The organism is Aeromonas sp. TS_SC_11 (assembly GCF_057318915.1).
Map to the genome: position 1 here is coordinate 685,001 of NZ_CM170470.1, position 57,671 is coordinate 742,671.

General features: G+C 58.8%; 47 protein-coding genes (2 of these 47 running past the window's edge). 23 read left to right on the top strand and 24 right to left on the bottom strand.

Going from position 1 to position 57,671, the window contains the following annotated elements; translation table 11 throughout:
* Positions 1-942, top strand: the 3' portion of a protein-coding gene (locus AC1P02_RS03215) for an NnrS family protein (RefSeq protein ID WP_485184060.1). The gene continues 258 nt to the left of window position 1, outside the view; only the last 942 of its 1,200 coding nucleotides appear in the window; the start codon falls outside the window, past its left edge; its stop codon occupies positions 940-942.
* 16 nt (positions 943-958) lie between these two features.
* Here the strand turns inward: AC1P02_RS03215 and AC1P02_RS03220 are convergent, their stop codons facing one another.
* Entirely contained in the window at positions 959-1,528 is a 570-nt protein-coding gene (locus AC1P02_RS03220) for a helix-turn-helix domain-containing protein (protein WP_198315357.1), read from the bottom strand.
* A 121-nt stretch (positions 1,529-1,649) separates the two neighbouring features.
* Between AC1P02_RS03220 and AC1P02_RS03225 the strand changes: the two genes are divergently transcribed.
* Together AC1P02_RS03225 and AC1P02_RS03230 are read left to right on the top strand one after the other, a co-directional pair.
* Positions 1,650-2,801: a benzoate/H(+) symporter BenE family transporter gene (locus AC1P02_RS03225; RefSeq protein WP_485185411.1), complete on the top strand. Its 1,152-nt coding sequence runs from the start codon at positions 1,650-1,652 to the stop codon at positions 2,799-2,801.
* A gap of 149 nt (positions 2,802-2,950) precedes the next feature.
* A complete protein-coding gene (locus AC1P02_RS03230; protein WP_021140730.1) occupies positions 2,951-4,015 on the top strand; it encodes a DUF3103 family protein in 1,065 nt (354 codons plus the stop codon).
* A 66-nt stretch (positions 4,016-4,081) separates the two neighbouring features.
* Here the strand turns inward: AC1P02_RS03230 and metF are convergent, their stop codons facing one another.
* Entirely contained in the window at positions 4,082-4,978 is an 897-nt protein-coding gene (gene metF, locus AC1P02_RS03235) for a methylenetetrahydrofolate reductase (protein ID WP_021140731.1), read from the bottom strand.
* A 329-nt stretch (positions 4,979-5,307) separates the two neighbouring features.
* On the opposite strand from metF, the gene AC1P02_RS03240 reads away from it, so the two are divergent.
* The gene (locus AC1P02_RS03240) at positions 5,308-6,108 is read left to right on the top strand and encodes a GNAT family N-acetyltransferase (protein ID WP_087756675.1); all 801 of its coding nucleotides are present in this window, start codon (positions 5,308-5,310) and stop codon (positions 6,106-6,108) included.
* A gap of 64 nt (positions 6,109-6,172) precedes the next feature.
* Here the strand turns inward: AC1P02_RS03240 and AC1P02_RS03245 are convergent, their stop codons facing one another.
* The 6 genes from AC1P02_RS03245 to AC1P02_RS03270 all read right to left on the bottom strand — a co-directional run bounded on the left by AC1P02_RS03245 (position 6,173) and on the right by AC1P02_RS03270 (position 16,387).
* Positions 6,173-7,708 carry an ABC transporter substrate-binding protein gene (locus AC1P02_RS03245; protein WP_485184063.1) on the bottom strand — a complete coding sequence of 512 codons (1,536 nt, stop codon included), beginning with the start codon at positions 7,706-7,708 and terminating at the stop codon, positions 6,173-6,175.
* Between the two features lie 8 nt (positions 7,709-7,716).
* Entirely contained in the window at positions 7,717-9,696 is a 1,980-nt protein-coding gene (locus AC1P02_RS03250) for a methyl-accepting chemotaxis protein (RefSeq protein WP_485184065.1), read from the bottom strand.
* Between the two features lie 219 nt (positions 9,697-9,915).
* On the bottom strand, positions 9,916-10,527 hold the full coding sequence (locus tag AC1P02_RS03255) for an OmpW family outer membrane protein (RefSeq protein WP_021140735.1): 612 nt from the start codon (positions 10,525-10,527) through the stop codon (positions 9,916-9,918).
* A gap of 443 nt (positions 10,528-10,970) precedes the next feature.
* The gene (locus AC1P02_RS03260) at positions 10,971-12,656 is read right to left on the bottom strand and encodes a sensor domain-containing diguanylate cyclase (protein WP_485184068.1); all 1,686 of its coding nucleotides are present in this window, start codon (positions 12,654-12,656) and stop codon (positions 10,971-10,973) included.
* Positions 12,657-12,800: 144 nt separating this feature from the next.
* Positions 12,801-15,629 carry an excinuclease ABC subunit UvrA gene (gene uvrA / locus AC1P02_RS03265; protein ID WP_265452856.1) on the bottom strand — a complete coding sequence of 943 codons (2,829 nt, stop codon included), beginning with the start codon at positions 15,627-15,629 and terminating at the stop codon, positions 12,801-12,803.
* Between the two features lie 95 nt (positions 15,630-15,724).
* Positions 15,725-16,387 carry a LuxR C-terminal-related transcriptional regulator gene (locus tag AC1P02_RS03270; RefSeq protein WP_087756678.1) on the bottom strand — a complete coding sequence of 221 codons (663 nt, stop codon included), beginning with the start codon at positions 16,385-16,387 and terminating at the stop codon, positions 15,725-15,727.
* Between the two features lie 519 nt (positions 16,388-16,906).
* On the opposite strand from AC1P02_RS03270, the gene AC1P02_RS03275 reads away from it, so the two are divergent.
* Positions 16,907-17,497: a single-stranded DNA-binding protein gene (locus AC1P02_RS03275; RefSeq protein WP_005316531.1), complete on the top strand. Its 591-nt coding sequence runs from the start codon at positions 16,907-16,909 to the stop codon at positions 17,495-17,497.
* A gap of 168 nt (positions 17,498-17,665) precedes the next feature.
* On the top strand, positions 17,666-18,424 hold the full coding sequence (locus AC1P02_RS03280) for a substrate-binding periplasmic protein (RefSeq protein ID WP_271787326.1): 759 nt from the start codon (positions 17,666-17,668) through the stop codon (positions 18,422-18,424).
* A gap of 75 nt (positions 18,425-18,499) precedes the next feature.
* Here AC1P02_RS03280 and AC1P02_RS03285 read toward each other — a convergent pair whose 3' ends face one another.
* A complete protein-coding gene (locus AC1P02_RS03285; RefSeq protein WP_011899188.1) occupies positions 18,500-18,625 on the bottom strand; it encodes a hypothetical protein in 126 nt (41 codons plus the stop codon).
* A 452-nt stretch (positions 18,626-19,077) separates the two neighbouring features.
* Between AC1P02_RS03285 and AC1P02_RS03290 the strand changes: the two genes are divergently transcribed.
* The 4 genes from AC1P02_RS03290 (at position 19,078) to AC1P02_RS03305 (ending at position 23,497) form a co-directional block, all read left to right on the top strand.
* Positions 19,078-19,956: a cation diffusion facilitator family transporter gene (locus AC1P02_RS03290; RefSeq protein WP_034524357.1), complete on the top strand. Its 879-nt coding sequence runs from the start codon at positions 19,078-19,080 to the stop codon at positions 19,954-19,956.
* Positions 19,957-20,128: 172 nt separating this feature from the next.
* Complete coding sequence (locus tag AC1P02_RS03295; RefSeq protein WP_011899186.1) at positions 20,129-20,413, top strand: YjbD family protein; 285 nt, start codon at positions 20,129-20,131, stop codon at positions 20,411-20,413.
* A gap of 493 nt (positions 20,414-20,906) precedes the next feature.
* Positions 20,907-21,119 carry a transcription antiterminator/RNA stability regulator CspE gene (gene cspE / locus AC1P02_RS03300; protein ID WP_005316548.1) on the top strand — a complete coding sequence of 71 codons (213 nt, stop codon included), beginning with the start codon at positions 20,907-20,909 and terminating at the stop codon, positions 21,117-21,119.
* A gap of 431 nt (positions 21,120-21,550) precedes the next feature.
* The gene (locus tag AC1P02_RS03305; protein WP_485185412.1) at positions 21,551-23,497 is read left to right on the top strand and encodes a ligand-gated channel protein; all 1,947 of its coding nucleotides are present in this window, start codon (positions 21,551-21,553) and stop codon (positions 23,495-23,497) included.
* A 31-nt stretch (positions 23,498-23,528) separates the two neighbouring features.
* On the opposite strand, the gene AC1P02_RS03310 is transcribed toward AC1P02_RS03305, so the two are convergent.
* From AC1P02_RS03310 to AC1P02_RS03320, 3 genes are all read right to left on the bottom strand, one after another.
* On the bottom strand, positions 23,529-24,944 hold the full coding sequence (locus AC1P02_RS03310) for a transporter substrate-binding domain-containing diguanylate cyclase (RefSeq protein ID WP_485184075.1): 1,416 nt from the start codon (positions 24,942-24,944) through the stop codon (positions 23,529-23,531).
* 172 nt (positions 24,945-25,116) lie between these two features.
* A complete protein-coding gene (locus AC1P02_RS03315; RefSeq protein WP_011899191.1) occupies positions 25,117-26,502 on the bottom strand; it encodes an ATP-binding protein in 1,386 nt (461 codons plus the stop codon).
* Positions 26,503-26,512: 10 nt separating this feature from the next.
* Complete coding sequence (locus tag AC1P02_RS03320) at positions 26,513-27,235, bottom strand: response regulator (RefSeq protein WP_005316557.1); 723 nt, start codon at positions 27,233-27,235, stop codon at positions 26,513-26,515.
* A 465-nt stretch (positions 27,236-27,700) separates the two neighbouring features.
* Between AC1P02_RS03320 and AC1P02_RS03325 the strand changes: the two genes are divergently transcribed.
* From AC1P02_RS03325 to AC1P02_RS03335, 3 genes are all read left to right on the top strand, one after another.
* On the top strand, positions 27,701-28,027 hold the full coding sequence (locus tag AC1P02_RS03325) for a hypothetical protein (RefSeq protein ID WP_081100767.1): 327 nt from the start codon (positions 27,701-27,703) through the stop codon (positions 28,025-28,027).
* 374 nt (positions 28,028-28,401) lie between these two features.
* Complete coding sequence (locus AC1P02_RS03330; RefSeq protein WP_005316566.1) at positions 28,402-28,752, top strand: hypothetical protein; 351 nt, start codon at positions 28,402-28,404, stop codon at positions 28,750-28,752.
* Positions 28,753-28,978: 226 nt separating this feature from the next.
* Entirely contained in the window at positions 28,979-30,973 is a 1,995-nt protein-coding gene (locus tag AC1P02_RS03335; RefSeq protein WP_485184078.1) for a methyl-accepting chemotaxis protein, read from the top strand.
* Positions 30,974-31,035: 62 nt separating this feature from the next.
* Here the strand turns inward: AC1P02_RS03335 and AC1P02_RS03340 are convergent, their stop codons facing one another.
* Both AC1P02_RS03340 and AC1P02_RS03345 read right to left on the bottom strand, forming a co-directional pair.
* Entirely contained in the window at positions 31,036-31,455 is a 420-nt protein-coding gene (locus AC1P02_RS03340) for a hypothetical protein (protein WP_058395785.1), read from the bottom strand.
* Positions 31,456-31,623: 168 nt separating this feature from the next.
* Positions 31,624-32,625 (bottom strand): sensor domain-containing diguanylate cyclase, encoded by a 1,002-nt coding sequence (locus tag AC1P02_RS03345; protein WP_059169370.1) that lies wholly within the window; start codon positions 32,623-32,625, stop codon positions 31,624-31,626.
* Between the two features lie 498 nt (positions 32,626-33,123).
* Between AC1P02_RS03345 and glnK the strand changes: the two genes are divergently transcribed.
* From glnK to AC1P02_RS03360, 3 genes are all read left to right on the top strand, one after another.
* Entirely contained in the window at positions 33,124-33,462 is a 339-nt protein-coding gene (gene glnK / locus AC1P02_RS03350; protein WP_005316576.1) for a P-II family nitrogen regulator, read from the top strand.
* 25 nt (positions 33,463-33,487) lie between these two features.
* A complete protein-coding gene (locus AC1P02_RS03355; protein WP_011899195.1) occupies positions 33,488-34,729 on the top strand; it encodes an ammonium transporter in 1,242 nt (413 codons plus the stop codon).
* A gap of 603 nt (positions 34,730-35,332) precedes the next feature.
* Positions 35,333-35,965 carry a porin family protein gene (locus tag AC1P02_RS03360; RefSeq protein ID WP_005316583.1) on the top strand — a complete coding sequence of 211 codons (633 nt, stop codon included), beginning with the start codon at positions 35,333-35,335 and terminating at the stop codon, positions 35,963-35,965.
* A 232-nt stretch (positions 35,966-36,197) separates the two neighbouring features.
* Here AC1P02_RS03360 and AC1P02_RS03365 read toward each other — a convergent pair whose 3' ends face one another.
* The gene (locus AC1P02_RS03365; protein WP_485184082.1) at positions 36,198-37,235 is read right to left on the bottom strand and encodes a helix-turn-helix transcriptional regulator; all 1,038 of its coding nucleotides are present in this window, start codon (positions 37,233-37,235) and stop codon (positions 36,198-36,200) included.
* 57 nt (positions 37,236-37,292) lie between these two features.
* On the opposite strand from AC1P02_RS03365, the gene AC1P02_RS03370 reads away from it, so the two are divergent.
* The gene (locus tag AC1P02_RS03370; protein WP_485184084.1) at positions 37,293-37,691 is read left to right on the top strand and encodes a VOC family protein; all 399 of its coding nucleotides are present in this window, start codon (positions 37,293-37,295) and stop codon (positions 37,689-37,691) included.
* Between the two features lie 250 nt (positions 37,692-37,941).
* Here AC1P02_RS03370 and AC1P02_RS03375 read toward each other — a convergent pair whose 3' ends face one another.
* The 8 genes from AC1P02_RS03375 to AC1P02_RS03410 form a co-directional block, all read right to left on the bottom strand.
* On the bottom strand, positions 37,942-38,715 hold the full coding sequence (locus AC1P02_RS03375) for a tetratricopeptide repeat protein (RefSeq protein WP_485184085.1): 774 nt from the start codon (positions 38,713-38,715) through the stop codon (positions 37,942-37,944).
* 300 nt (positions 38,716-39,015) lie between these two features.
* Positions 39,016-40,014 (bottom strand): 5'-nucleotidase, encoded by a 999-nt coding sequence (locus AC1P02_RS03380; RefSeq protein ID WP_339022264.1) that lies wholly within the window; start codon positions 40,012-40,014, stop codon positions 39,016-39,018.
* A 39-nt stretch (positions 40,015-40,053) separates the two neighbouring features.
* Complete coding sequence (gene recD / locus AC1P02_RS03385; RefSeq protein ID WP_485184087.1) at positions 40,054-42,129, bottom strand: exodeoxyribonuclease V subunit alpha; 2,076 nt, start codon at positions 42,127-42,129, stop codon at positions 40,054-40,056.
* Positions 42,126-45,746 (bottom strand): exodeoxyribonuclease V subunit beta, encoded by a 3,621-nt coding sequence (gene recB / locus AC1P02_RS03390; protein ID WP_485184089.1) that lies wholly within the window; start codon positions 45,744-45,746, stop codon positions 42,126-42,128. Before recB ends, recD begins: the two co-directional genes overlap by 4 nt.
* Positions 45,746-49,150 (bottom strand): exodeoxyribonuclease V subunit gamma, encoded by a 3,405-nt coding sequence (recC, locus tag AC1P02_RS03395; RefSeq protein WP_485184091.1) that lies wholly within the window; start codon positions 49,148-49,150, stop codon positions 45,746-45,748. Before recC ends, recB begins: the two co-directional genes overlap by 1 nt.
* A gap of 236 nt (positions 49,151-49,386) precedes the next feature.
* Positions 49,387-49,779, bottom strand: a complete 393-nt coding sequence (locus AC1P02_RS03400; protein ID WP_005316605.1) for a DoxX family protein — start codon at positions 49,777-49,779, stop codon at positions 49,387-49,389.
* A gap of 40 nt (positions 49,780-49,819) precedes the next feature.
* Positions 49,820-50,506 (bottom strand): pirin family protein, encoded by a 687-nt coding sequence (locus AC1P02_RS03405; protein ID WP_021139925.1) that lies wholly within the window; start codon positions 50,504-50,506, stop codon positions 49,820-49,822.
* A gap of 30 nt (positions 50,507-50,536) precedes the next feature.
* Complete coding sequence (locus AC1P02_RS03410; RefSeq protein ID WP_485184094.1) at positions 50,537-50,869, bottom strand: hypothetical protein; 333 nt, start codon at positions 50,867-50,869, stop codon at positions 50,537-50,539.
* A gap of 257 nt (positions 50,870-51,126) precedes the next feature.
* Between AC1P02_RS03410 and AC1P02_RS03415 the strand changes: the two genes are divergently transcribed.
* Both AC1P02_RS03415 and AC1P02_RS03420 read left to right on the top strand, forming a co-directional pair.
* On the top strand, positions 51,127-52,041 hold the full coding sequence (locus AC1P02_RS03415) for a LysR family transcriptional regulator (protein ID WP_017411874.1): 915 nt from the start codon (positions 51,127-51,129) through the stop codon (positions 52,039-52,041).
* 438 nt (positions 52,042-52,479) lie between these two features.
* Positions 52,480-53,244 (top strand): helix-turn-helix domain-containing protein, encoded by a 765-nt coding sequence (locus AC1P02_RS03420; protein ID WP_005316617.1) that lies wholly within the window; start codon positions 52,480-52,482, stop codon positions 53,242-53,244.
* Between the two features lie 142 nt (positions 53,245-53,386).
* On the opposite strand, the gene AC1P02_RS03425 is transcribed toward AC1P02_RS03420, so the two are convergent.
* Complete coding sequence (locus tag AC1P02_RS03425; RefSeq protein WP_485185413.1) at positions 53,387-54,151, bottom strand: UTRA domain-containing protein; 765 nt, start codon at positions 54,149-54,151, stop codon at positions 53,387-53,389.
* A gap of 232 nt (positions 54,152-54,383) precedes the next feature.
* On the opposite strand from AC1P02_RS03425, the gene AC1P02_RS03430 reads away from it, so the two are divergent.
* The 4 genes in view from AC1P02_RS03430 to AC1P02_RS03445 are tightly spaced (at most 9 nt apart) and all read left to right on the top strand, a layout consistent with a single transcriptional unit that may run on beyond the window.
* Entirely contained in the window at positions 54,384-55,430 is a 1,047-nt protein-coding gene (locus AC1P02_RS03430; protein WP_212540207.1) for an ABC transporter substrate-binding protein, read from the top strand.
* 9 nt (positions 55,431-55,439) lie between these two features.
* Complete coding sequence (locus AC1P02_RS03435) at positions 55,440-56,273, top strand: alkaline phosphatase family protein (RefSeq protein WP_485184097.1); 834 nt, start codon at positions 55,440-55,442, stop codon at positions 56,271-56,273.
* Positions 56,273-57,169, top strand: coding sequence for an ABC transporter permease (locus AC1P02_RS03440; protein WP_265455370.1), 897 nt, complete (start codon positions 56,273-56,275; stop codon positions 57,167-57,169). Before AC1P02_RS03435 ends, AC1P02_RS03440 begins: the two co-directional genes overlap by 1 nt.
* On the top strand, positions 57,162-57,671 hold the 5' portion of the coding sequence (locus tag AC1P02_RS03445) for an ABC transporter permease (protein ID WP_059113360.1). Its footprint extends 267 nt past the window's final position; 510 of the gene's 777 nt are visible here — the first part of the coding sequence; the start codon lies at positions 57,162-57,164; the stop codon falls past the right edge of the window. Before AC1P02_RS03440 ends, AC1P02_RS03445 begins: the two co-directional genes overlap by 8 nt.

Here is a 57,671-nt window from a genome sequence, read left to right on the forward strand (position 1 = left end):
CCCGGCGTTCGGGGCTGGCCGTTGGCACTGGTCGTGGGTCTGTGGGCCGCACCTAGGTGCTTGTTGCCCTGGCTGGGAGAAGGGAACCCTGCTCTGATGATGATGGATCTGATGTGGCTACCGCTCTGCGCCTGGTTCCTGGCCAAGCCCATCATAGTGACCCGCCAATGGCGCAACCTCTTCTTTGTCCCCCTGCTCGTGGTACTGACTCTGCTCAATGGTACCAGCTGGTTGTGGCATGAGGAGTGGATCACCATAGAGCATCTGCTGATCACGACAGTGCTGCTGTTCACGACCCTGATTGCCGTGATGGGAGGACGGGTCATCCCATTCTTCACCGCCCGAGGCACCGGCCTGGAGAAAGCCGCTCCCCTGCCGTGGCTGGAGCGCACGGCACTCGCATCACTGTGGCTCATCGTGCTGTGCTGGCTGCTGCTCCCCACCCAATGGACCACCAGCACTTATTATATGGTGCCTCTATATATAGTGGCAGCAGGTTTGCATCTGTGGCGACAACTGCGCTGGGGCCTGCCGACCACCCTTGCGCATCCCCTGCTGTGGTCACTGCATCTCGCCTACCTGTTTATTCCGCTCGGTCTGCTCGCTCTCGGAGCGCAGGCTGCAGGACTGACTATCACCTTGTCGACGGCCAGCCACCTGCTCAGCGCCGGCTGCATGGGCACCATGATCCTGGGGATGATAGCGCGCGTCTCCCTCGGCCATAGTGGCCGAGCCTTGCAGGTAGGCCGCCGGATAAGTTGCGCGTTCGCACTGGTCATAGTGGCAGCGGTGATCCGGGTTGTGATCCCGCTACTCTGGCCTGCCTATACCCTGCACGGCTGGAACCTGAGTGGTCTGGCCTGGGTCGGCGCCTATGGGCTGTTCGTCTGGGTTTATGCCCCCATACTGACCAGCACCAGGGCAGATGGCCGTCCGGGCTGATCATCCGGGCTTATTCTCAGGGCCTGGCCGCAGGATAGTGGATCAGGTTGTGAAAGATCGCAGGTGCAATCCCCAGATTGCGATAACCATGGGGGCGGTCGGCGGCAAAGCGCACCGCCTCCCCTTGCGCCAGTGAACGCCACTCCCCTTCCACCAGCACCTCCATCAGACCACTGATGACGATGACATGCTCGGTCACACCGGGCTCATGAGGCTCGGATTCGCGCTGATATCCGGGCAACAGCGTCAGTTCAAACAATTCAAAGCCAAACCGCTTCTCGTAAGGAAATAAGGGGGCGACCTGCATGCCCTCTCCCGCAGGCTGCTGGCGAATGGCGTCGGCGGTACGATAGAGCACCTCTCCCTGCGCTGCCGGGGCAGGCTCGATAAAGCTGGAGAAGGAGACCCTAAAGCCGGTGGCGATCTTCCACAGGGTAGCCACAGTGGGACTGGACTCTCCCCGCTCAATCTGCCCCAGCATGGCCTTGCTCACCCCCGTCTCACGCGCCGCCACATCCAGGCTCCAGCCCAGTTCGCTGCGCAACCCCTTCAGACGTTGGGCCAGATGCTGATTCATCTCTTGCATGACTGCCTCTTCATTACTCTTGCATGAATCGCCTTGTGCGCTATAGCGCACAGCGATATAGTCAGGAGACACATTGTACGTAATAACGTACAACCCGTCACAATCCGACAAGGACGTCACTATGCCCTTCGCCCTTCCCCACCTGGTGGCAGGTTTCATCGCCGTGATGGTCGGCTACACCAGCTCCGTCATCCTGATCATTCAGGCTGCTACGGCGGCGGGTGCCGATGCAGCCCAGCTTGCCTCCTGGCTATGGACGCTGGGTGTCGGCATGGGAATAAGCTGCATCGGCCTCTCTTTTTATTACCGCATACCCGTACTGACCGCCTGGTCGACCCCGGGGGCCGCCCTGCTCATTACCAGCCTAGGCAACTTCACCCTGGCTGAGGCCATAGGCGCCTTCGTTATCTCTTCCCTGCTGATCACCCTGTGCGGCATCAGCGGTTGGTTCGATCGCCTGATGCGGCATATCCCGGCTCCGCTGGCCGCCGCCATGCTGGCCGGAGTCTTGCTCAGATTCGGGCTGGATCTGTTCAGGGTCGCGCCACAAGATCCCTTGCTGCTTGGCACCCTGCTGCTGGCCTTCCTGCTCGGCCGCCATCTCTGGCCCCGCTACACCATGGTGCTGGTGCTGGCGATGGGAATAACCCTCTGTGCCCTGCGGGGGGATCTGCAACTCGACACTCTGCACTGGCAGCTCGCCAGCCCGGTCTGGACCTGGCCGAGCTTCTCCTTCGATGCCCTGTTCGGCATAGCCCTGCCACTGTTCATCGTCACCATGACCTCACAGAACATGCCCGGCATTACCATATTGCGAGCTCACGGTTATCAACCGGCCACCTCATCCCTGATCACCTGGACCGGCCTGACCGGTCTGTTGCTGGCCCCCTTCGGCGGCTACGCCTTCAACCTGGCGGCCATTACGGCCGCCATCTGCATGGGCAAGGACGTGGATTCCGATGCCCACCGTCGCTGGCCCGCCGCCGTCTGGGCTGGCGGCTTCTATCTGCTGACCGGTTGCTTCGGGGCAAGCGTGGCCGCCCTGTTCACCGCCTTTCCTGCGACGCTTGTCACCTGCGTGGCAGGGTTGGCTTTGCTCGGCACCATAGGCAGCAGCCTGCACACGGCATTGCAGCAAGACGAGGCGCGCGAAGCCGCCCTGCTCACCTTCATCATCACGGCCTCCGGGATCAGCCTGCTGGGTGTCGGCGCCGCCTGCTGGGGGCTGCTCGTCGGTGTCATCCTGCATCAAGTCAACCAGCGGAGAAACTGACCTGACCATCTGGGGAGCCTCCCGTGAGACACAGCACATAATTCAGAAAAATTGGTTCACAGCTGAAACTAATTGCCATTAAGTGGTGCCGAGGCACTTCTTCTTCCCCGATATGTGCCTCTGTCAGACTCATAAACTGGAGAACAATAATGAGGAATCAGGCTGTCATTTTGTTACTGGCACTGCTGGGCGCCACCACCGCCCATGCTGCCGACTCGGATCGGGAGCTGGCACGCCAGCTCGCGCTACAGCAGAAAAACCTGCTGCCACTGCTGAGCAATCAGGAGTACCAGAGCCCGCTGCCCAACCTGCTGCAAAAGGCCAGTCCACGGCTGAAACGGCAGGCGAGCGATGCCAACCAGGCCGCCATCAGTCGGCAAGGGCTGGACGGCGAGGTCAAGCAGTTGATGCAACTGCGACTGGCCAACCCGGAGCAGGCCGCCGCACTGCAACAAGGGGTCGAACCCCTGGTTGCCTATGTACCGAGCGGAGATGAGAAGAGCTGGAGCGCGATCGAGGCTTTCGACAGCGCCGGCAATCCGGTCTATCTGGATGTGGACAAGGCACCGGCGCGACCTGTCCTGGTGGTGGAAGCAGACCCCGTCAAGGCCAAGAACGCCGGCCTGAAGGTGATGCGCAAGGCGCTGGCCGCAGCCGATCTGCAGGCAGCCCCGCGCACCGCCGCCAGTACGGCACCGCTCAAGACCAGCATCCTGAAGAAGATAAGACTGAAGGATGATCAGGAGCCCTGGCTGCTGGGTGCGGCCGAAGTCTATGCGGTGGTCGCCGGGGTCAATCCCAGCCGGGATGAGCCCGTGGTCGACATAGTCGACATGCCCTACCTCGACTATGACAACACAGACTACACCCCCAACCAGATCCTGGTGTACTGGGATCGCTACCGTTGGGGTGCCGTCGACATCGTCATGATGGAGCAGGATGACAACGTCAACTACAAGGAGCTGAGCGCCTTGTTCATCGATGCCCTCAAGCTCGCCTTTACCGCTGGCGGCGTACCGGAGGCCCTGCCCTTCCTGGATCTCGGCGGTCGCATCGTCAAGGCGCTGCCCGACTCCTGGATGACCAACAACGATGACTATCTGGATACCTTCTACACCCTGGAGCAGGACCAGAGCTATCACCAGTATCCGGGTGCCGCCGGCAATGCGGTCATCGATCTCGAACCAAAAGAGATAGCCCCAACCCGGCCTTGATAAGCCGCTATGAAAAAAAGCCAATGAGCAACTCATTGGCTTTTTTTGTGCCTGCGGCAACCTGTGTCAGGCCGGGTCCTTCGGCCTGACCCCCAGGGTATGGCAGATGGCGTAGGTCAGCTCTGAGCGGTTCAGGGTATAGAAGTGGAAATCCTTCACCCCCTCCTGACTCAGCACGCGCACCTGGTCGATGGCGATGCTGGCGCCCACCAGGTTGCGGGTCATCTGATCGTTGTCCAGCCCTTCGAAACGCTGATGCATCCAGCGCGGGATCTTCACGTTGGTAAAACCAGCGAACTTGGCCAGGGTCTGGTAGTTGGAGACCGGCAGTATCCCGGGCACGATTTCGGCATCGATGCCGATGGCGGCACAGCGATCCCGAAAACGCAGGTAAGTCTCCACATCGAAGAAGAACTGCGTGATGGCGCGGTTGGCACCAGCATCAATCTTGCGCTTGAGGTTGAGCAAGTCTGACTGCGCACTTCTGGCCTCGGGATGACCTTCCGGATAGGCGGCCACCGAAATATCGAAATCGGCTTCTGACTTGAGCAGGGCCACCAGATCGGTGGCATACATATCAGGCTTGTCGAGTCCGGGCGGCAGGTCGCCGCGCAGGGCCACGATATGGCGGATGCCGCTGTTCCAGTAATCGCGGGCTATGGTGCGCAGCTCGTCGCGACTGGCATCGATACAGGTCAGGTGGGGCGCCGCGATCAGGCCGGTACGCTCCTTGATGTCCTTGATCACCTTGTGGGTGCGATCCCGGGTGCCGGAGTTGGCGCCATAAGTCACGGAGACGAACTTGGGTTCCAGCACTTTCAGCCGCTCGATAGACTGCCAGAGGGTGTTTTCCATCCCTTCACTGTTGGGTGGAAAAAACTCGAAACTAACCCCTATGTCACCGCTTAAATCGGCCAGACTCTGGTTGAGTGCCTCAACCTGACGTGCACTGTGAAATCCCATCTGCTCTCTCCCTGCCCTGCAACCCATTCCTCTACGTCAAAACGGATGTTTGGACGTCTAAACGTCTTTCTATCTTTATGAGAAAACGGATCAAAGTCAACCCTGATTTACAGATAGGAGTGAGACTCTGCTGTTTATTTGGCAATTAACCTGAAGTAACGATTGGCACCCCATCCCAAAAGCCGTGGAGTCGCGTTATGATGAACACAGATCGTCCTGGACGTTCTGAATCTGCGTGTGATTGTTTGGCCGGAGGTTTCTCCGGCCCCTTTTTCAACCTCTTCCCTTCCCTGCCGATAACCAATTGAGCCATTCGCAGGAGCCTCGTCATGGATACCCACCCCGGTTTTGCAACAGACTTGCTGTTCGATCGCTATCAGGGCAACGTGGTAGACCATGAGCAGTTCTGGGCCGTGCGCACCCCTGATGCTCCCGATTACTATTTTGGCAACTACCTGCTGCTCCCCACTCCCCCCAGCGATCGTGACAAAGGCTGGCTCGAGGCCAGTTTTGACAAGCTGATTGGACTGGACCCCAGAGTGCAGCATCGCACCTTTCAGTGGCCGCTGGCGGAAGGCCAGAACAGCCGCGTCGCAGGTTTCGTGGCGGCGGGATATCAATACATGGAATGCGTTGTGCTGGCGCTGGATGCCACCAACTTGCACCAGGCTGCCACTATCGACCAAACCGCAGAAGCCCGCCCTTTCTCGCCCGCAGACTGGGATGTCTGGCTGGCGTTTGAGCTCAATGAGCGAGATCCCGGTCACTCGGTGGAAAACTATCTCCCCTACCTGCAGTCCCGACGTCGCCTGTATGAGGCCATGATCGCGGATGGACTCGGGAAGTGGTGGGGGATCTGGCAGGAGGATCAGCTGGTTGCCAGTTGCGGCCTCTTCTTCACCGGGACCATGGGTCGGTTTCAACTGGTACGTACTCATCAAGAGTGGCGCAACCGGGGGCTATGCCGTCAGCTGCTGAGCCAGGTCGCGCGCCAGGGGTTGGAGCGGGCCAGGCAGCTCATCATAGTGGCCGACGAGCACTACCACGCTCAGCGGGTCTATCGTTCACTGGGCTTTACCCCTGTGGCCCGCATCGGCAGTCTCTGCCGCTGGCCCCATGAGACCCAATAGTCCGAGTGGCAGGTAGAAATGAAAACGGGAGGCTGGTGCCTCCCGTTCTTTATGGTGTTGCCATTTACTGTTGTGGCGCTTCCAACTCTTCGGACAGTGCCTGCTCAATCTCGGCAGATGGCACAGGTAACGGGGCGGCCGCCGCAGAGGCTGGCACAGCCGGCGTGATCGATGGAATGGGCGCGGTTGGGGCATCCTCTGTCACGGCGGGTGTGGCTGCAGATGGCGCAAGAACGGCAGGTACCTCAGTCGCGGGGGTAGCCGAAGGCGCTGGTGCGACCTGAGCCTCAGTGGTGGATACCGCAGGTACGACAGTGGCGGGAACAGCCGGTGCCTCACATTGGCAATCCTGCCCCTTGGCCTTGTTGCCCTGATGGGGTGGATACCAGCCCTTCAGCCCTTGCTCCAGCCGGTCTGCCGCCGCTTGTGGTGCCATCTTGCCCAGCAGCACGGCCTGACTCACCTCGGCCAGCTCATCCCCCAGTTTGGGTTTGCCACGGGAGAGGATCTGGGTCGCCACCCGTATGGTGGAATCACACTGATCGCGCCACTCCATCATCTCCTTCGCCGCCGGATTGGTGACATCAAAGAAGTGGTTGGAGAGGGAGAAGAACCCTGGCAGCGAGTTGGTATAGAGCTCGGCAAACTGGGGAGTGGTCAGCCACTGCAAGAACGCCATGGCCGCCTCCTTGTTCTTGCTGGCGGGGTTCATGCCCATACCTATATCGGTGTGATCGGTAAAGAAACAACCATCACCCTGTTTGGCTACTGGTGGGCGCATGACGCCAAAATCGACCTTGCCGGTAAAGGGGGCGATTTCCCACGATCCCGCCACGTAGAAGGCGGCCTTGCCGGAAGTGAATAGCTCATTGGTGGTGGCATAGTCCCGGTTCTCACCCCCCTCTCCCAGGTAGGGGCGCCAGCGGGCCAGCTCCTCAAGCACCTTGACGTATTGCGGATTGTCGAGCCGCTCCTGCCCGCCGATCAGCGCCAGACGACCATCTTCCCCTTTCCAGTAGTTGGGGCCTATGTTCTGAAAACCGAGTTCGGACGAAACCCAGCTCTCGGCACCACTCATGGCCAGCGGCACATAACGACCGTCAGCTTTCACCTTGTCTAGCGCGGCAAAGAAACCATCGCGGGTTTGCGGTACTGTCAGGCCCAACTCACTGAATATCTTTTTGTTGTAGAAAAAACCGTGGATCACTGACGCCATGGGCACACAGAAGGTCTGGGCACCGGAATCGGTTTGCCAGGGTGACTGGGCAAAACTCGGGAAGTTTTCCATCCCCGACATCTCGGTCAGCTCCGCCAGATGACCGGCCTTGAACAGGGCAAGGGAGTCGTCAAACGGGCGACAGGTAATGAGATCTCCTGCCTTGCCATCCTTCAGACTGGTCAACAGGGTCGGCATGTAGTCGACATTCTGCACGCCATTGAATTTCACCTGGATTCCCGGGTGAGCAGCCTCGAAAGCAGGAATGATCTTCTGCTCCCACAAGACTTTGTCATCCGTCCGCCAGCTTTCGATCACCAGCTCACTGGCCACCAGTTGACCACATAACAGGAGACTCAGGGCCCCAATCCACTTGTTAGACATAAGCCCTCCTAGACCTTGAAATGTGCGATCAATTGCTGCTGCTTGGCGACCAGATCCGCCAGCACTTCACTGCTGCTTGCCGACTCTCTCGCCTCCCGCTCGGTCTCGTAGGCCACGTCGGCGATGCCGGCGATATGTCGAGCCACCCCCTGGCTGACCGAAATCTGCTCCTGGGCGGCATGGGCAACCTGATCCGCCATCGACTTGATGGAGGTCATCCGCTCGGCGATGGACTGCAATGCCAGGTCCATTTCACGAGTCTGTTCAACACAACTGCGGGTCTGGTCCTGACTGCGGCCCATCACCTCCACCACCTGTTTGCTCGAGTTCTGCAGGTTCTCGATCATCGCCTGGATCTCTTCGGTCGAGGTCTGGGTACGGTTGGCGAGCGCTCGCACCTCATCAGCCACCACGGCAAAACCGCGACCGGCATCGCCGGCACGGGCCGCTTCGATGGCCGCATTCAGGGCAAGCAGGTTGGTCTGCTCGGCAATGCTGCGGATCACATCCAGAATACTGCCGATGTTGTTGCTGAACTCTCCCAGCTTGTAGGTGATGCCGACGGCCTCCTCCATGGCACCAGCCAGTTGTTCGGTGATGCGACGTGTGGTGGCCACTTTCTGACGGCCACTTCTCGCCTCATCATCAGCCAGATCCACTTCCCGTTTTGTACCATCGGTGGAACGGGCCACCTCGGTGGCGCTCACTTCCAGCTCTGTGATGGCAGCAGCTACCTGATCGGTCTGGCTCTTCTGATCCTGCACCCGTGACATGGCCCGCTCGCTGATCTCGGCGGCGCGGCTCGCCTCCTCCACCAGGTGGCGAGAGCCGGCATTGATCTGGGAGAGCAACTCCCCCGTCTTGCCCGCCAGGGTGTCGATGGAGCGGGAGAGGCTGCCGAACTCACAACTGCTCTGATAGTTGATACGGCGGGTCATGTCACCGGCCGCCATGTAATTCAACTCTTTGTTGATCATCTGCAGCGGCCGCTGAATGCTGCGCGCCGTGGTATAGCCGATGATGAGCGCTGCCCCGGCCGAAATAGCGGCGACGATCAGGATCCAGAAGCTGGCACTGCTGACCGCATCATCCGCCGTGGTACGGCTCTGGCTGGCGATGGTCCCGGCCGACTGACCCATCTGGTCGAGCAGGCTCAAGCTGTTGACCAGGCTGGCGTCGAGCTGCTGGTTCAACGTCTGCAGGGATGCCGCCAGTTGCTGGGCATTGCGCATGGTGGCAAGCAAGCCTTGCTGACCGAGTGCCAGCTCTTGCATGCGATCCAGGTTGGACACGAAACGCTGCTTCACATCGTCGGGAACCAGCACGCGTTCGAGACGCTTGCGGGCCATCTCTATGTCCTTGCTGAGCACCTTTTCCAGCTCATTGAGGTCGGTTTTGGCATCGGCTCGGCGAATGTTTTTCAGATCACGGGCGATCCCGGAGGTGATGAGTTCGGCCTTGTTGCGCATGGATCGTTTGCTTGCCGTCTGTTGCAGCAGCAGATCAGCTGCACGCTGATAGGTGTCCTCCAGCCGGATGAAATCGATCTCCAGCTTGTGGCGCTGAACCAGGGCATTGACCCACTGGCTGTGCTGGGCGAGCACCTGGTCCGCCAGACCATAGAACTGCCTGGTGGCGCTATCCACCTGCTGGAAGCGGGCATTGGCCTCAGCGACCCCGGTGAACTTGCCCATCTCCTGGCTCAGCTGAGTGAAGCGGGCTTGCTGTTCTTTGAACTGGCTGGCGAGTTGTGGCAACTGACTTGCCTCCTCGCTGGCCCGATAGACCAATACCCAGCGGTTGCTGTCTTGCAGGGCGCCTTTCAGGCCTGCAACGGCAATCACCAGTGGCGTCGCCTGGTCGGATACCTGCGACAAACCGTCGTTGATACCCCTGATCTTCACCGTGCTGATCACGCCAAGCAGGATCAACAGCAGCAGCATCAACACAAATCCGGCGATGATCCGCTGCACAATAGATAAACCCATGGAGACATCCTCACTCGTGGGGGGAAGGTAACGTGAACATAGACACTATCGGCACAAGCGGCGAATTATAGAGGGTGGGCTTGGGTTATTTTATTGATCCATATAGGGTTGGATCACAATTGACAGAGGATAACGCAGACACAAAAGGGCCCGAACAGTGTCGGGCCAAAGAGACGTGCTTAGCTGTAAAGGCCCTTGACGGACCGGTTCGGCTACTTGTCAGAAGCGATAGCCGACACCAAACATGAAGGCCATGGGATCGATGGAGGTCTTGATGGTACCGACGGCAGTGTGTACATCGGTGTCGATATCCATGATCCAGGCAGAGGCGTTGACGAACCAGCGATCGTTGATCGCCATGTCCAGACCGACCTGACCGGCCATGCCCCAGGAAGAGTCTACGCTGACATCGGTTCCTGCCAGGGCACCACGTCCTTCCTCATCAAAGAAAGTGGTGTAGTTCACACCGGCGCCTATGTAAGGACGAACCTTGCTCTTGGCATCACCGAAATAGTACTGCGCCATCAGGGTCGGTGGCAGGTGCTTGACCTTGGCAACCTCACCCAGACCAGCAGTGGAAACGGAGTGGGAGAACGGAGTGGCTGCCAACAGCTCGACACCCCAGTTATCCGTGATCAGATAAGAGAGAGTCAGACCCAGCTGCATGTTGCTGTCAATTTCCAGCTCGCCGGTACCCAGTACGTCATCACTGCTCGTTTGAGGAGAGACAAATGCCAGGCCGCCGCGCACCAGAATATCGCCAGCTTGGTGGGCCATGGCGACGGGAGAAGCAAGTGCGGCTGCGATCATCAGAGGGAGGATCTTTTTCATCACATTTTTCCTTTTAGTTTTCGTTCTATGTTGCAAGCCTGAAGACTATAAAAGGATGTGAATGCGGGGTTATTGATTTAGCTCAAAAGTTACCAAGAAATAGATAGATGTGTACAGCAGCTTCCAGACCACCTGAAGCCCTGAGGAAATAAATAAAATGTCATTAATAACAATGCATTAATCTAAATAATTTTAGACCAAGCCCCATTAAATAACCATTCAAATATATCTTATGGTGGATTTAAGCAGCGGCTTGTGACTACCTAGTCTTCATGGCAGTGTATTTTTGTATCAAATGTGACTCGGCTGTGAGCGGAATATTCGTAAAAAACAGACCAAAGGGAAACACAATAGTCTCCGCGTCACCATCATATGAGATCCCCTTTTTTCCAGCTGATGTGGCAGGTATTTATCCCCTGTATCCTACTGTCAATACAGGCTCATCAAGCGGGCTGACGGAGATGGGATGCCTGACACAAGAGGAACTCTCCCTCCACTATCTGCTCCGGGCTCAATGCCCACTGCTCCCGGGCCAGTTCACCGCTGTATCCCCGCCAGCGATCCCGTCCCTCCTGCTTGGCCCTGTACAGCGCCATGTCCGCCAGCTTGAAGCTGAGATTCCAGAACGAATCTTTCAGCTCGGGGTGCAGGGGGTAACTACAATACCCTAGTGATGCCGTCATCCAGAGGGGCACCTCTTCCCGACCGAACCGATATTCGGCAATCTTGCGGCGCAAGCGCTCAATCCGATCGGCCACCCGCTCCGCTTCCTCACAGGTCAGCAACAGCAGGAATTCCTCCCCACCCAGCCGGATCAGCGGCTCCTCCTCGCCGAGGGCATTGCGCATCAATGCGGCCAGCTGGCACAACACCAGATCTCCCATGTCGTGGCCAAAGCGATCGTTGACCTGCTTGAAGTAGTCCAGGTCCAGGATCACCAGCACCCTGGCAGCGGTGACGTTATCCCGGGTCAGCAACCACTCGTCGAGGTAGCGCCGATTGGAGGCATGTGTGAGCGGATCCGTATAGGCGGCGACCTCCATCCGGGAAGAGTGCGCCTGCAAGGCACTGTGGTGCAGACTGATCTTGGCCGCCATCTCCCTGAACTTGCGGCTGAGCAGGGCCATCTCCTGGCTGCTGTCGATAAGCGGCAGCAGGCTCACATCCTGCTTGTCGCCAAATTTCTGCAGCGCCTTCACCATCTCGCTGACCGGCCCCAACACTATGGCTCTCAGCCGGGCCAGGGCCATCAGGACGCAGGCGATGCTGATCAACAACATGCCAAAGAAGGTCCAGATAGCCCCCTCCATCGCCCCCTGCAACACATCACGATCGTCTTCCACTATCAGGGTCAACACGGGGTCGCCATTGCTGTCGAGCAGCAGCCCCTCTCCCCTGACCCTCTGCAGCCCCAGATCAACCAGGCGATAGCTCATCTGTGGCTTGAGTGGCTTGAAGGAGAGGAAGTTATCGGAAGGCTTTGGCTGGGAGAGGGTCAAAGAGAGGGCTGTGCGCTCAGCCAGATCATGCAGATAGCGAGCATCCAGCCAGCGAGTCACCAGCAGATAGCCATTGGGTGTGGCGTTTCCCAAGGTGTTGGTCACCGGCTGGAGCGAGTAGATGAGGGGTCCCCACTGAGATCCCCTCACACCGCTCAGGCTGCGAATCCCCTCCTGACGGGATTCACGCAGCAACTGCAGCTTGAGGTCATCCAGGAAGAAGGGAAGCAGGGTCGTGTCCGTGCCTGGCGTCTCGGGCAGCAGGGTGCGGGTCCAGATCTCGGCCCCCTGCAAATCCATATAGCTCAATACGTTGAGTTCGAAATCCCGCATCGGGGTATCGACCAGCAAATTGGAACGAATATAGGCCTGATTGGGGTGGGCCAGAAAGCGATAGCTCTCATCCCAGATGCCCCAATCCCGGGTGAAGGCATTGATGGCACTGATATCACCCTGCACCGCCTTGATCACCCGCTGCAGGTGCTCCTTCATTCGCCGCTCTTCGACCCGCTGCGCCGCCGGCACCTGAGCCAGGGCAATCACGATGAGCAGCATCAGGATGGCTCCGGCCCAGACGGGAAACATGGAGTAGGCCAGCAAATGATCGATGGAGCGAGAAGGTTGAGCCATGAACGCCAATATCCTTTGGACGGCAAACGAGGGAGCGAAAACTGTCTTGTACCAAGTATGGAGTATCCACCTCCTGGGGCGGCAACTGAATCACTTCCATAAAAAACAAGGGGCCCAAGGCCCCTTGTTTCATGACTGCTGTGATTATTTTACCAACAGCGGCGCCAAAAAGCGCGCCGTATGAGAATCCTCACAACGGCTGATCTGCTCCGGCGTGCCCGTCACCAGAATGCGACCGCCGCCAGCGCCCCCCTCGGGTCCCAGATCGACGATCCAGTCGGCGGTTTTGATGACGTCCAGATTGTGCTCGATGATAACGATGGTATTGCCGCGATCCCGCAGTTGATGCAATACCTTGAGCAGCTGCTGGATATCGTGGAAGTGCAGCCCTGTGGTCGGCTCATCCAGGATATAGAGGGTCTGACCGGTGTCCCGCTTGGAGAGCTCGCGCGCCAGCTTGACCCGCTGCGCCTCGCCGCCGGAGAGCGTCGTCGCTGACTGACCAAGGCGAATGTAAGAGAGACCCACATCCATCAAGGTTTGCAGTTTGCGCGCCACTGCCGGTACCGGATCGAAGAAGGCACGCGCGTCCTCTACCGTCATGTCCAGTATTTCGTGGATGTTCTTGCCCTTGTACTTCACCTCCAGGGTCTCGCGATTGTAACGCTTGCCCTTGCAGACATCGCATGGCACGTAAACGTCCGGCAGGAAGTGCATTTCCACCTTGATGACCCCATCCCCCTGACAGGCTTCGCAGCGACCGCCCTTGACGTTGAAGGAGAAGCGACCCGGCAGATAACCACGGGAGCGCGCCTCCTGCGTGCCGGAAAGCAGCTCGCGGATCGGGGTGAACAGGCCGGTATAGGTGGCCGGGTTGGAGCGCGGGGTACGACCGATGGGGCTCTGGTCGATATCCACCACCTTGTCCAGATGCTCCAGTCCCTCAACGCTGCGATAGGGCGCCGGGGTCGACTCGGTCGCCTTGTTGAGCTCGCGGTGGGCAATGCGGAACAGGGTGTCGTTGATCAGGGTCGACTTGCCGGAGCCGGAAACACCGGTGACGCAGGTCATCACCCCGAGAGGCAGATCCAGATTGACGTTACACAGGTTGTTGCCGCTCGCGCCTTTGAGTTTCAACCACTTGCCAGTGAGCGCCGTACGCTCGGCAGGAATGGCAATCCGCTTGCGGCCAGAGAGATAGTCACCGGTCAGCGAATCCGGGTTGTCGATGATCTGCTGGGGTGTCCCTTGAGCTACGATATTACCGCCGTGTACCCCGGCCCCGGGGCCTATGTCGAGCACGTGGTCAGCCAAGCGAATGGCATCTTCGTCGTGCTCCACCACGATGACGGTGTTGCCCAGATCGCGCAGATGGATGAGGGTCGTGAGCAGCCGCTCGTTATCACGCTGGTGCAGGCCGATGGAAGGTTCATCCAGCACATACATGACCCCAACCAGGCCAGCGCCGATCTGGCTCGCCAGCCGGATACGCTGGGCTTCCCCGCCGGAGAGGGTCTCTGCACTGCGTGAGAGACTCAAATAGTTGAGGCCGACATTCACCAGGAACCCAAGCCGTTCGACGATCTCTTTCAGGATCTTCTCGGCGATCTGGGCGCGCTGGCCGGTCAGGCTCAGTCCCTCGAAGAAGGCCAGCGCATCACCGATGGACTGTTCGGCGATGGCGGAGAGGTTGCGGTTGTCCACAAATACGTGTCGCGCCTCTTCTCGCAGTCGACTGCCGCCGCAGCTGGTACAGGATTTGTTGGCGATGTACTTGGAGAGCTCTTCCCGTACCGAGTTGGACTCGGTTTCACGGTAGCGGCGCTCCATGTTGTGCAGGATCCCCTCGAACGGATGCTTGCGCACCACCACATCGCCGCGATCGTTCATGTAACGGAACTCGACCTCGGTACGGCCCGAGCCACGCAGGATCACCTCCTGGGTCTTGAGGGGCAGATCTTCCCACGCGGCCTCCAGATCGAACTTGTAGTGATCGGAGAGGGATTTGAGCATCTGGAAGTAATAGAAACTGCGCTTGTCCCAGCCACGAATGGCGCCGTTGGCCAGACTGATGGAAGGATCATGGATCACCTTGGCCGGATCGAAATATTGCTGTACCCCGAGCCCATCACAGGTGGGGCAGGCACCGGCCGGATTGTTGAAGGAGAAGATGCGCGGCTCCAGCTCTGACATGGAGTAGCCACACTCGGGGCAGGCGAAGTTGGCAGAGAAGGTCATGGGCCCAACCCCCTCCTCTCCATCCATGGGCACCACCTGCACGATACCGCCTGAGAGGGTCAATGCCGTCTCGAACGATTCGGCCAGCCGCAACGCCAGGTCATCGCGTACCTTGAAGCGGTCCACCACCACTTCTATGGTGTGCTTCTTGTGCAGCTCCAGGGTGGGTGGATCAGAGAGATCACACACCTCGCCATCGATACGGGCCCGGATATAGCCCTGAGCCGCCAGATTCTCCAGCAACTTGGTGTGCTCACCCTTGCGATCCCGTACCACGGGGGCCAGCAGCATCAGTTTGCTGCCCTCCGGCTGGGCCAGCACCTGATCCACCATCTGGCTGATGGTCTGGGCGGCGAGCGGGATGGCATGAGTCGGGCAGCGGGGCTCACCTACCCGCGCAAAAAGCAGACGCAGGTAGTCATAAATTTCGGTGATGGTGCCGACGGTCGAGCGCGGGTTGTGAGAGGTGGACTTCTGCTCGATGGAGATGGCAGGGGAGAGCCCCTCTATATGATCAACATCCGGTTTCTCCATCAGAGAGAGAAACTGGCGGGCATAGGCAGATAACGACTCCACATAGCGACGCTGCCCTTCGGCATAAAGGGTATCGAACGCCAGGGAGGACTTGCCTGAACCGGAGAGGCCGGTAACCACGATCAGCTTGTCGCGGGGCAGGGTCAGATTGATGTTCTTGAGGTTATGGGTGCGAGCACCCCGGACCACTATCTTTTCCATCTTGTTGCACGCTCGATACACAAATCAGAGCGAATCAGTATGGCATAGAGACTACTGGATGAATAGACAGGTTTTATCCATCATCTCCCTCGATTTCAGAGATATTCTTTCGCCCAGCTCACCGCCTGCAACCGGTTCTTGACGTTCAATTTCTTGAAGACGTTATAGAGGTGGGACTTGATGGTGTGCTCGCTCACAAACAGGCTGTCGGCAATCTCGGTATTGGAGGCACCCGTCATCAGGTAGCGGATGATCTCCTGCTCGCGCGCAGTCAGCAGCGTCTGGTTGCGCAGGTGATGTTCTCCCCCCTTGCGGTAGTAGTTGACCAGATCGCACAGCAAATGGCGCGGGATCCAGTACTCCCCCTGCAACACCTTGCGAATGCCGAGCACCAGCCGATCCAGCGGATCCTGGCGGAAGAAGAGTCCGCTGGTGTGAGGCCACATCAGCAACAACTCGCGATCCGTGCTGGTCGGGGCATTGAGCAATATCGTGTTGGCTTCCCCGAAGCGACTGGAGATCTCCCTCGGCCACCCCCCCTGCTGGCTCGACTTGAGGTAATCCAGATCGACCAGAAATAATGGATGTGACTCTCTCTCATCCTGTTCCGGCAGCGCCTCCAGGGTGCTTACCAGCAGGATGGGGAGTACCAGCTGCTCAGCCAGATAGCTCTGAAAACTGGTCGCCTGCACATTATTTTCAGTCACCAGTACGACTATGGTGTATGGGGTGGTCATGAAGAGCACGTCCTTGAACATTCAGGCCATGGTTTTTTTGGCAGCAGAGAGTACCAAGCCCCCCAAACGCTGCAGCATTAAAAAAGCATTAGACGCCAGTGTGCCTCTTTTGAAACTCACCAATTTCCCAAGCAATACAAATGACTAGCCATACCCCCCCATTTGGGTGGAATACTGGCACTGTGCCTGACAAAGAGTGTCACAGTGCAGTCGGGATCCGTTTTGCTACGTTTGCTCAGGCCATCCAGCCCTGCTCGCTTGCTGGTCATGGTCGGCCTCGTGTAAGTTAATCCTTCGGTCCATGCTCCGGGTGGAGGATGACAGGGCAGGAAGATGTGCGCTCGTTCACGCCAACTGTTATTATTGCGGCCAAAATCTGAAAGCGGAACATTGGCCAGCTGGCCGACTGAACCGGGTTCAGTCATCGCATGATGTGTCAGTGTCGCCAAGCGATGCTGCCTATCTCGCAGAAAACAAACGATATGTTGAATTGGTCCGGGCATATGGCCTGGCCGGTATATAAAGGGTGGAAGAGAGATTATGGCCAGTCGAGGCATCAATAAAGTCATTCTGATCGGTAACCTGGGGCAAGACCCGGAAGTACGCTACATGCCGAGTGGCGGTGCCGTGACCAATATCACCCTGGCCACCTCTGAAACCTGGCGCGACAAGCAGACCGGTGAGCAGAAAGAGCGTACCGAATGGCACCGTGTGGTATTCATGGGCAAGCTGGCCGAAGTGGCTGGCGAGTACCTGAAGAAGGGCTCCCAAGTCTATGTCGAAGGGAAACTGCAGACTCGCAAATGGCAGGATCAAGGTGGCCAAGAGCGTTATACCACCGAAGTGCTGGTAGACAGCTTCAGTGGCGTGATGCAGATGCTGGGTGGTCGCCCGCAAGGTGGCGCAGGCCAAAACATGGGTGGCCAACCTCAAGCGCAAGGCAACTGGGGCCAACCGCAGCAAGGCATGCCAGCCCAGCAGCCGGTAAACCAGGCTCGTCCTGCCGCCGCACCGCAGCAGAACATGCAGCAGCCACAAGGCGGTTATGGTCGTCCGGCCCAGCAGCCCCAGTCAGCACCGCCTGTCTACAACGAGCCGCCGATGGACTTCGACGACGATATCCCGTTTTAATCGGCAATGAATCCCGAGAGGCCCTGTTGATGCAGGGCCTTTTTTTACCTGTTATTGACGCAGGCACGGCATGCGGTGCTATTCCTGTGTGAATGTGGCCGTTATTTCCACGTGTCACAGGCCGTCTTGGGATTATGCTCAGGGCGACTCGTTTGCCAGAGAGAACTCATGGTGTTTCTGCATCGCACGCTACTGCTCACCATTTGTCTGACCACCGCCATGGTGGCCCCCCGGCTATTTGCCGCCGAACTGCTGCGGGTGGGCGTCAGCTTCGCCATCCCCCCCTATGTGATCGAGGAAGAGGGACGCGGGATCGAGCTCGACCTGTTTAAAGAGGCCTTTCGCGACAGTGGCTATGAGCCCCGCTTTGAATATCTGCCACTGGAACGCACTTTCCGGATGCTGGAGTCCGGCAAGCTTGACGCCATCATCAACGTCAAGCCCGGCATGCTGAACAATGTCTTCCTGTCACAACCCGTGATTGCCTTCCATAACCGGGTGTTCACCCTCGGCAAGACTCACATCAGCACACTGGACGATATGAAAACCCTGAGAGTCAGCGCCTTTCAGCGGGCTCGCCAGATACTGGGAGGTGCCTTTGCCAGCATGGCGGATCAAAATCCCCGCTATGAAGAGGTCGCCAAACAACAGGGGCAGGTTCACAGACTGATGCTGGGGCGGGTGGATGCAGTGATCCTGGAGCAGCGGGTGTTTTACTACTATCTGGCAGAGCTGGCCGACAGCAAATATGGCGCCGAGCTCTATGCTAGTGGCCGGGTCAGGCAATATGACCTGTTTGCGCCAACCCATTACCATTTCGCCTTTCGTCAGGTGGAGCTGCAACGCAGGTTCGATCGCCAACTGGATGCCATGCGAGCCGACGGACGCTATAGGAAGATCTTCGAGGCCTACGGCGCCACACCATAAGGCGAAAACATAAAAGCCAGCCTGTGAAAGGCTGGCTTGATACTGGCTCCAGAGGAACTACAGCGTGGAGGAGCGTTACTTTATAGCGCTGCCATTTTTCAGGTCTGCTTTCTGACGTTTGGCGTCGCGCTTCTCTTTCAGTGACATCTGCGGTTTTTTCTTGGCATCTTTGCCGTTGTGATGTTCTTTGTTACTCATCATCAAACTCCAAAAATGTTACCCAGACAGTTGGAACCCAGGTTCCAGCATGCCATCCGAATCGTAGACTTCAGTAGTACGCTTTCAGTGACGACCGATTGATCGCACTCACTCCAGCATACCCCCAATGTTGCGCAAGAATCCACCCTCATAAGCCAGGGTGCGTCCTGAGTCATGCCTCCATCTCGGCTCTGATCGGATACGTGATGGCATGAAAGGCCAAAAAACCTGAGTATGCCTGATAAAATTCGCCTCCCCTGACATATTCACTCACGAATCGAAATAAATCACCAAATCAAAAATAACTATTCTTTAAATAAGACAAGGTAATTTAGATAAGCATTCTCACTACCGTCAGAAACAAAATATTACAACCTGAATAGGCGGTTTTATTTTCAAGCTGATATTATCCGGACTTATTTTTATAATTATGAGCCCGAGAATAAGGACATCCCATGACCAGAAAAACGAGAGCGGCGCTGGTCTCCGTTTGCTCAAACATCACACTGATTATCATGAAGATATTCGCTGGCATTCTGAGTGGCTCCGTCAGTATTATTTCGGAGGCCATTCATTCGGCAATGGATCTGGTGGCGGCTCTCATCGCCCTGTTTGCAGTACGCAGGTCAGATATTCCCCCCGATCAACGCCATCCTTATGGACATGACAAAATAGAAAACGTCTCCGGCGTGATCGAAGCTTTGCTGATCCTGCTGGCCGCTGGCTGGATCATCTTCGAAGCTATCGGCAAGTTGATTACACCAACGCCGATCGAAAGCGTGGGTTTTGGCGTACTGGTCATGCTGATCTCGGCGCTGGTCAACAGCGGCGTCTCCACCTATCTGTATCGGGTGGCGAAAGAGGAAGAATCCGTTGCCCTGGCAGCTGATGCCCTGCATCTCAAGGCAGACGTGTTGACCTCCCTCGGGGTGGCTGTCGGTCTGTCGGGTATCTGGCTCGCCGCCGGGCTGGGTTACAACCTCTATCTGCTCGACCCCATAGTCGCCATCTGCGTGGCGCTCTTCATTCTCAGAGAAGCAATATCCATGCTTGACCAGGCTTTTCAACCACTGCTGGACCACAGCATGAACGAGGAGGAGCTGGCCATGACGACCCGAGTGATCGAACAGTGCTGCCCGGAGCATGGGGGCTTTCACGCCCTGCGCAGTCGCCAGGCCGGACGCCGTCGCCACATCGATTTCCATCTGACCCTGCCCAAGGAGATGAGCATCGAACACTCCCACGCCATCTGCGATCGGATAGAAGAAGGCATAATGCGTCACATACCTCATGCCATAGTGCTGATCCATGTCGAACCGAGCGGCCACAGCTGAGAGATGTACCAGACAAACCGGGACATACGAGAAACCTGCAGTGAACTGGCAGATAAATGACGGAGAAAAGTGCAGAACCGGCTCTTTTATGCCAGCAGAGCGGATTGCATAAGAAATAGTCGGTGAAAATGTGTTAATGTATTCCACCCCCCAGCCGCCCCAGGAGCGCGCCGTGAAAAAGTTGGAAATGAAAGACCTCACCGAAGCCGAAAAGGCCGAGATAACCCTGTTGCTCCAAAAAGCCCAGGCCAATGCTGATCATCAGCTGACCAACGCAGAACGTAACAGGATCCGTGAGGAAGGCCGGCTTAAAATCGTGGCAGATCGTGCAGAGGCGGCCAAGGTGGCTTCCAAACTGGCTCGGGAAAAGGCCAAAGAACGGGCCAGAAATCAGGTACTGCCAGAAACCTTCAGCTGGATCGACTCCGTCAGCAACAAGTTTCGCAGCAAGCGCTGAGTTAGCGCTGTGTTGATGAGCGCCCACCCACACCAGACCGGTGTGGGTGGGCGTTTGCCATTCAGGCCCTGCGGCAACCAAGGAAGAGCACTGCTATACCGCCCTTGATCAGGAACGCCTCTACGCCAGTCAGAAAGCAGTCACAAAAAAGCTCGGCGCCAATCATAGCAAGGGCCAGCGCTCAATCTCGCCAGTGAACACCGTGGCTCATGTGACAATATGAAGTTGGTAGCACGTCGATAACCAGAAATTAATATTGAGATAAAGTTTGCTTTAACGAAGAGAGCATGTTTTAATCTCTCTCGATGGTTCGGTAGTTCAGACCTGTTTATGTTAGGCAGTCATTTTAGTAAAGCAGTGATTAGTATAAGAGTTATCTACGATAGTTCTTATTAAATAATTCTCCTTCTTTAGTGCTCCCCATACGTATTGCTGACGAAAAATCATAGATTGCCAACTTTTGGCACTTAAAACACTATTTTAGGAAATTATTATGTCTAACAAAATGACTGGTACCGTTAAATTCTTCAACGCCGAGAAAGGTTTTGGTTTCATCTCCCCGGCTGACGGCAGCAAAGACGTGTTCGTACACTTCTCTGCAATCCAGTCCACCAGCTTCAAAACTCTGGACGAAGGTCAGCGCGTTGAGTTCACCATCGAGCAAGGCCAGAAAGGCCCGGCTGCTGCCAACGTAGTTGGTCTGTAATTCAAGCAAGGAAGCCTTCACGCTAGCTAACGCCTGCTGAGAAGACCTTCTGCAAGAATTAAAAAAACCCGCCTAGGCGGGTTTTTTGTTGTCTGAAATTCAGTGTTTACCCGCTTTCCCCCTCTCTCAGCCCTTTCACCTCACCTCTCCCTCGACTCTGTTCATCTTGCTGCTTTATGTCATCCAAGTACTCCCCACCCTGTCTGCCCCTCCAGCCGCCCCTATGACAGCTCAATAAACTTAATGAGATTAATTATCGTTTACACATCTTTCACTGATCATTACAATGCCAGCCGACAAACGGGAAGATTATTCAATTGAACCTTCCCGGTCCTGATTTCACGCGGGATGCAGTGAAGTCACCCCATCGAGTTCACCCAAAGGATGAATGTCACTTTCTCATTAAAAGAGTTCAGGCCAACATGATAAAAATGCACCGCAACAAGCTGACCACGCTCATTCTCGCCGCCCTCGCCTCCCATGCCTATGCCGCCGAACAGGAAGTCATGGTCGTGACGGCTTCCGGCTTCCAGCAGAAGATCGAAGATACCGCCGCCTCCATCTCGGTCGTGACCCGTGAGCAATTGGAAAAACGCGCCTACCGCGACGTGACCGATGCACTGAAAGATGTGCCGGGCGTGGTGATCACCGGGGGTGGCAGCAGCAGTGACATCAGCATTCGTGGCATGGGCTCCAAATACACGCTGATGCTGGTGGATGGCAAGCGAGTCGACAGCCGTGGCACTCGTCCCAACAGCGATGGCCCGGGCATAGAGCAGGGCTGGTTGCCACCGCTGCAAGCCATAGAGTGTATCGAGGTAGTGCGTGGCCCCATGTCCTCCCGTTACGGATCGGATGCCATGGGCGGCGTCATCAACGTCATCACCCGCAAAACCGCCAGCATGACGGCATGGCAGGGTTCGCTGCATGCTGACTCCACCTTCCAGGAGAACAAAGACTCAGGCAACATCTTCCAGACCAATGCCTACACGGCTGGCGCTCTGGTAGACGGGTTGCTGGGGGTGCGTCTGAACGGCCAGCTTTCCCATCGCGGTGAGGATCAGTTCCAGAATGGCTTCGCCGAACAGGAGATGCGCAGCGGCACTGCCGTGTTCAGCCTGACCCCTGACGAGCACAATCGCTTCGACTTCGAGGCCAGCCGCGGTCTGCAGGATCGTGATCGCACACCGGGTGAGTCCATCCCGGCCAAGTCCAAGCCCAGCCTGAGCACTTACGAGCGCACCAACTACGCCATCACCCACGACGGCCGCTACGACTTTGGCTCCTCCACCAGCTATCTGCAGCGGGAAGAGAACACCAATCCCGGCCGCCAGATGAAGCTCATCAACACCATAGCCGACACCCACACCCAGTTTGAGCTTGGGGATCACTACCTGAGCGTGGGTGGCCAGTATCGCTACGAGGATCTGCAGGATCAAGGCAACCAGCTCAACGTGACCAACCGCGCCAACCAGCTGACTCGCTGGAGCTGGGCCATGTTCGTGGAGGACGAGTGGGCACTGACCGACAGCTTCGCCCTGACCGGCGGTGTACGCATGGACAGGGATCAGAATTACGGCACTCACTGGAGCCCGCGTCTGTACGGGGTCTGGCATCCTGCCGAGTCATGGACGCTGAAAGGGGGCGTATCCACCGGCTATCGTTCACCGGATCTGCGCATGTCGGCCGCCAACTGGGGCCAGGCCACTGGTGGGGGCACCCAGGATGGGATGCTGGTGGGCAGCCCGGCACTCAAACCTGAAACCAGCGTGAGCCAGGAAATCGCACTGCTGTGGGATGGTCAGGAGGGGTTGAGCACAGGGCTGACTCTGTTCAACACTGACTTCGAGGACAAGATCTCCGAGATCCGCCGTTGCACCAGCAAGAGCGATCCCTCCTGCACCCTGAACGGTCATACCTATGACTTCATCAGCGACCGCATCAACGTCGACAAGGCGAATATGCGCGGGGTGGAAGGCACGGCCAACTGGGCCATCAACGAAGACTGGTCGCTCGCCTCCAGCTACACCTTCACCCAGTCCGAGCAGAAGAGCGGCTCGATGGAAGGCAAGCCTCTGAACCAGATGCCGCGCCACATGTTCAACACCACGGTCGACTGGCAGACCACAGAAGAGGTCAGCCTCTGGTCACGGGTCAACTTCCGCAGCAAGACCTCTGACTACCTGAGCCGGGTCAAGATGGCAGAGGGCACGCCTTCCTACACCTTCTTTGACACAGGTCTGGTCTACAAGGCCAACAAGAACCTGGACGTGACCGCCGGTATCTATAACCTGTTCGACAAGACGGTGGATTACACCAGCTTCGGTACAGTACTGGACGGTCGCCGCTACACACTGGGGATGACCTACAACTTCTGATGAATCGCCGCCGCCCATCCCGGGCGGCGGCCTATTTCACCTCTTTGTCCGCGTCCTCTTCTGCATAACAGGCTGCCTGCCAGGTATTGCGACCACGGGATTTTGAACCGTACATCAGCTTGTCTGCCTGCTGCAGCAAGCCAGTGCTCTCTGCCCTTACCCCTGATGGAACCCAGACGGCCCCCGTGCTGATGGAAAGCCCCAGCTCACCGGCACTAGTCTGCAACTTCTGAGCACTCACCTCCCGTCCGATCCGGCTTGCCCAGCCTTGCAACGCCGCCATATCTGCCATCGGCAAGCTGATGCAGAACTCCTCTCCCCCGATCCGGGCAAACAGCGCATCGCTTGGCAAGACGGCCTTTACCCGCTCGGCCAGAGCGGCGATCACCTCATCCCCGACGCCATGGCCAAAGTGATCATTGATGCCCTTGAAACGGTCGATGTCGAACAGCAGCAGGGCCGAAGCCTGACCGCTTGCCAGCCGCTCGGCCAAGAGCGGCAAGAAGGCGCGCCGGTTCAGGATCCCCGTCATGGAGTCTGTGTTGGCGAGGCTCTCCAGCCGGGCATTGGCCCGGACCAGTTCGGCGGTACTGCTCGCCACAGCGCGCCTCAGCTGCACTATGTAAACCAGCAATACAGCCCCTGCCGCCGCCGATAGCCAGAACCAGAAGTGGATGGGATAGACGGTCTCTATATGCATCCATTTGCGGGTAATACGCTCCCTGTCCGCCTCGCCCATGCGAGAAAATCCCTGCTCCAGCTCCTGCAACAGGGCCTGATTGCCCTTGGCGACGGCAAAACGCACCTCATCGCTGTAGAGATGGCGTACGGGAATGAAGCGGGTGGGATCTTTCGAGGTGTAGATATAAAAATTGGCCATCTGCAGATCGGCGATGAAGGCATCCAGCTTTCCGCTCAAGGCGGCGCTCAGCATGGCATCGTTATCGTCAAAGGCTTGCAGGCGCGTGTTGGGGAAGTGCTTGCGGGCGTAATACTCCTCATAACCGCCCACTACCACCCCCACACTCTCGTGCAACAGGTAGTAATTCACATCTGTGCCGCGCAGGGAATTGGAAAAAAACAGCTGGGCATCCAGCCGGGAGAGCGCCCGGCCATAGTCATAGAGCGGATTGCGCTCCGGTGACCAGAGCAGGCCACCATGGACATCGGCCTTGCCGGTGCGCACCAGCTCCAGCGAGGTCTGCCAGTCCACCAGCTTGAACTCGACCGGCCGCCCAGTGACCCGCTCGAACTCCCGCCAGTAGTCGATCAACAGGCCATCCGGCTGCCCCTTGTCATTGATGTAGGAGAAGGGCTGCCAGGCCTTGGAGTTGGCCACTATCAGGGGTTTGACCGCGGGGGTAGCCCAGACGGGCAGCAAGAGTGCAAGGAGCAGCAAACCTGCGCCCCAGCTGACCCGCCAACCTGCCCCAGAAGAGACCGCCATTCCTGAACCCACCTTGTTATTGGACATCTATGCGGCCATTTATTATCACTAGCTTCATCATAGAAGAGCAAGCATGACCCAGTATGAAATTGGCGTTATTTCAGTCTGATAGCAGCAAAATAAACCAAGTAGGGCGCCACCTGGGCGCCCTCCTCATACAGACTCGACACAGTTACAGGGGCAGGCTGATCCTGGCTTCCAGCCCTCCCTGCTCCCGGTTGTGCAGCGTGAGCTCGCCCCCATGCTGATGTACCAGGGTGCGAGCGATGGAAAGCCCCAGCCCAACGCTACCGGATTCGATATTGCGCGCCTCATCGAGCCGCACGAACGGCTTGAACACATCTTCCAGCCGTTCAGGATCTATGCCAGGCCCCTGATCGCAGACCCGGATCAACAGCTCACTCTCGGTGCGCTCCAGCGATACCTCGGCACTGCCGGCGTACTTGATGGCATTGCCGATGAGGTTTTGCAGCACCCGCCGCAAGGTATTGGCGCGGCAGGCATAGACCTGCTTTCCCTCCACGAGGCAAGTCACCGGCTGACCGGTATCGGCATAATCGTCACACAGACTCTCCAGCAGACTGACCAGATCCAGCTCCCTGGTCGCCTCCTGCTGCCCCTCTTCCCGGGCAAAGCTCAAGGTGGCCGCCAGCATCTGCTCCATCTGTTGCAGGGTCTGCTGAATGCGTTCCTTGTCTTCTCCCTCGGCCAGAAACTCGGTTCTTAGCCGCAAACTGGTGATGGGGGTGCGCAAGTCATGGGAAATGGCCGCCAGCATCCGGGTTCTGTCCTGCACGAAGCGGTCGAGCCGGGTATGCATGCGGTTGAACGCCTGGATGGATTCACGGATCTCGGTCGGCCCCTCTTCGTGGAGCGGCTCTATATCCTCGCCACGCCCCAGCCGGTCGGCGTTGGCGGCCAGCTGTTTGAGCGGCCGGGTCGCCCGGCGAAACAGCCAGATCATCAGGCCTATCACCATGCTAGCTACCAGCATCAGGTTGAAGGTGGTCTGCCAGGACCAGCTCGACGACTCCTTGTCCACCAGAGAGCTGAACTGCAGCCAGCCCCCGCGCGGCAACTGGATGGAGCCATACAGCCGCATGTCCTGCGGTGGCGGCATCCCCTTGCGATCCTTGAGCATGCGGGAGTGGTGTTTCCAGGCGCGGCTGCGCTGGGCATCCTGCTTCAGCTCGGCACTGATCTCCACCATCAGTGACGGCGGATAGCCCAGCCGCGAACGCACCTGCTGCTCGAAGCGGGGGCTGCGATTCTCCGGTTGCAGCGGCTCGTCGGAGAGGCGCAGCAGCAGGGTATCGCTGCGGCTCGCCTTGAGAATTTCGTCGTAGAGCGAGGGGGGGGACAGGGCCAGCAGACGCGCCACAGAGACGATGCGCTGCATGGCATTGCGGCTGTTGATGTAGCCGAGCGCCTCCTCCCGATCCGAACGGTAGATCTGGATGCTGAGCAGCTGGATCAACACCAACCCGGCCAGCGCCACCAGTATGATCTGGCCGGTGAGCCCCTTGGGCCAGAGGCGGGAACACAATCGCTTTATCATGGCCACGAGGTCACACCTGGGTCACATCGGCGGCGAACAGGTAACCGCCACCCCAGATGGTCTTGATAAGTTCGGGGTTCTTGGGATCCCGCTCCAGCTTGCGGCGCAGCCGGCTCACCAGGGTATCGATGGCCCGATCGAAGGCGACAGCCTCCCGGCCACGGGCCAGATCCAGCAGTTGATCCCGACTCAGCACCCGCTGGGGACGCTCCAGAAACACCCGCAACAAGTCGAATTCGGCGGTAGAGAGGCTCAGCCCCACGCCCTCTTCATCCACCAGCTCCCGCCGGTTGATGTCGAGCAGCCAGCGATCGAAGCGCAGATCCCGGGTCAGGGTCTCGGGGGCGGGCTGCGGCTCGACGTTGGTGCGGCGCATCACCGCTTTGATGCGAGCCAGCAACTCCCGCGGGTTGAACGGCTTGGCAAGATAGTCATCGGCGCCCATCTCCAGCCCTATGATGCGGTCCGTCTCCTCTCCCATGGCGGTGAGCATTATGATGGGCATGCAGGATTTCGCCCTCAGCTCCCGGCACAGGGTCAGGCCATCCTCCCCCGGCATCATCAGGTCCAGCACCAGCAGATCGAACTCCCGCTCTTCCAGCAACCGCTTCATCTCCTTGCCATCCCGGGCACAGCTGACCCGCAGGCCATGCTGCTCCAGGAAGCGTTTCAGCAGATCGCGGATCTCGCTGTGATCGTCGACGACCAGAATGTGGGTGCTGCTTTGGTTCATGAGAGCCTCTCCTGTTAGAGCTGGCACGAGTATACGAAAATCTGTCGGGCGGTTTGTGTCAAAGTGTGCCAGATCAGCAAGATGCCACACTCTGCTACAAAAAAGCGGTCACTCGGCAAAGTTGAGACACAAGGCGAAGGTTTACTGGGGGCACACCAACTCGTCCATATTCGCTCATTGCAGGAGACAGGCCATGCTCGCCCTCACCACGCCCTTCATGCTGGCTTATGCCGCCAGTGAGGCCCTTGCCAGAGCGGCGGCCAAATCGCACCAACCTGCAAAGACAGACCGCCTGACCCCGGAGCCCCCTTCGGATGGCGATGGCATCACGGCGGTCAGCCTCCCTGCACCCGACGAGACACACTTCCCTTCCCCATGATGCAGACTGCGCCCGGTTCGGGCGGCGCCTGACACCATGACACACAACGCCGGCATCCTTCGGCGAGCCACACCAAGGAGACAATGATGATTAAAAAGACCCTGACCCTGTTTGCACTGGCCGGACTGGCCCACATCGGCATGGCACAAGCGGCCATTCCGGCCGACGTCAGCGCAGCCCCCGGCCTGCTGTTCGTCAACTGGCACGATAACGCCAGCAGCAGCAGCGCCAACCCGACCCTGATGATCCGCAACGCCTCCGGTGATCTGCTCAAGCAGGTGCCCGCCGAGCTGAAAGGGATGCAGCAGGTCCGTCTGCCGATGAGAGCCCAGGGCAATCTCACCCTCAGCCTGGACGGTGACAGCGACAGCTATCGCATGCCTTACAGCGTTGGCAGCGGCCGCCAGCGCTGAACCAACCTATTCACCCTGTGGTTTTCTCACGATGATGATGTTGCCTGACCGGTGACATAGAAATACCCCGCCAGAGACTGCATCCGGTGGGGTATTTTTATTGGCTCATACCGGCACTGAATATATTTTTGCCCGCCACTATCACTTATTTCCCTGATCCGATGAGCAGACAAATTTAACCGGGAGGCAGCCACTCTTCTATGGGTAGCCCCCTGTTTTCGCTACTGTCTTCAGCAAGGTGAAATACAAGATCCCGATGTCACACTCTGCTACAAAATAGGCTTCAACTGGCAAAGTTCAGACACCGGTCTGGTGTTTACTTGAGGTCAAGGCGAGCAAGCCGAATCCGAACTCAATCCGCAAGGAGATATACCATGAAGACTCTGACCAAAACTCTGCTGACCGCCACCCTGATCCTTGGCCTGCCGCTCGGCGCCTATGCCGCCAGCGAAGCCGTTGCCACTACCCAGGCCGGCGCCATGACCAATTGCCCCATGGATGGCAGCGGCATGAAAGGTGGCAAGCACCACGGTGGCCGCCACGACAAAATGGCCCGCATGCAAAACATGACTCCGGAGCAGATCCAGGCCAACCTGCAGCAACGTTATGACAGGATCGAAGACCCGGCCAAGAAAGCCGAATTCGTGAAGAACCTGAACCTGCGCGCCGACGGCATGACCAAGCACGCCGACGCGATGAAGCAGTTTGCCGAAGCGCACCAGTAAGCGCATCGCAATCAGTACAAGGGTGGCCTCGGCCACCCTTTCTTTTTTCCACTTTCCCGCGCACTGGCTCATGGCAGGGGGATCACCCCGTCGAGCCGTCATTTCCCTTATCTTCTGCTCCGGGTTCTGTGAGCGATAACAAACGTTTTATGTTCGAAATGGCTAATAATGGCGACTCAAACAACAAGGTCACGCAAGACAGTGCCAACAACAGACAGGAGTCGTTATGGGGTGGAGTCTGGGAACAATCAAGGGACGATATACAGCCGTCTTCGTGGGATTCATGGTGCTGGTGTGCGCCCTGACGGTCATCGGCATCCAGATCTGGATCAAGCCGGCGCTGCAAAAGGCCGGTGAGCAGAATGTGGCGCTGCGGGTCAGCGAGATCGCCACCGACATCCTCGATGAGCTCAACGGCGTACAGAGCCAGTCCCGCAGCATCACCCAGCTGGTCGCCCAGCTGCCAAGCGAGCAAATTGATGCCCTGCTGCCTGCGCTGATCGATCAATATGGTAATGCCATGGTGTTTGGCGGCGGCATCTGGCCGCTGCCGGATCAACGGGAAGCGGGACGCGCCAAGTTCAGCACCTTCTTTCACAGGGATGCGGCCAACAAGCTGATCCCCAACACCTACTGGAACTCGGCCGAGGCCCCCAACTACTTCGAACAGCCCTGGCACAAGGCGGGGCAACAGGCTCCCCAGGGCATGTGCGTCTGGGCGGCGGCCTACAAGGACGGTGCCAGCCAGCAGCCGAGAACCAACTGCGCCATGGGGATCTATCGCAACGGCGCCCTGTTCGGGGTATCGACCATAGATGTGACCCTGGGTTTCTTCAACGATCTGGTGGCCAGGAAAGAGCAGGAGATCGGGGGCCAGGTGATGATCATCGAGGCTGACGGCAAGATCCTGAGCAAGAATGCCCGTCTGAACGGGGATGTTGTGCTGGGCAACCTCTCGGCTCACGCCGATTACCCCTTCGCCGGTGCCATCGCCAGCCTGCTCGGCCAGAGCCGGGGTACAGGGCTGTTGCGCACCACTTTCCAGGATCAGGGGCAGGAACAGACATTGCTGCTGCAGGCCATAGAGGGGACTCCCTGGTTGCTGGCCACCGCCCTGCCAACCAGCACCCTGACCCAGGACAGCCAGGACGTGCTCACCACACTGGCCGCCATCCAGCTGCCCCTGGTCGGGCTGCTGTTCGTGCTGATGCTGCTGGCCATCACTCAGCTCGGCAGCCGCTTGCAGACCCTCAAACAGAATATCGACGCCCTCTCTGCCGGCGATGCCGACCTGACCGCCCGTATCCAGGTGAAGGGGAATGACGAGCTGGATCACATCGCCCTGTCGGTGAACCGCTTCATCGCCTATTTGCAGCAGATGATGGTGCAGGTGACTGATGCCACCGACCTCATCACCCGCGAACTGGCGCAGCTCGATCAGCAGACGGGTCAGGCAAGACGGATCCTGGGTGAACATGCCGCCGAGACGGATCAGGTGGTCACCGCCCTCACCGAGCTCAGCTCCACCGCCGACAGCGTGGCACAACACGCCAGCGACTCGGCCAGCTTCACCGAAGCCGCCAACGGCCAGGCCGCCAATTCACGCAAGGTAGTGGGATCGGCCTCCGCCAGCGTAGTGGCCCTGATCGACGAAGTGGATCTCGCCGCCGCCAAGGTGCTGGAGATGCAGGAAGATGCCAAGCAGATTGGCAGCGTGCTCGGGGTGATAGGTGGCATCGCCGCCCAGACCAACTTGCTGGCGCTCAATGCCGCCATCGAAGCGGCACGGGCCGGTGAGCAGGGCCGCGGTTTCGCTGTGGTGGCTGACGAAGTGCGAGCCCTGGCGGCCCGTACCCAGAAGAGCACCGCCGAGGTGGGCAGCATGCTGTCGCGCCTCACTCAGGGGGTGGCCGACGCCGTCGTCGCCATGGAGCAGACCAAACGCAGCTGTCAGGCCGCGGCAGATACCACTGGGCAGGTGACTGGGGGGCTCGACAGCATGGCCGATTCAGTGGTGCAGATCCACGATCTCAGCAGCCAGATCGCCACCGCCGCCGAGGAGCAGAGCCGGGTGACTGAGGAGATCAACCGCAACATGGTGAGCATCCGCGACATGCTCAACCTGCTGGTAGAAAATGGCCACAACACGGAGCAGAGCGCCGAGTCGCTGCTCAGCTCCAACCGCCAGTTGCTGGCCCTGGTGCGTCGCTTCAAGGTGTGATCATGAACGTCAGCCAGCAAAAAGGGGCCATCAGGCCCCTTTTTCATGCACGTCACTCAGACTCAAGCCTTGGCTTTGTCGGCCAGGTTCAGGGTCTTGACGGTTTCGCCTTCGAACTTGATGACGACGTTCTTCTGAGCGGCTTCGGCATCCTTGAACAAAGTCTTGGAGGTCTCTGCCAGCATGGGAGATACCTTGTTCAGGGCGCTCAGGTCATAGGTCCACACTTCCAGACCGGCTTCGGTCTTGGTAGTGACGGGCGCGCCCAGCTTGTCCTTGATGGCTTGCTTGTTGGAGCCGCCTTCCTTGATGTCCAGCGCTCTCTTGATCGCTTCGTTGGAGGCGCTGTCCATAGCGGTACCTGCCATCTCTTTGGCACTGCTGGTGACACTGCTGGTCACTGTATCGGTCAGGGAGTCCATCAGACCGGCGTGGGCAAACAGGGGCAGTGCAGTCAGGGCAATCAGGATGCTCTTTTTCATCGATTCATGTCTCATGGGGGATTAAAGAGCGCGCATCAAACCAGCGCCCTCAACAGGAGTCAAGGCAATCGCGCGGTCAATACGCATTCGGGGGGTAAATGAGAGAAATCCGACAACCGGTCGCGCCCGGGCAACCGGTGAAAACAGCCCCTTGCAGGCCCTTCTCATCTATTCACAGATCTGGTTCTTGCCAGCCAGCTTGGCCTGATAAAGTGCACGATCCACCCGTACCATCAGCTGGCTCAGGGGCTCATTCAGCCGGTATTCCGCCAGCCCGAAACTCAGGGTGATATCGAGCTGCTCGCAAACCCGTGACTGGGCGATCAGCTCCCTCAGCTTGTCGGCCACCCGCCAGGCATCAGCAAGAGCGGTATTGGGCAGCACCACCATGAACTCGTCCCCACCCCAGCGGGCCAGCAGGTCAATCTCGCGAATATGGCTTTGCACCCGCGCCACTATGTTGATCAGGGTTTGATCCCCGGCAGCGTGGCCATGGCTGTCATTGATCTGCTTGAAGTCATCCACGTCCATGGCGATCACCGAGAACGGCTGATGAAAGCGCTTGGCCCGTTCGCACTCCATCTGGATATCCCGCTCGAGCCGATAACGGCTGGCGGCGCCGGTCAGGGCATCGGTTTCTGCCAGCTGGCGGTTCTCTTCCGCTTTTTGCTGCAAGGTCGCATTGAGCTGCACCAGCTCGGCCGTGCGTTTGGCGATCAGTTGCTCCAGTGAATGGTTGCGTGACTCAAGCTGTTCATAGAGCAACTTGCGAGCATGGATATTACGGTGGGCGCCTATCATGCGCGCCACTGAACCATCCGGATTGCGCGCTATGATATGGCCGCAATCCTCGATCCAGATGTAGCTGCCATCCTGACAGCGGCAGCGGTACTCGACCCGATAGTCGGGCGCTGAACCACTCAGATAGGCATCGAAACAGGCCATTACCCGCGCAATGTCGTCGGGGTGGATCACCCCCTCCCAGGTGAAAACGTTGTTGCCAAGGGAGTGGGGCTCATAGCCCAGCATCAGATACCAGCCAGGGTTGCGATAAACGAAGCCGGTGTTGGCATTCCAGTCCCAGATCCCGTCGCTGACCACCTCCAGAATGCCGTGCACTACGGCTTCACTGACGTCCGAGATCCTGATCGTGTCACTCTCTTGCAGCATAGAGACCATCCTTGTTCTTCTGCCCCGCACAATGGCGAGGATGCTCAAGCCCGATTGTTGAATAAACAGCGGAGGGGGAACTATCACCCGGCAGCTTGCCCGCCGCTCTTTGCCCGCCCAGACCTGCCCTGCTATTGGCCATATTATCGGCAGAAATCAGGTTCGTATGAACAACAGCTGCAACCAGTGTGGTTCAGGTTATTGCGTCTGTCCGGTTATAAATCCGGGATGACGCAGGCAAGACCATGAGCCATGCACACCCAGTCGACAGGGAACTCATCCAACCGAGCCAGGGATGCCCTCCTGCGGCTGCGTGTCAGTAGGTGGCGATAATTGCACCAATGAGGGGCACTGCTTTGGCGCGGCTCTGTCCAGATTGGGTAAACATCACGCCACATGGGCCAGAGATAGACTTAAGACATTGAAAATAAACACTAATACTTTTGGCTCATTAATTGCTTTGATCAGGGTCAACCACCAAAGGATTGGGGAAGCTGCATGAAACTGATCACCGCCATTATCAAGCCATTCAAACTGGATGACGTTCGCGAAGCCATCGCCAGTCTCGGCGTCGAGGGGCTGACCGTCTCCGAGGTCAAGGGCTTCGGTCGCCAGAAGGGGCACACCGAACTCTATCGCGGAGCCGAATACCAGGTCGATTTCCTGCCCAAGGTAAAGCTGGAGATCGCCACCCTGGCCGACAACGTCGAGCACATCATCGAAGCCATATGCAAGGCCGCCTACACCGGCAAGATCGGTGACGGCAAGATTTTCGTCTATGACCTGCAGGCTGCCGTGCGGATCCGCACCGGCGAGACTGACGCAGAAGCCCTTTGATACAACAGGAACCGAGGAACACAACATGGAAGAGTTGATCAAGTCCGTTTCAGAGCTGCGCTATGCGCTCGATACCTTCTATCTGCTGATATCCGGCGTGCTGGTCATGTGGATGGCCGCCGGTTTTTCCATGCTCGAAGCCGGGCTGGTACGCGCCAAGAACACCACTGAGATCCTGACCAAGAATATTCTGCTCTATGCCATTGCCTGCATCATGTTCCTGCTGGTTGGCTACAACATCATGTACGTGGACAACGCCGCCGGTGGCTGGTTGCCAAGCTTTGGCAGCCTGATCGGCACCCAGGCTGACGATGCCGGTCACTCCCTGCACTCCGACTTCTTCTTCCAGGTGGTGTTCGTGGCGACCGCTACCTCCATCGTCTCGGGGGCCGTGGCCGAGCGGATGAAACTCTGGTCCTTCCTGCTGTTCTGCGTGGTGATGACGGGCGTCATCTACCCGATGGAAGGGTACTGGACCTGGGGTGGCGGCTTCCTCAAAGAGGCCGGTTTCTCCGACTTCGCAGGCTCAGGCATAGTGCATCTGGCCGGTGCCGCCGCTGCCCTCGCCGCCGTGCTGCTGCTCGGTGCCCGCCGCGGCAAATATGGCAAACAGGGTGAGATCTACCCCATTCCGGGTTCCAACCTGCCGCTGGCAACCCTGGGTACCCTGATCCTCTGGATGGGCTGGTTCGGCTTCAACGGTGGCTCTCAGCTGGTGCTCTCCACCGCTGCCGACGCCACCGCCATCGGCACAGTGTTCGTCAACACCAATGCCGCAGCGGCAGCCGGTGTGGTCGGCGCCCTGCTGGTCAGCAAGCTCACCTGGGGCAAGGCGGATCTCACCATGATCCTCAACGGCGCTCTCGGCGGCCTGGTTGCCATCACGGCCGATCCAGCCTCCCCCAGCCCGCTGTTCGCCAGCCTGATCGGTGCCCTGGCCGGCGCCCTGGTGGTCTACGCCATCGTCGCCTTCGATCGCCTGAAGATTGATGATCCGGTCGGTGCCATCTCGGTACACGGTGTCTGCGGCCTGTTCGGCCTGATGGTAGTGCCCCTCTCCAACGAGAGCGCCACCTTCTCGGCCCAGCTGCTGGGTGCGGCCGTCATCTTCGGCTGGGTGTTTGGTGCCTCCCTCATCGTCTGGGGCCTGCTCAAGGCCACCATGGGGCTGCGGGTCAGCGAAGAGGAAGAGATGATGGGAGTCGACGTGCACGAATGCGGTATCGATGCCTACCCCGAGTTCGTCACCGTCAAATCCAGCATCTGACCGACTGAACAAGCACAATGCAACAGGGCCGGAGGCAAACCTCCGGCCCTGTTTTTTATTGCCAAAAACGGGTGCTGTGTGAATATCCTGGGTGCACAGTGCCATGCACCCTCGTCATGCCCCAGTGAGGCCAATGGCAAAAATGTGTTCAACACAGGGCAAAGGTGCGCTGTTTATCGGGCTTGAGGAACTCAGTGGGATTGAACGAATAACCGCCATCATGCCCATGATGGCCTCTGTTTACATCCGCACAATAAACAAACCAACGATCAAAGTGTCATTACCGACAGATGAAGGAAAATATTCAATAAAATCAGATTTGTGCCATTAAAATTCGCCCCTGCCATTATATCTTGCCAGCCTGCCTTGTTTTTATTTATATAAATAAAGCTAAAACTCTAAACGAGTCATTTATTGAGCATGATGCTCTACCATTATTTTCCATAATATAACAACCCATAACGACAATGGGTTGTTATTGCTGAATGCACTGACTATAATCCGCGGCCCTCCAGCAATGGAGGATAAAGGGAATATAAATAAACTTCATGGATAGAGGTATTTCAACCACGCAGAGTTCACGCATACAGGAATAATTTATCCATGAATACCTTCAATAAAGCGCTCGTTTTCTCCCTGCTCGGTCTGGGTATCAGCACTGCCGCCTGTGCAGAAGGCTGGTATGCAGGGCTGGACCTGATCACCTCCAAGGCAGATCTGGATGGCATGGCGCAGCAAGCGTATGACGCCAAATTGATGGACGATCGTCTCGATGGCGGTAGCCTGATCGTGGGTTACAGCTTCAAACCCTGGCTGGCCATCGAAGGCGGTCTGCATGCCCAGCAGATGAGCCAGCTGATGTGGATCACCAGTTCAGTGGCCACCGGCTTTGTTGATACCACCATAGACACCCGCAGCATCAGCCTGGCCGCCAAGTTCAGTCAACCGCTGGCATATGGCTTCTCTGCCTACGCCAAACCTGGCCTCGCCTATACCCGCACCGAAGTCGAAGTGATTGGCAACGGCAGCATACCTGCGCTGGGAGTGAACGAGCAGGGTCGCATCGACGAAGCGAAAGGCCGGGTTCATCCCAATTTGGAAGTCGGTTTCGACTATGCCTTCAACAGCAGCATCTCTGCCGGTATCGGCTATGAGCGTCAATTCAGCGCCCTGACACTGGGTGACGACCACCACTCAATGGATACGTTCAAGCTGGGTCTTCGTTACCACTTCTAAGTTATCTTGTTCCTCAGGGGGAGATCTCCCCCTGCTTTTCCCGCCAATGGATCTTCTCTCCCTGTTTCCATCCGCAAGAATATAAGTTAAATCCGCCATTCAGGTTATTTGACGATCTATATCCCGAATCCGGAAATGGCTTTGTTACCTGATCCGAACAGATATTCGCCCTGCTTATTCCCCCCATGCTTCACCCATGTTTTGGCATCCCATTGGGGCGGGGCAATATAGCTCAGTTGCTGCGCCAAATGGTGCCAGGCAACGCCTGTTTCGCTATTTTTCGATCAGGTCTGTGCGCCGCTGATTCTATCGACTCAGTGCCGCCTCTCCGTGCAGATCCGGCTTTAAATGCGGGATGGTGCAGATTGCGATAATGGCTGGGAGCCAGGCCCTGCTGGCGCTTGAAGGCGGTGGAAAAGTGATACTCGTTCTTGAAGCCGCACAACTGGGCCACCTGTTTCACCGAGTCGCCGCCGCTGGCCAGCAAGAGAGCGGCTCGTTGCAAGCGCAGCCGTTGCAGCAAGGCCATGGGGGCCAATGCAAAGTGCTGCTGACAGAGACGATAGAGCTGGCGCTCGGAGAGGTGCAGGGCGTCTGCCATCCGCCCTATATCCCAGCACTCGGTCAGGGATTCTTTGAGCATCAACTCGAGACGCAGGGCCTGCCGCTCGCCGCGGCTCTGCCCTTCTCCCTTTTGCAGCAGGCGGCGCAGATAAAAACCGAGCTGTTCTACCAGCAGCGCGCTGAGCAGCGGGTCCTGGTGGCGTTCCTGCTCCGCATAGAGGTTCTCGATAGTGCGAAGCAGGGTTCCCTGCTGGGAGGTACATCCCAGCCTGTGGTGGCTGGCGAAGGCATCCCAGGGGGAATCCTTGTGCAGCAGCAGCCACACCAGATCCCAGTCGCCACTCGCCGCCGGTTGTGGCTCCAGCGCTGGCAACTGCCTCTCCGGTAATAGCGTCTCTGGTAGCTGATAGTAGAGCGGCTGGCCCGCCGGGATCAGGGCCCACTCCCCGACTTGCAGCCGCTCAAGACGATCGCCAATCAACACCTCCCCCTCGCCCCCCAGGGTGAGCAGAAAACAGTGCACGTCCTCAAAGCAACGCTCGATCCTGTAGTGGGTACGCAGACATGAGCAGCCCGCCAGCCACACCTGCTCCTGTGCAAGGGCGGGCAACAGACTGTCACAGCAGATCTGCTCGCGGCAGTCGGGGGAGACATCAATGACTTCAGGATTGGCAGTTTCAGACATCATCAGGACGGGCTCAGCCATGTCGAACATTCAAGGCCCAGCATAGCATGGAGGGAATTAACTCAAAGGAGACAGGCCATGCACATACATCACGTCGCCATCTGGGCACAGGATCTGGAGGCGCTCAAGGCATTCTACTGCACCCTGTTTGGCGGTCAGGCCAATGAGCGCTATCACAACCCGAGCAAACAGTTCAGCTCCTACTTCGTGCGCTTTGAGGGGGGCGCCAGCCTGGAGCTGATGCACACTCCCATACTGTTTCCGGCAGATCCCAGTCTGCCGCACCCACTGCAGGGGCTGGCCCATCTCGCCTTCTCCCTCGGCAGCGTGGAGGAGGTGGACAAGATGACCGCCCGCCTCAAACTGCTCAAGGGCGCCGAGGTCAAACACCTGGACGGCCCCCGCTGGACCGGCGACGGCTATTACGAGAGCACCTTCCTCGACCCGGAAGGCAACCGGCTGGAGCTGACTGTTTAGCCCCTTGATTGGTCCCTCACCCTGCCCCTCTCCGTAGGTTCGACTAGCGAAGCGCAATCGGACCGCGGTAACGACATTGCACCCTTCTCCCGCTTGTATCAAAAGGAGGAGAAGGGCTGGGGATGAAGGGGAAGAAAAAAGAAAGCATGTGGTCAATGTTGAACTTCAACATCCCCGCTCACAACCCGCTTAACTAATCATCTTTTTGCCAGGAAAGCGAAAACCAGCATAAAATATTTGTCACCCTACCTCAGTAACCGATATCAAATGGCGTAGGTTTATCCGACACTCTAATGAAATCCCCATACGCATATACGTTGTGCCCAAACCCACACTCATTTTTATCAGGATTTGTATCAACTTTCAGAATGCCATTATCTTTGTCACTAAATTTTATGGAGATTTCACAATTCCCCTCTTCACCGGTCAGCGTTATAAATCCTTTACCATCCGTCATGGTCACGACCTGAGATATATCACCTATATTAGGACCATAGGCCATCCCCCTTAGCCCAAAGTAGAGCAGGTTCAAGGACACCAAGTAGCCATCACCCTGTTTTTCTACAGAAGCTACATTCCAGCCTCCTAAACCAGCATACCCCCAATAAGCTCCCACCATATCCTCTCCGACAGAGGAAGGCATATTTTTAAGCAAACCATAGTTGAATTTAGATTTTTTATCGTTCGGGGCTAATGACAACCATGCCAGAGCCTTCAACTTATCCCCTTCTTTTATATAAGAAAGTGCAACATTGTTATACGCAGTAATAGTCGAAGCTTTATCTGGTTTGCCATAGGCATATCCACAGCCCTCACTTAGTGAAACTTGCTCAGTGAAATAACCTCTTGCTTTGGCATATTCCCCTGCTCTGTATGACTCATTGCCTTTTTTAATAATGGCAGGCAGTTTAGCACACATTTCTTTTTCAACATCATCACCAGACTCTGCTGCCTCAGCAAAGAAAGGTGCACTAACATAGACAGTCAGAACCATTAGAATTGATTTAAAATTTATACGATTCACTATTGTTCGCCCCTCAATTCCTTTGCCAATCTAGATTCCTGCCCTGTACTTTTCCTGGCGCCATTACCAGCAGGGCGATGCTGTTATAGACTATTATGTAGGGTGCATTAGATAGCGCATATTGCACCAATTTGGCAACAACACATTGGTGGTACAATTCACTTAGTTCATTGCAAACCTAAGGTGCTACATTGTGATAACCCGCTCACCTCACCCTGCCCTCTCCAAAAGGGAGAGGGGGATATACATAATCAGAAATATTTATATGAAATATAATATGGTTATTTCAGGTAAGTAAAATTACGTCTCACTAATCGAACCTAAAGAGCTATCAGGGGCTACAGGTTGAACACCTAGTGGTGAACTACTCATATATGGAACTTTTCCTGATGGAACAATACTTGATGCGGCCTCAAGATGGACATCTTGATCATCAAAGAAAATGTGTGGCTTGAATGCTTTCAACACTTTTGCCTTTCCTACTCCGCCTAGGAAAAATGCTTCATCTACATAAATCCCCCAACTTCTCAAAGTCTTAATAACTCGCATTTCAGAGGGGCTATTACGTGCGGTGACGATAGCAACCCGCAGCGGGGAATATTCAATCTTCATCGGGAGGCGTTTACGTAACACGGCGAGTTTTCTCAGTAAGTTAGCATAAGGTCCATCTGACATAGGTACATCTTGTAAAGCATCTTCTCTTGCATGAAAAGCGGCCATCCCTTTCGTTTTATATACCAATTCGCTCTCGTCAGAAAACAATACAGCATCGCCATCAAATGCAATTCTTACTTGTCCCTCAGGTATTTGCGCAGCTTCTTTTGGAGGTAATTTTACAATAGCGGCAGCACACTGCCTTGAATCAATGACTTGTTGAGCATCGCTAACATTTGTTGTCAGAAACAAATCGACATCAAACGCATCTAAGTAGTCAACTACAGACTCTCCCGCTGTGAATGCTGAGCGAGTGATATCCAACTTCATATGCCGGATCGTATTTAATACTCTGAGGCCAGTCTCTGGACTATTCCTCGACATAACTACAACTTCAACTAAAGGAGATTTTTCACCAGCTTCAAGATGAGCGTTTAGAGCAAGCAATGCTTGAACTAGAGGAAACCCTGTACCCGGAGATAGTGGCAGATCCTCATGGGCCAACATGTAGTCACGATAACGGTCAATCGCGACATCACGATCAGTATCAAACATCTCCCTAAATATTTGATCTGATTCACTCATATCAAATAGTGCGGTGGCAGATATCCCAACAACTAGCGTTCTACTTAAATCTAATGCCATAACATATCCCTGTTTCAGTCAGATAAAGATTATTGCTCATCATTCATGGTTGCTATTCCCCAACCTCTCCGCCAGTCCGGAATAACGCTCGGTCTTTTTCCGCACAGCCGGTGCCAGCAGGGCGCGATCGCCGTAGAGATCGAGTTTCGCCTTGGCGCGGGTGATGCCGGTATAGACCAGCTCGCGGGTCAACAGCGGGCTGGGGCTGTCGGGCAGCACCAGCACTGTATGAGCAAACTCCGAGCCCTGGGATTTATGGATGGTCATGGCGTAGACAGTCTCGTGGGGCGGCAGACGGCTGGGCAACAGGGCGCGCAGGGTGCCGTCCGGCTGCTCAAACCATACCTTTAACCGCCCGCTTTCATCGGGCAGGCAGAGCCCCATATCGCCGTTGTAGAGGCCGACCCCGTGGTCGTTGCGCACCACCATCACAGGGCGACCGGCATACCAGTCGCCATCGCGGGTGATCAGCCCGGCCCGAGACAGGGCCAGTTCCAGCCGCTCGTTGAGCCCCAGCACCCCGAACGGGCCATCGCGCAGGGCACAGAGGATCTGGAAGCTGTTGAATGCCTTGAATACGGTCGTGGGAGCCTCCCCCGCATGGGCCGCCTTGAGATAAGCGCCGTAACCGGCCACCCCCTGGGCAATCAGGGCGTCGTAGGCCTCCCCCGCCCAGGGGTGCAGGCTGATATCGGTAAAACCCATACCCCAGACTGATTCCACCGCTGTGGCATCGCCGCTGTTGCAGGCCCGCGCCAGCTGGCCGATGCCGGAGTGCTGATCAAAGCGCCAGCTCTTGGCAAGCAAACAGAGGCTGTCGCGCACCGGGGCACCGGCGGGCGTGCCCTGCAAGCGGTAGCCGGTCTGGCGGGAGAGCCAATCCGCCTGCGCCGGGCTGATGCCCTGTTCGATAAAGCTGCAGATATCGCCGAGCACGGCCCCAGCCTCCACCGAGGCGAGCTGATCCTTGTCGCCGAGCAGGATCAGGCGAGCGTGGCTGGGCAGCGCATCGAGCAGGCGTGCCATCATCGGCAGGTCGACCATGGAGGCCTCATCCACCACCAGCAAGTCGAGATGCAGCGGGTTGCCCGCGTGGTGACGGAACTGGCTGCGCCCTGGGATCACACCGAGCAGCCGGTGCAAAGTGCCCGCTTCGGTCGGGATGGCTTCGACCCACTCGGGGGGCAGATCCAGCGCCTGCAGGGCAGAGCCGATACTTTCGGTGAGACGCGCCGCCGCCTTGCCGGTGGGGGCCACCAGCCGGATCGCCGGTGCCTTGCCTGCTTGCAGGCCGGTCTCCACCAGAATGGCCAAGAGCTTCGCCACAGTCGTGGTCTTGCCGGTGCCGGGGCCACCGGAGATCACCGCAAAGGGGCGCGCCGCCGCGGTGGCCGCCGCCAGCTTCTGGCCGTTGCAGCAGAGCGCCTCGGGCACCAGCGCATCCAGCTTGCCAAGATCACTCGCCGCCTGGGCGCTGGCGAGCAGACCTTCGATGGCGGGCCAATCCACCTCGCTCGGGAACACCAGATCCAGATACTTCTCGATAAAGTGGCGGGCCGAAAAATCGGGGGCGAGGCGGGCCTTGAGCAGCGCCCCGAACACCAGCCCGTAGTCGCGGGCAAACAGCCGCGACAGGGCCGGGGCTATCTCCGGCCATTCGGCGCGCTCACTTAACGCGCGCAGATGGCGGGCCACCCCCAGTTCAAAATCGTGATAACGGGTGAGGTAGAGCCGCCCGTGCCAGAGCCGCAGCGGCCAGCGCGGGGCGACCCCGTCATCTTGCTCGGTGCCAACCAAGGGACTCTCCGCAAACAGGGCGGGCCAGCGGGCAGGATCCGCCAGATCCAACAGCAGATCCCGGCTCTGCTGGGGATCCAGCCCGAACGGCCGCAAGGATCCTGCTGCCAGCATCTCCAGCGGCAAACAGACATGGCCGCGCCCCAGCTCGAAGCAGGTGAGCGCAGCCCCCAGCACCAGCTCGGGGCTGCCGCCCAGATCGGCCACCAGCTTGGCAAATTGCAGATCCAGCTGGCGAATGCGCCCCGTCAGCGCCAGTGCTTTCAACCGTTCGATCATGATGGCGCTGGTCGCCGTGCTGATCATGGTGTCGCTCATGCCTCTACCTCGTTCAATGAGTGGGATCCCGCTGCTGGCGACTCACTGCCTTCGCTAAACAACCGATCCAGCCCCAGTACCAGTTCATGGCTCGGGCGGGTATGGAAAATGCCCCCCTGCGGCATGCCGCGCAGGAACAGATAGAAGACACCGCCAAAGTGCTGCTCGAAGTCGTAACCCGGCAGGCGCAGGACGAGCAGCCGGTGCAACGCTAGCGAGTAGAGCTGGTATTGCAGGTCGTAGCGATGATCACACATGGCCCGCTCCAGCGCCGGTCGGCTGTAATCGGCGGGGCTCATGCCTAGGTGGTTTGATTTGTAGTCGAGCAGATACCAGCGCCCCTGCCACTCGAACACCAGATCGATAAAGCCCTTGAGCATCCCCTGCACTGTGGCAAAGCTCAGCGGCTTGTTGCCCCGCGACAGCGGGTCGTGCTGCTGGCAGAGCGCGGTCAGCGCCGGTGCCGTCACCCGCCCCATGGGCAGGAAGAACTCCAGCTCCACCTGTTTGCGCTCGGGCGCCAGATCCCGCAGCCGCACCGGCTCGCCATGTTCAACTGGCAATTCGGTATCGAGTACCGCCTCCACCTGCTGTTGCAGCACGGGCGCCCAGTCCTCGTCGAAGCCATCCTGCGCCAGCAGGGCAGCGATATGGTGTGACAGCGACTCGCCACCGGCGCTCTGAAAATCGATGGTTTCGAACAGACTGTGGAGCAGGGTGCCGGGGCGTGCCCCCTTCGGGAAGGTGAAGATGGAGGGCTCAGGCGCTGCCACCTCCCCCGACTCGGCCAGCAAGGCAGCCGCGCTCGCCGACTCTGTGGCTACCTCGTCATCGAAGCCGGGATTGGCCAAGACACCCTTGCTGTGGCCGTGGCCCTGCGCCGCCAGCCCGGAGTAGGAGCTGATCCACCAATCCCGTTCGAGGGAACCGGTAAAGCGGCGCACCTGCGGCTCGCCAAGCTGCTCCTGCTCCACTGGCAGCGGGGCTGGACGGGTGAGCGAGGGCTCACCGACAGCCACACCGGGCAGCGCCTGCGACAGCTCGGTCAAAGCGGTCGCCAGGGTATCGGCATCCCCCTCTTCGCCCTTTTGCAGCAGATAGCCGATGGCGGTGTGGTGCAGGTCTGTCTTCTCCGACTTGCCGTTACCGGCCCGCACCGGTGCCAGCCCCAGCCAGGTGGCGTAGACGCCTCGGGTCAGCGCCACGTAGAGCAGTCGCAAGTCTTCGGCGAGGCGCTCTTTGTCCGCTTCAGCCAAGGATCCCTCGGCACCGGTCAGATCGAGGATGGTACGGTTCTCCCCCTCTCCAGATTCGTGGTAGAGCGGGGTCTCGGCGGTTCTGTGGCTGCAGATGAAGGGCAGGAAGACCAGCGGGTACTCCAGCCCCTTGGATTTGTGGATGGTGACTATCTGCACCAATTTGCGCTCGGATTCGAGCCGCAGTACCTGTTCCGCATCCTGGCCGCTCGGGCGGCTCACCGCCTCCCCCAGCCAGCGCAGCAGGGCATATTCCCCGTCCAGCTCGCTGCTCACCTGTTGCAGCAGCTCAGCCAGATGAAGGAAGTTGGTCAGCCGCCGCTCCCCATAGGGGCTCGCCAGCAGGGAGGAGGCGAGATTGCGCCGGTGCAGCAGGGCCCGCAACATGGCCAGCACGCCGCGGCGATGCCAGATCTTGCGGTACTCCATAAACTCCTGCACCGCGCTCTCCCACGCCCGCTCGTCCGAGGCCAGCGCATCGAGCGCTTTGGCGTCGAGATCGAACAACCCGGTGGCGAGCGCCGCCCGCAGGCTGCGCTCTTCGCTCGGGTTCTGGCAGGCGTGCAAAATCAGCAAAATCTCCCGCGCCTCCACCTGCTCCAGCACGCTCTCGCGGTTCGACAGATAGACGGAGGCGATGGCGAGCCTCGCCAGCTCCTGCTGCACCAGCTTGCCCTCGGCACCGGTACGCACCAGCACGGCGATATCTCCGGCCTTCACCGCCTGATCGCCTATCTGCGCCTTGCCCTCACGGGCCAGGGTCAGCAGACGGTGGATCTCGGCGGCGGTAGCGCGCGCCATCTTGCTCTGGTAATCCCCCCGATTGAAGGTGGGCTGACCCGCCAGCTGCCAACAATGGAGCACAGGTGCGATGGTGCCATCGAGAACAAGCGCCTTGCTCTTGCCCTGCGCCTCCACCGGCAGGAAGGGGATATCCGCTTCGTAGATAAAGGGATCTTTGGCCCGCTCGAACAGGCCGTTGACCGCGCCCACCAACGCACTGCTGGAGCGCCAGTTGCGCCCCAGGGTGTAGTGGGCGCTCACATTTCGCCGCGCCTGAATGTAGGTAAAGATGTCGGCGCCGCGAAAACCGTAAATGGCCTGTTTGGGGTCACCGATCATCAAGAGCGCCGTGTCTTTGTGACCGCCGTAGAGGCGATGGAAGATGCGGTACTGCTGGGGGTCGGTATCCTGAAATTCATCGATCATCGCCACCCGATAGGTGGCGCGAATGCGCTCACACAGCCGTTCGCCAAGGCCCGAACCAAGCGCCCCGTCGAGATCCTTGAGCAGGTCATCGAACGAGAGCTGATGGGCCTGCCGCTTGCTGGCCTGCATCCGGCTGCGCACCACCCTGGCTGCCCGTTGCAGGATCAGATCCCGAATACCGGGGCGGCTCGCCAGCAGTTCGTCGATCTCGCTGAACAGCGGCAGGGTTGGTAACGCCTTCCCCTTGCTCAGCTTGGCCTCCAATGTTTCCTGGCCGAAACGCTCTAGATCCTTGGGCAGGCTATAACCGCTGGTCGGATCCTGTGCCCACTCCCCGATCTTGGCGAGCCAGCCTTCGTAGTTCTTGCCGGTATAGAGCTTGATTTGCCCCTCTGTCTGGCGGCGTATCTCGTCCCCTTGCGCCAGCCAGCCATTTTTCACCGCCTCGATACGGGCCATGGCCGCCTGATGACGAGCGGCAAGGGTCTCATCCCCCAGCGCAGGCAGTATCTCCAGCTCGCTGTTGTCGAGCCAGCTGCTCATCTCCCGCAGCAGGGCGGCGGGGCTCGGCCAGAGCGCGCGCACCGAGCTGGCGAGGGTTTTATCCACCGGATAGAACTCGGCGCGCCAGTAGTCGCTCACCGCCTGCAGCCTGAGCTGGCTGTCATCGGTGAGAAATTCGGTTTCAAAGAGGGCGCCCGACTCGAAGGCATTCTGCGTGAGCATCCGCTGGCAGAAGCCGTGGATGGTAAAGACAGCCGCCTCGTCCATCTGCCGTTCGGCGGCCAGCAGGCGACGGGCCGCCAGTTCGTGATCCTCCACCTCTTCAAGCAGCTGGGTCAGCAGCACATCCTTGCTCTCACCACGCAAAAACGCGAGGCGCGCCTCGTGGATGCGGGCGCGGATCCGCCCGCGCAGCTCGGCGGTGGCCGCCTCGGTAAAGGTCACCACCAGGATCTCGGTCACAGAGAGTGGCCGTTCGTGGGCGCTGGGCTGACCGGCATCCGCCCCCTCTTCGATAAGCGGGCCGTGACCCAGCAGCAGGCGCAGGTAGAGACCGGCTATGGTGTAGGTCTTGCCGGTACCGGCAGAGGCTTCGATCAGTCGTTCACCGTGGAGGGGAAAGCGCAGGGTATTGAGCGGGTTAGCCATTATTTCAGCTCCTCCAGGGTCTTGAGCAACGGGGTCAGGTGCTCGCGGGCCAGCGCCTGCAACTGGCTCAGCACGGTTTCGTCCAGTTCGGGGAAACAGCGGGCAACATAAACATCCTGCCCCTCACCGGTCATCATCCAGCCGCCGTTGAAACGGGTGAGGGCCGCCTTGTCGGCGGTATCCGGTTTGTCGGGCTCCTTCTCCATCGCCTTGAGCCAATCCCAGGCCGTGTTGGGGAAAAATGGCAGCGGCCGCTTCATCCCCTGCGCCCAGAGCGCCGCCAGCGCAGCCAGTCTGGGGCGCGCCTCGTCGGCCGAGAGCTTGGGCAGCCGCAGACTCTGTTTGGCATCGAACAGCAGGGTGTCACCGGGGGCACAGCTCAGGCAGAGGCAGAGGTGCTGGATCCAGCCCAGCAGCAGATCCTTGCCGTTGAAGCTGCCGGGTTTCACCACCAGCAAGCGCCCCTTCTGGGTGTCAACCCACCCTTGCAGCTGGCCCTGGGCCAGGGAGATATCGATCTCCACCGCCTGTTTTTCACTGACCCAGGGGCGCAGGCGCTCCGCCAGCTTGCCCATCTCGGCGTCCAGATCGTCCAGCAGCAGGCTGCCGAACCAGCCTTGGGGCAGCAGGCCGGTGAGCTGCAGCCGCTCACGCCGTATTGCGCTGTCCCCCTGGGCCAGATGGGAATCGAGCAGCAGGGCCTTGAGCTGATAGTGCTGCAGACCGTCCAGCTCGAATGGCTCGCTGTCTTCGATATTGGCTTCGTTGAGTTCAAACCACACCTTGAGGCGGCGGTTGAGGAAATACTTGGCGGGCTGGCGATAGAAGCGCAGCAGCTCCGCCAGCTCCAGCCCCTGCTCTCTCCCCCATTCGGGCGGCAATGGCAGCTCGCCGCTCTGGAAGTTGGCGGCACCACGCATCGGGTTAAGGGCGGGCAGCCAGTCGGCGGCATAGGTAAAGAGGCGGGACTCTGCTTCCGGATAGAAGTAGCTGCGGCTGTAGGGGGTGAGCGGGTGCTCGACCACCAGGTGCTTGAGCAGCCGCTCGCCGGAGGCCTCGTCGTCGAGACTCTCATCCCCCGCCAGCACAAAGCCCTGGCGTACATAGTCGATCAGCTCCGCCAGCAAGACGGACGGCACCTTGTCGCTGTTGTCCTGGGCGCTGAAGCCCTGATAGCTGATATAGAGCCCCTGCTGGGCGCTGAGCAGCGCCTCCAGGAACAGGTAGCGGTCATCATCGCGGCGCGAGCGATCCCCGCGTCGCGACGCCACCGCCATCAGATCGAACCCCATGGGAGCGAGAGTACGCGGGTAGACGCCGTCGTTCATGCCGAGCAGGCAGACCTGCTTGAAGGGGATGGAACGCATCGGCATCAGGGTACAGAAGTTGACCTGACCGGCGAGGAAGCGCTGGCTGGAGCGGGACTCCCCCAATACCTTGCCGAGGTAATCTTGCAGCAGGTCGGCGGTGATGGGTTGATCGAAGCGGGCCTCGCCGAGCTGGGTCTGCCAGTCGGCCAGCTGGCTGCGGATCAGTTGCAGCAGGCGCTCTTCTTCCTCGTCGGCCAGATAGAAGCGATCCAGCAAATCAAGGAGGCAGGCTGACCACTCGGGCAGGCTCTGCTCACGCTGCAAACGGGGCAGAAACTCCGCCAGGGAGTCGACAAACCAGGCCAGCTTGCCAAGGGCCAGGCCCTGCTGACCTTCGATCTCGGCATAGGGCAATATGCTGGCCACAGCGCCCTGCTGCCCTGCACCATGATCGGTGCAGAACGACATGCCCGCCACCGGCTCCCCATCCCCCATGGCAAAGCCCAGCAACATGCGGCGCAGGCCGAACAGCCAGCTGTTGCCGGACATGGGCGGCAGATCGAACCGCACGGGGTAGCCGTCGTCCAGCCCCCAGCGGATGCCGGTCTCCTGCACCCAGACCCGCAACTGGTTGAACTCGTCGTCATCCAGCTCGAAGCGGCGCAGCACGGCGGGCACCTCGAGAATGGCGAGCAGCTCGCCGGCGCCGAAGCGGGCGCTCGGCAGGTGCAACAGGGCGAGGAAGCTTTGCAGCAGCGGGCTCTCCTGGCTGGCGGCTCTGTCCGATACCGCGAAGGGGATCTGGCCCCGCGCCCCAAACACGGCCTGAATGTAGGGGCCATAGCTGTTCACGTCCGGCATCATCACCACAACGTCTTTCGGGGTGAGGGACGGGTCCCGCTCGAACAGCGCCAGCAACCGGTCGTGCAACACTTCGAGTTCCCGCATCGGGCCGTGACAGGCGTGGATCTGCAAGGATCCATCTGCCGGATCGATCGGGCTCTTGTGGTGGCTGCTGTCGAGATCGAACTGGCCCTCGCCCCGCGAACTCAGCTCCAGCACATCCTTCTGGATGGCGCGCAGCAGCCTGACATTGCCACTGGCGTCCACCTCGTCGATATCGACGAAGGCCTCGATTTGCGGCACCTCCAGCTCCATCAGCTGATGCAGGTAGTCGCGCCCCAGCTTGCCCATGGAGGCGAGCAGCGGGTTGGCGGGCCCCTGCAGGGTGTCTAGGTCCGTGCCCGGTTTGAGCTTGTTCTCCAGACGCGCCAGGGTTTTGCGATCGAGCAGATCCCCCCAGTAGTAGCGGCAGGGATTGGTGACGAACAGATGCACCTCCACCTCGGGTCGGCTGCCAAGGGCCAGCAGTGCTTCCACATAGCGCGGCGGCAACGCCGAGATGCCGAACACGAAGACCCGCTGGGGCAGCTTGCCCGGCAGATCACGGGTGCGTTGCAGCTCGTGAATAAACTCCTCGTAGAGGTTGGCTCTGTGGTAGCCGCTGGGGCTCAGTGCCAGGGTGCGGGCCACCAGCTCGCGCCACAGTTCGGGCTGCCAATCCTGACCACTCACTCCGGCCAGATCCTGGCTCCCTGTTCCGACCAGCCCTTCCCCCTCTTCCCAGCGAGCGATCCAGTCAGGCCGGTAAACCAGATACTGGTCGAACAGATCCGCCACCTTCTGGCAGAGCTGCCACAGTCGAACCTGTTCGGGATCCCCGGCAGGATCTTGCTCATCCCCACCGCCCAGATAGGCGGCGAGCGATGCGAAGGCGGGACGATCCAGCAGGGCGGGCAAAATGGTCATCAGCTGCCAGCTCATGGCGCCCTTGTTGTAGGGGCTCTGGCGCGGCACATCCGCCAGCACCCGGGTGAACATCTCCCAGATAAAGCTGGCGGGAAGCGGAAATTCGATATTGGCGGCGATGCCGAATGCCTTGGCCAGTTCCAGCTTGAGCCACTGGGCCATGCCAGGACTCTGCACCAGGATCTGTTCCTGCTCGAAGGGGTGAGCGAGAGGTGCCTGCCGGATGTGGTTGACCAGCAGCTCCTTGAGCAGATCCAGCTGATTGGAGTGGTAAAGGGTAAACATGGACGACTCCCGCCAATTCAAACGAGGGGGTGAGCACGGAAAAAGATGAGCGATTCCCGTCACTTCACACGAAATGAGATTGTCAGGGATCGAGGGGGAAGATGCAAAAGGCGCTTGTTGCCCCTGATGACGCCGGCGGCAGAATATGCGGGCGGTCGCACATTTGTCCCGGGCACAAAAAAGCCGGTGCAGTTGCACCGGCTAAAAGGCGTTGGAAAACTTGAACCTTCAGGGTATTACCAGTTCTTGCCGAGGCGGGCATCCAGACTGAACGCCCCTGCACCGGCCGCCGCCAGGGCCAGGAAACCACCGGCCACCGAGACGTTCTTCATAAACATCAACATCTGCATCTGATCCGCAGGCTGATAGTGGAAAATAAAGGCGGCCATCAGGGTAAAACCGGCCAGCAATACGGCGATGCTGCGGGTAAACAGGCCCAAGACCACCGCCAGACCACCACCCAGCTCAAGCAAGATCACCAGCGGCAACATGAACCCGGGCACGCCCATGGCTTCCATATAACCCTGAGTACCGGCATAACCGCCGATCTTGCTCCAGCCTGCCATCACAAACATCAGCGCCAGCAGTACACGACCCACCAGCAGTGCCATATCTTTCATCTTGTCCATTTCAAATTCCTCGTTTTACGTCAAATCACCGCTGACTGCTTCAGGGTAGGTCAAATAACAGGGCTTGGCTGGCACTCGTTGCCACCAGATCCCATTTGGGTTCATCACGACTGAGTACCCCGTCGCCAGGTCGGGCAGCCAGACCGTTGGCGGTCAGCTCCCCTGAAATCATCTGCAGGTAACCGTGTCGGCCAGCCAGTGCCCAGGTGAGACTCTCACCGGGTTCGAGCTGCAACTGCCATACGCGGGCCTGCTGGCGGATCCTGAAGGATCCTGCTTCGCCATCCGGAGACGCTACCAGCGTCAATCCCGGGTTGGCTTCAATCTTCTTCTGCTGATAACCGGGGGCCGTGCCGTGTTCGTTCGGCTCGATCCAGATTTGCAACAGGGAGAGCGGCTCCGTCTGCGAGGGGTTGTACTCGCTGTGACGGATGCCGGACCCGGCGCTCATCAGCTGGAAATCCCCTGCCGGTATCTGCTCGGCGTGGCCGAGGCTGTCCTTGTGCTCTATGGTGCCGCTCAGCACGCAGGTCAGGATTTCCATGTTGGCGTGAGGGTGAGTGGCGAAGCCGCCACCGGGTGACACCAGATCCTGGTTGATGACCCGCAGCACCGAGTGTCCCATCCAGTCCGGGTCATAGTAGTGCCCGAACGAAAAACTGTGGCGCGCATCCAGCCAGCCGAAGTTGGCCTTGCCGCGCGCTTCTGCGGCTCTCAATTGCATCATGGTGTGCTCCTCACGTACCAAATAGGTCGATTAACGTTGGCGGCCGTCACCCAGACCGAACGGGATGCGGTAGTCACTGCTCTGATCACCCAGGCTGACGGTCAGGTTGCCCTGAGTGCGGCTTGGTATCTTCACCTGCTGAGCGCCCATCAGATTGGCGTGGACAGAGGCAACCAGATCACCGGACTCATCGCGCACTTCCAGCATGGGGTTGGCCTTGCCATCCATCGCAGCGGTTGCATGCCAGTTTATAAACAGCACGCCCGGTGCGGCATTGAGGTCGGCAGGAACAGAAGCCTGTGCAAAACCTGCAGTCATCAGGCCTGCAACGGCCAACATCTTGATTACGTTTTTCATGTTCATTTACTCTCTTGGTATTTGTGTCATTGCCTGGGCCGGTTTGGCCAGAATCAATGCATCCGTGCAAGAGGTTATTCAAATAGTGTGTTGTTCTTTCACCGAAGTCAGACATCCTGATTTACGATGTCACAGCCCGGAACTACCTTTTATTTGGCCGCTCGGCCTTCCTGCCTAAGCGTTGATTGAATATTAAAGTGACTTGGCCTAAGTTGTTAGCGAGATAAACTGGCAAACATGTTCAAAAAAATTGAAGGTATGAAATGGCCAAGGAATCGAACAAGGAACGGGCGCTGACCCTGGAGGCGATCCGGGTGCTGGACGCCATCGATCGCCGCGGCAGCTTCGCGGCGGCCGCCGACGAGCTGGGCAAGGTCCCCTCGGCGCTGAGCTACACGGTACAGAAGCTGGAAGACGAGCTGGACGCCATGCTGTTTGATCGCAGCGGCCACAGAACCAAGTTCACCCCGGCCGGCCGCATGCTGCTGGAACGGGGCCGGGTGCTGCTAGAGGCGGCCGAACATCTGGTGGGCGAAACCCGGGCGCTGGCCCGGGGCTGGGAAACCGACATCACCATAGCCGTTGATGCCCTGGTGCCGGTACAGGCGCTCTATCCCCTGGTTGAAAGACTGGCCGAGCTGACGGATACCCGATTGAGGTTTCGCGCCGAAGTGCTGGCGGGCAGCTGGGAGTGTCTGGAAGATGGCCGCGCAGACCTGCTCATCTCCTCTCTCAACCCTGACATCATGATGACCGGCATCAAGCATCAGGCGCTGCAGGAAGAGGTGATGCTCTATGTCGCCCACCCGGATCATCCGCTGCATCGGGAGCCCGAGCCCCTGGCGGACGAGACGCTGCGCCGCTACCGCGCCATAGCGGTAGCCGACTCTGCACTGCGCAAACCCGTGCTCACCTATCGCCTGCTGGACAAGCAGCCACGCCTCACCGTCAGCACAATGACAGAGAAGCGTGACGCCCTGCTGGCAGGGATCGGCGTCGGCACCATGCCACTGAGCTGGATAGAAGAGGATATCAAGGCCGGTCGGCTCAAGGTGATCAGCCCCGAATATCGTCACCAGATCCAGGTCGTGCTGGCCTGGCGCCGCGATACCATGGGCAAGGCCAAGAGCTGGCTGGTGCGGGAGATCCCCAAACTGTTTCCCTGCAAGGGAGAGTAAGAGGGGGAACACTCAGCATGACAAACGGAGGCGGCGCTCGCCTCTGCTTGACGGCGGGCTCAAATTCGGGGAAAAGAAAAAAAGCGGACCTCTTGCGAGTTCCGCTCAATGCCAGGAAAGAATAAAAACCTTGCGGTTTAAAAAACCCTTAAATTGGAAGCAAACAATCGTTTTCTCAACCAGGAAGGTCTTGAATCCGATTCGTTTTGAATTATGCGCGATGTTTTATGCATCACCAGTAAAATGTTGAACGGTTGAAGGATATGCACCGCTGAGTATCACTATCTGCAACCTTCATCGCTAACTGGTCTGGCCATTTCAATCGTTTTCAATGGGTTTATTTCCTCTGGTTTTTTTAAGTGTCAATATCTGAGCCCATAACCAAAAAAGAACTCAGTTTCTGACACAACATAAAGATGCAGATAAAGGAATAGTTGCATGACCTATAGCCAGACCCTGGCCAACCACATTCTCGACACCCTGAAGAAGACCCTGACCGACAAGGGGATCCGCTATCAGACCCTGGCAGAAGCCATGGGCGTCTCCATCGCCACCGTCAAACGCATGATGAACAAGCCCTCCCTGCCGTTCGATACCCTGCTGGAGATATGCCACCTGGTGGGACTCTCGTTCGAGGAGCTGCTGGACCGCACCCAGGATGCCCAGAGCCGCCGGGCCGTCTTCACCCAGGAGCAGGATGAGGCGTTTCACAAGGAGCCGGGGCTTTACGCCTTTCTCGCCAACATCTTCTGGCGCGACAAGACCCTGATCGATCTCAAGCGGGAGTACAGCCTGACCGATGCCTCCTGCTACCTCTACCTGCGCAAGCTGGAGAAACTCGGCATCTTGCAGCTCGGCATCGACAACAGCTACCACTTCCTCATCAGCGAGCGCATCAGCTTCGAGCAGCACAGTCGCTTCGCCCGCCAGCAGGCGCGCCAGGCCATGTCGGTGCTGGGGGACTATCTGGTGGAGAACATGCACAAGTCCAACAACTACATGGCGCTGTGCCAGCTTCATCTGGACGAGAGCGAGGCCATGGCACTAATCGAGCGGATGAAGGAGTACTGGCATCAGGAGCTCAAACTTAACCGCCCCGCCATCGGCCAGCGGGAGGGCAGCAAGACCTACACAATGTCGCTGCAGCTGGCGGACTGCGGTTATCAGAGCTTCGACGACCTAATCCCCAATATCGACAACTGATCCCGGCGGATCCTGCGGGATCCGTCTGATTTGGTCAGCTCGATAGCGGCAATTCAGACCCTCTTGCGGCCATTATCCGCAACATCCGCATATCCAGACAGATACGGATGGCCACTGTGCCCGTCTGTGCTCTGGCGCCCCTTTAGTCTGTTAGTTGAACTGTCTGCGATCTGCCTGCGACCGGCTGCAACGCCCGCGTATCCAGACAGATGCGGATCGCATCCGGCCGCCAGTGCTCGATATCGCAATCCACCAGCCCCCCTCTCTCGTCATAGTTGACCCGTACCAGCCGCAGCACAGGGCTCCCTTCCGCCAGATTGAGGGAGCGGGCTATGGCGCCCCGCGCCGCCGAGGGAGTGATCTCGAGGCTGGCCCCGCCCTGGCCTATGCCATAGCGCTGCTGATAAAGCTCGGTGAGGGAGCTGGCCAGCGGCGCACTGGCGATATCGGGAAAGCGACTGGCCAGCAGATGGTGGCTGACGTGGAGCACGGGACGATCGTCGATCAGGCGCAAGCGGCGGATCTCGTAAAGCGGTGTGAAGGGATCCAGCCCCATCCAGTGACACAACTCGCTGCTGGCCAGGGCGCTGCCGTGGGCCAGCACCCGGGTCTCGGCGATACGCAGCTGCTCGCCGATCCACTGGTGGAAATGGGTATGGATGGCGGGATCATAGGTAAGTCTGGGCGGTGCCACGAACCAGCCACGCCGCTCGGCCCGGTAGATAAGGCCATCCGCTTCGAGGCTGGAGAGCGCCTCCTTGATGGTGATGCGGGTGGTGGCGAAGCGCTCGCTCAAGGCCCGTTCGGCGGGCAGCTGCTGCCCCGCCGCCAGCTGGCCGCTGCCGATATAGCGGCGCAGGGTCTGGCAAATCTGTTCACACTTGGAGGGGCTCCGGCCAGCGGCCATACCCTGCTCGCTCAATCGCAACTCAGTCACTGTCACATCCCCTGGTCATTCAGGTTTGTTCACCGCTGGAGTAGACCAGCGTCTATTGGCCCTGAGTTGTAACCCGTCTGGATGACAGTGCCGTGACAGCCCAATTGTCATCAAACTGCCATCAAAACGCCCCGTCACCGTCATATTCCCCCTCTAGCATCCCTCTCGAACCTTAACTGACCTAGTCCAGAGGGATGGGATGATGAAAAGCGTGATCGCAAGTGCACTGGCCCTGGTGGCCATCAGCCAACCACTTTTTGCCGCCGAAAATATCGCGGATCTTGAGAAGGCCGCCCGCGGCGAAGGCCAGCTCCACAGCATCGGCATGCCCGACAGCTGGGCCAACTGGAAGGACACCTGGCAGCAACTGGGCAGCATCTACGGCATCAAGCATCAGGATACCGACATGAGTTCGGCCCAGGAGATCGCCAAGTTCGCCGCCGAGAAGGCCAACGCCACCGCCGACATAGGTGACGTGGGCGGTGCATTCGGTCCGGTGGCGGTCAAGCAGGGGGTTACCCAGCCTTACAAACCCTCCACCTGGGCAGACATTCCAAACTGGGCCAAGGATGCGGACGGTCACTGGATGCTGGCCTATACCGGCACCATCGCCTTCCTGATCAACAAGGATCTGGTCAAGGCCGCCCCCACCAGCTGGCAATCCCTGCTCGGCGGTGACTACAAGGTGACTCTGGGTGATGTGGGCGTCGCTTCCCAGGCCAACAACGGCGTGCTGGCGGCGGCCTATGCCACCGGCGGCAGCGAGAAGAACCTGAAACCCGCGCTCGAGCTGTTCGGCCAGCTGGCCAAACAGGGACGCCTCTCCCTGAACGACCCTTCCATCGCCAATATCGAGAAGGGTGAAGTGGAAGTGGGTGTGCTGTGGGACTTCAACGCACTGAACTACCGCGACAAGATAGACCCCAAGAAGTTTGATGTGGTTATCCCGAGCGACGGCTCCGTCATCGCCGGCTACACCACCATCATCAACAAGTGGGCCAAGAACCCCAACGCCGCCAAGCTGGCGCGGGAATACATCCTCTCGGACGCAGGTCAAATCAACCTGGCCCGTGGCTACGCCCGTCCCATCCGCAGCAATGTGGTATTGCCGGATGACGTGAAAGCCAAGCTGCTGCCTGCCGAGCAGTATGCCAATGCCAAGCCGGTCAGCGATCATGCCGCCTGGGAACAGAGCTCAAAGGCCCTGCCGCGCCAGTGGCAAGAAACCGTCATGATCAACATGCAGTAAGGGGATCCTGTGCAACACAAGGTGATAGTGGTACTTGTGGATGGCCTGTCTGCCGAGGTAGCCCACACAATGGGCTACCTCACAGGCATGGTGGAGGCAGAGCGCGGCTTGTATACGACCCTGAGCTGTGCCCTGCCCTCCCTATCCCGGCCGCTCTACGAGTGCATCCTGACCGGCGTACCGCCAGTGGCCAGCGGCATCACCCACAATGGTGTCAGTCGCTTGAGCCAGCATGCATCCATCTTCCATCTCGCCCGAGCCGGCGGCAAACGCACGGCAGCCGCGGCCTATTACTGGGTGAGCGAGCTCTATAACTGCACTCCCTGGCTCGCATTGCGGGATCGCTATACCCATGATGAGCAGCTGCCGATCCAGCACGGCTGCTTCTACTGGGATGACAGCTACCCCGACAGCCATCTGCTGATGGATGGGGAATGGCTCAGAACCCAGCATGATCCCGATTTTCTGCTGATCCACCCCATGGGAGTGGACGATGCGGGCCACAAGTTTGGCCTGGACTCGCGCCAGTACCGCAACCAGGCGCGCCGCATGGACAGCCTGCTGGCCGATCTGCTGCCCCAGTGGCTGGGGGAAGGCTACCAGGTGCTGGTGACCTCGGATCACGGCATGAACAACGACTTGAGCCACGGCGGCACCTTGCCCGAGGAGCGCACTGTGCCGCTCTGGCTGTTTGGCGATGCCTTTGTAGCCCAGTGGCCTGCCGGACCGGCCTTGCAACAAACCCAGCTCTGCGGCCTGATGGCCGACTTGCTTGGCGTTTCCCATGACAAGCCAAGCGGCCTGCCGCTGCTCAAGGCTGCCTGCCTGCGCGAGGTGCACTGATGATTTCTGCCGCCACAAGGATCCTGCCGGATCAAGTAGTGATCCCGCGTCAAACCCGTCGTCACTGGCTGCCTGCGCTGGTACTGCTGCCATTTTTCCTCTTGATGATACTGTTCCAGCTCGCCCCCATGGTGTGGGTGCTGGTGGGCAGCTTTCAAACCCCGGAAGGCTGGGGCCTGGACCATTACCGGGAGATCCTGAGCTCCCCTTTCTACCTGCAATCCTTCACCAACTCATTGCGCATCGCCGGTATCGCCAGTCTGGCAGGGCTTGCCATCGGCACCCTGGGGGCGGCAGCGCTGCGCCAGAGCGGTGAGCGGGTCAAGCGAGCCCTGCTGGCGTTTGTCACCATGACCAGCAACTTCAGCGGTGTGCCGCTGGCGTTCGCCTTCATCATCATTCTCGGCATCAACGGCGCCATCACACTGCTGCTCAAATCCTGGGGCTGGATCGACGGTTTCAACCTCTACTCAGGGGCTGGTCTCATCCTCATCTACACCTATTTCCAGATCCCCCTCGCCCTGCTGCTGCTCTACCCGGCGTTCGATGCACTGCAGGATGACTGGCCCCAGGCCGCCGCCCTGCTGGGGGCCAGCAAGAGGCAGTATGTGTGGCACGTGGCACTGCCGGTGCTGACGCCGGCACTGCTCGGTACTCTCATCATTCTGTTTGCCAATGCGGTGGGAGCCTATGCCTCGGCCTATGCCCTCACCACGGGCAACTTCAACCTGGTGACCATACGGGTGGCCAGTCTGGTCTCCGGCGACATCTTCCTCGAACCCAATCTGGCGGCGGCGCTGGCGGTGATCCTGATGGTGCTGCTGGGCGTGGTGACGGCGGCAAATCAATGGCTGCTCAAGCGCAGCTACCATGCGAAGGGAAATTCCCATGAGTGAACTCCAACCAAGCTGGCCGCGCTGGGTGCTGAGCATCCTGGTAGCAACCCTGCTGCTGCCACTGCTGGCGACCCTGCTCTACTCCCTCTCCACCCGCTGGGGGGCAACCCTGATGCCGGACGGCTTCACGCTGGAGTGGTATCTGCAACTGTGGGGGGACCCGCGCTTCCTGGCTGCCTTCGGCCGCAGCCTGTTTGTCTGTTTCGCTACCCTGCTGCTGGGCACCCTGGTGCTGGTCCCGACCGTGCTGGTGGTGGCCTACTACTTCCCCAAGCTGGATCCCTGGATGAACCTGCTGATCCTGCTCCCCTTTGCGGTGCCGCCCGTGGTCTCCTCGGTGGGGTTGCTGCAGATCTACGCCGACGGCCCGCTGCCGATTATCGGTACGCCCTGGATCCTGGTAGGCACCTGGTTCACAGTGGTGCTCCCCTTCATGTATCGGGCGCTGGCCAACAGCTTGCAGGGCGTGCCGCTCAGAGATCTGATGGATGCCGCCCACCTG

Excerpts from the sequence above, each read along its gene's own strand:
- uvrA (WP_265452856.1), bottom strand. The coding sequence starts at position 15,629 with ATGGAAAAGATAGTGGTCCGGGGTGCTCGCACCCATAACCTCAAGAAC.
- AC1P02_RS03430 (WP_212540207.1), top strand. The coding sequence starts at position 54,384 with ATGAAAAGCGTGATCGCAAGTGCACTGGCCCTGGTGGCCATCAGCCAA.
- cspE (WP_005316548.1), top strand. The coding sequence starts at position 20,907 with ATGTCTAACAAAATGACTGGTACCGTTAAATTCTTCAACGCCGAGAAA.
- AC1P02_RS03220 (WP_198315357.1), bottom strand. The coding sequence starts at position 1,528 with ATGCAAGAGATGAATCAGCATCTGGCCCAACGTCTGAAGGGGTTGCGC.
- AC1P02_RS03245 (WP_485184063.1), bottom strand. The coding sequence starts at position 7,708 with ATGTCTAACAAGTGGATTGGGGCCCTGAGTCTCCTGTTATGTGGTCAA.
- AC1P02_RS03405 (WP_021139925.1), bottom strand. The coding sequence starts at position 50,506 with ATGATGCAATTGAGAGCCGCAGAAGCGCGCGGCAAGGCCAACTTCGGC.
- AC1P02_RS03255 (WP_021140735.1), bottom strand. The coding sequence starts at position 10,527 with ATGAAAAAGATCCTCCCTCTGATGATCGCAGCCGCACTTGCTTCTCCC.
- AC1P02_RS03410 (WP_485184094.1), bottom strand. The coding sequence starts at position 50,869 with ATGAACATGAAAAACGTAATCAAGATGTTGGCCGTTGCAGGCCTGATG.
- AC1P02_RS03320 (WP_005316557.1), bottom strand. The coding sequence starts at position 27,235 with ATGAACCAAAGCAGCACCCACATTCTGGTCGTCGACGATCACAGCGAG.
- AC1P02_RS03415 (WP_017411874.1), top strand. The coding sequence starts at position 51,127 with ATGGCCAAGGAATCGAACAAGGAACGGGCGCTGACCCTGGAGGCGATC.
- AC1P02_RS03335 (WP_485184078.1), top strand. The coding sequence starts at position 28,979 with ATGGGGTGGAGTCTGGGAACAATCAAGGGACGATATACAGCCGTCTTC.
- AC1P02_RS03230 (WP_021140730.1), top strand. The coding sequence starts at position 2,951 with ATGAGGAATCAGGCTGTCATTTTGTTACTGGCACTGCTGGGCGCCACC.
- AC1P02_RS03420 (WP_005316617.1), top strand. The coding sequence starts at position 52,480 with ATGACCTATAGCCAGACCCTGGCCAACCACATTCTCGACACCCTGAAG.
- AC1P02_RS03360 (WP_005316583.1), top strand. The coding sequence starts at position 35,333 with ATGAATACCTTCAATAAAGCGCTCGTTTTCTCCCTGCTCGGTCTGGGT.
- AC1P02_RS03270 (WP_087756678.1), bottom strand. The coding sequence starts at position 16,387 with ATGTTCAAGGACGTGCTCTTCATGACCACCCCATACACCATAGTCGTA.
- AC1P02_RS03315 (WP_011899191.1), bottom strand. The coding sequence starts at position 26,502 with ATGATAAAGCGATTGTGTTCCCGCCTCTGGCCCAAGGGGCTCACCGGC.
- AC1P02_RS03250 (WP_485184065.1), bottom strand. The coding sequence starts at position 9,696 with ATGGGTTTATCTATTGTGCAGCGGATCATCGCCGGATTTGTGTTGATG.
- AC1P02_RS03305 (WP_485185412.1), top strand. The coding sequence starts at position 21,551 with ATGCACCGCAACAAGCTGACCACGCTCATTCTCGCCGCCCTCGCCTCC.
- AC1P02_RS03380 (WP_339022264.1), bottom strand. The coding sequence starts at position 40,014 with ATGGCATTAGATTTAAGTAGAACGCTAGTTGTTGGGATATCTGCCACC.
- AC1P02_RS03260 (WP_485184068.1), bottom strand. The coding sequence starts at position 12,656 with ATGGCTCAACCTTCTCGCTCCATCGATCATTTGCTGGCCTACTCCATG.
- recB (WP_485184089.1), bottom strand. The coding sequence starts at position 45,746 with ATGGCTAACCCGCTCAATACCCTGCGCTTTCCCCTCCACGGTGAACGA.
- AC1P02_RS03225 (WP_485185411.1), top strand. The coding sequence starts at position 1,650 with ATGCCCTTCGCCCTTCCCCACCTGGTGGCAGGTTTCATCGCCGTGATG.
- recC (WP_485184091.1), bottom strand. The coding sequence starts at position 49,150 with ATGTTTACCCTTTACCACTCCAATCAGCTGGATCTGCTCAAGGAGCTG.
- AC1P02_RS03345 (WP_059169370.1), bottom strand. The coding sequence starts at position 32,625 with ATGCTGCAAGAGAGTGACACGATCAGGATCTCGGACGTCAGTGAAGCC.
- glnK (WP_005316576.1), top strand. The coding sequence starts at position 33,124 with ATGAAACTGATCACCGCCATTATCAAGCCATTCAAACTGGATGACGTT.
- AC1P02_RS03370 (WP_485184084.1), top strand. The coding sequence starts at position 37,293 with ATGCACATACATCACGTCGCCATCTGGGCACAGGATCTGGAGGCGCTC.
- AC1P02_RS03340 (WP_058395785.1), bottom strand. The coding sequence starts at position 31,455 with ATGAAAAAGAGCATCCTGATTGCCCTGACTGCACTGCCCCTGTTTGCC.
- AC1P02_RS03285 (WP_011899188.1), bottom strand. The coding sequence starts at position 18,625 with ATGATGAGTAACAAAGAACATCACAACGGCAAAGATGCCAAGAAAAAA.
- AC1P02_RS03280 (WP_271787326.1), top strand. The coding sequence starts at position 17,666 with ATGGTGTTTCTGCATCGCACGCTACTGCTCACCATTTGTCTGACCACC.
- AC1P02_RS03290 (WP_034524357.1), top strand. The coding sequence starts at position 19,078 with ATGACCAGAAAAACGAGAGCGGCGCTGGTCTCCGTTTGCTCAAACATC.
- metF (WP_021140731.1), bottom strand. The coding sequence starts at position 4,978 with ATGGGATTTCACAGTGCACGTCAGGTTGAGGCACTCAACCAGAGTCTG.
- AC1P02_RS03365 (WP_485184082.1), bottom strand. The coding sequence starts at position 37,235 with ATGGCTGAGCCCGTCCTGATGATGTCTGAAACTGCCAATCCTGAAGTC.
- AC1P02_RS03275 (WP_005316531.1), top strand. The coding sequence starts at position 16,907 with ATGGCCAGTCGAGGCATCAATAAAGTCATTCTGATCGGTAACCTGGGG.
- AC1P02_RS03400 (WP_005316605.1), bottom strand. The coding sequence starts at position 49,779 with ATGGACAAGATGAAAGATATGGCACTGCTGGTGGGTCGTGTACTGCTG.
- AC1P02_RS03330 (WP_005316566.1), top strand. The coding sequence starts at position 28,402 with ATGAAGACTCTGACCAAAACTCTGCTGACCGCCACCCTGATCCTTGGC.
- AC1P02_RS03325 (WP_081100767.1), top strand. The coding sequence starts at position 27,701 with ATGATTAAAAAGACCCTGACCCTGTTTGCACTGGCCGGACTGGCCCAC.
- AC1P02_RS03240 (WP_087756675.1), top strand. The coding sequence starts at position 5,308 with ATGGATACCCACCCCGGTTTTGCAACAGACTTGCTGTTCGATCGCTAT.
- AC1P02_RS03355 (WP_011899195.1), top strand. The coding sequence starts at position 33,488 with ATGGAAGAGTTGATCAAGTCCGTTTCAGAGCTGCGCTATGCGCTCGAT.
- AC1P02_RS03440 (WP_265455370.1), top strand. The coding sequence starts at position 56,273 with ATGATTTCTGCCGCCACAAGGATCCTGCCGGATCAAGTAGTGATCCCG.
- AC1P02_RS03425 (WP_485185413.1), bottom strand. The coding sequence starts at position 54,151 with ATGGCCGCTGGCCGGAGCCCCTCCAAGTGTGAACAGATTTGCCAGACC.
- recD (WP_485184087.1), bottom strand. The coding sequence starts at position 42,129 with ATGAGCGACACCATGATCAGCACGGCGACCAGCGCCATCATGATCGAA.
- AC1P02_RS03310 (WP_485184075.1), bottom strand. The coding sequence starts at position 24,944 with ATGGCGGTCTCTTCTGGGGCAGGTTGGCGGGTCAGCTGGGGCGCAGGT.